Here is a 57671-nt window from a genome sequence, read left to right as displayed (position 1 = left end):
CCCGCGTCCTTGACCACGCCGGCCCGGGCGAGGTCGCCCGCCAGCTCCTCGCGGGCCAGCGCGAACGCGGGTTGCTGGCCCTTGGGCAGCGTGATCGTGACCGGGTCCGGGAACTCGCCGGTGAGCAGCGCCTGGTAGGCCGCGGTGGTCGCGGCGGTGGCACACGCACCCGTGGTCCAGCCGTAGCGCAGCTTCGCCGGAGATGTCACGGTCCTCAGCATGCCTGGTGACGCGCACCGCGGTCCGGTCGGGTCCACCACACATGATCAAATCAACGGCATGCGCGTGCTCATCCTCGGCGGCACCGCCGAGGCCCGGACGCTGGCCACCCTGCTGGCCGCGCGGCCCGGCCTGTCCGTGATCAGCTCGCTGGCCGGCCGCACCAGCGCACCGCTGCTGCCACCGGGCGAGGTGCGGATCGGCGGGTTCGGCGGCCCGGCCGGGCTGGCCGGGTGGCTGCGCGCGTCCCGGGTGGACGCGGTCGTCGACGCGACCCATCCGTTCGCGGCCGTGATGAGCGCGTCGGCGGCCCGGGCCTGCGACGACGTGGGCGTGCCGCTGCTGGTGCTGCGGCGGCCCGGCTGGACCGAGCGGGACGGTGACGACTGGCGGCGGGTCCCGTCGATCGCGGCGGCCGCGGCCGTGCTGCCCGGCACCGGGCGCCGGGCGCTGCTCACCACGGGCCGGCAGACGCTGGCCGCCTTCGCCGGCCTGGACGAGGTGTGGTTCCTGGTCCGGGCCGTCGAGCCACCGGAGCCACCGGTCCCGGCGCGGATGACGCTGCTGCTGGAGCGCGGCCCGTTCACGATCGAGGGCGAGGAGGCGCTGCTCCGCGCGCACCGGATCGACGTCGTCGTCACCAAGGACAGCGGAAGCCCCGCGGTCGCGGCCAAGCTGGACGCGGCCCGGCTCCGCCGCCTCCCGGTGGTGATGGTCGACCGGCCACCGGTGTCCCCGGGCGTGCCGTCGGTGGCCACCGCGCGGGACGCGGTGGCCTGGGTGACGGGCCTGCCCGGGGCCGGGGTCAGTCCGTCGGGTAGCGGCGGGGCGTGAAGACCGTCCCGTTCACGTACCGGGTCTGCGACGAGCCGATGATCAGCAGCGTGCGCATGTCGACCGCGTCCGGGTCCAGGTCGGCGAGGCGGACCACGCTGATCCGCTCCCCCGGGCCGCCCACGTCCCGGCCCAGCACCACCGGCGTGTCCGGCGACCGGTGCTCCAGCAGCAGATCCCGGGCCTTCTCCACCTGCCACGTGCGGGACTTCGACGCGGGGTTGTAGACGGCGATCACCAGGTCCGCCCGCGCCGCCGCGGACAGCCTTTCCTCGATCACGTCCCACGGCTTGAGGCGGTCGGACAGCGAGATGGTCGCGTAGTCGTGGCCGAGCGGCGCACCCACCCGGCTCGCCACCGCCTGCGCCGCGGTCAGGCCGGGCAGCACGGTGACCGGGACGGACGCGTACGGCTCGGTCGCGGCGACCTCGAGGACCGCGCTGGCCATCGCGAAGACGCCGGGGTCGCCGGACGACACCACGGCCACCCGCCGGCCCCGGGACGCGAGCGTCAGCGCGAACTCGGCGCGCTCCGACTCCACCCGGTTGTCGCTGGGGTGGCGGACCTGCCGCGGGTTGCCGGGAATCCGGTCCAGGTACGGTCCGTAGCCGACCAGATCGGTGGCGGCGCTCAACGCCTCCTGCGCCTGCGGCGTCAGCCACTCCCGGCCGGCCGGCCCGAGCCCGACCACGGTCACCCCGCCGGCGGCCGGTTCCTCCGCCGCCGCGGCCAGCGCCGCCGCGGTCGTCGCGTGCACGCGACTGGGCAGCAGCGCGACCGAGAAGTACGGCACCGTCGACGGGTCCACGGACGCGAGCGGCGCGATCCGCTGCTGCGGGGTGCTCGCGCGCTCGACGTACCAGGCGTCGTCGAGGCGGCCGGCGGTCTCCAGCGCCTCCCGGACCGCGCCGAACGTCCGGCCCAGCTTCATGATCGCAACGGAGTCGGCGGACGCGAGCCGGGCGGCCAGGTCCGCGGGCGGCAGCGTGCCGGGCAGCACGGTCAGCGTCTCCTCCGCCTCGACCAGCGGGCGGCCCAGCTCCGCGGCCGCGCCCGCGATGGAGGTGACGCCGGGGACGACCTCCGTGGCGTACCGGGTGGAGAGGCGTTTGTGCATGTGCATGTAGGAGCCGTAGAAGAACGGGTCGCCCTCGCAGAGCACCACCACGTCCCGCCCCGCGTCGAGGTGGGCCGCGAGCCGGGCGGCCGCGTCCGCGTAGAAGTCCTCCAGCGCGCCGCGGTAGCCGCCCGGATGGTTCGTCGTCTCGGTGGTCACCGGGTAGACCAGCGCCTCCTCGATCTGGCCGTCCCGCCGGTACGGTGCGGCGATCCCGCGCGCGATGCTGCGCCCGTGCCGGGCACTGTGGAAGGCGATCACGTCGGCCGCCCCGATCAGGCGCGCGGCCTTGACGGTCACCAACTCCGGATCGCCCGGTCCGAGCCCGACACCGTAGAGCCGGCCGCTCATTACTCCTCCTCGCTGGCGATGGCGTTGAGCGCCGCCGCGGTCATCGCGCTGCCGCCGCGGCGGCCGTGCACCACCAGAAACTCACAACCCGCCGGGTGTACGGCGAGCGCCTCCTTCGACTCGGCCGCGCCGATGAAGCCGACCGGGATGCCGATGATCGCGGCCGGCCGGGGCGCGCCCGCGTCCAGCATCTCCAACAGCCGGAACAGCGCGGTCGGCGCGTTGCCGATCGCGACCACGGCACCGTCGAGCCGGTCCCGCCACAGTTCCAGCGCGGCCGCGGACCGCGTGGTGTCCAGCTCCTTCGCCAGCGCCGGTACGCGCGGGTCGCGCAGCGTGCAGATCACCTCGTTGTCCGCGGGCAGCCGCGTCCGGGTGACGCCGGCCGCGACCATGTTCGCGTCGCAGAGGATCGGCGCGCCCGTGCGCAGCGCTCCGGCGGCCCGGACCACCACGTCCCGGGAGTACCCGATGTCGTCCACCAGGTCCGTCATCCCGCAGGAGTGGATCATCCGGACCGCGACGCGCGCGACGTCGGCCGGCAGCCCGTCCAGCCGCGCCTCGGCCCGGATCGTGGCGAACGAGCGGCGATAGATCTCCGCACCGTCCCGGACATAGTCATAATCGGTCACGCGCCGGTCTCCTGTGCGGTGTTCGTGCTGCTGGTACGGGCGGCCGCGACAGCCTCCGCGAGCCGGCCCGGATCGATGAGCGCCACCGCGGGCGGGCGGCCGGGCGCGTCGACGCGGTAGCCGCCCGGCTCCGCCAGGACCCGCACGTGCGGCGTGGCGGGATGCCCGCAACCGCGCTCACAGCCGACCCAGTGAACCGGCAGCGGCCGCGGCGCGGCGGGCAGCGCACCCGGCTCCACCGACGGCAGGTCCGATGTGGCCGGTGCACTGGGCGACAGATCCGCCGCGGACGCGGACACGCCCCCGGCGGCCCGCGGCCGATTCGGCGCGGCGGCAGGCGTCTCCGCGGCGACGCGCGGCAGGCTTGGCGTGCCCGCAGGCATGTCCGCGACGGCCCGCGGCGAGCTCGGCGTGGCCGCAGGCATCTCCGCGGCGTCGCGCAGCGGGTACGGCGTGGCCGCGGGCATGTCCGCGGCGGCCCGCGGCGAGTTCGGCGTGGCCGCAGGCGTCTCCGCGGTGGCTTGCGGCGGGTTCGGTGCTGCCGGGCGCGGGCTCAGCGTGACCGCGGTGGCGTCCGCGCGCACGTCGGCGCGGGACTTGGCGCAGCCGGGGCGGCCGGCGCAGGCGGTGATGCCGTACCAGGGCGACTGCCTGTCGACGCCGAGGCCGGCGGCGGCCAGGACGGCCAGGCCGGAGTCGTCCGGCAGGCCGGGGATGACGACGCCGCGCCACGGCGTGCAGCGCAGTTCGCCCGCGCCCCGGTCCGCGACGTCGGCGAGCAGGTCGAGCTGGGTGGCGGAGATCCGGCCGAGCGGGACGAGCACCGCCAGCGCGGTGGCGCCGCGTCGGGTGCGCACGCCGACGGGCGGGTCGGGTGGCGACCAGGCGGGGGTGACCGGCGCGGCGGTGGCGCCGAGGCGAGCGGCGACGCGGTCCGCTCCCTGATCAATCTCGGACATTCGCCAGCCCGCAGATCCCTGCGCCGCCCGCTCCGCGACGAACGCCTCCGCCGCCGCGACCATGACCCCGGCCGCCCGCACCGCAGCTTCCGGACCGATCCCGGCGGCCGCCGCGCCCCGCGCGGAGCCGGCCGTATCGCGGCCGGCGCCCGGCACGTCGTGCACGGAGGCCGCCGCGCCGTGCACGGGAGCCGCCGCGCCGTGCACGGGAGCCGCCGCGGCGTGCACGGGAGCCGCCGCGGCGTGCACGGGAGCCGCCGCGGCGTGCGCGGAGGCCGCTGCGCTACGCGTGGAACCCGCGGCAGCGTGCGCGGGAGCCGCGTGGGCAGCGGTCGGCGTGTCGGGGTGGTGGGTGGGGACGCGGATTCCGTAGTCGCGGCCGTCGAGGAGCAGCGCGAGATCGGTGGTGCCGGTGGCGGCGAGGCAGAGGTCGGCACCGAGGGCGGCGGTGTCGCCGCGGCCGTCGTCGAGGGCGAAGAGGAAGCGGCCGGAGAGCGTGGCCAGCGTGGGGGCGGCGAGGAGGGCGGCGTCGAGCGCGTCGATCAGCGGACGCACGTCGATCAGGGTGGCGTCGTCGAGGCCGCTGAGCGGCGAGGCGACGATGTTGCGGGCGCGCTCGTGGGTGGCGGAGGGCAGCAGGCCGGCGTCGGCCAGCCGGACGCCGAGCTCGGCCTCGGCGCCGGGCGGGAGCGCGCGGAGCTGGAGATTGCCGCGTGAGGTCTGGTCGAGGTGGCCGTCGCCGAGGTCGCGGGCGGCGCGCGCCAGCACCCGGGCCTGGTCCGCGGTGAGCACGCCGCCGGGGATCCGCACCCTGGCCAGGCCACCGTCCGCGGCCGCGTGGACCTGCAGCGCGGTCGGGCAGGCGTCCGGGCCGGTACGCACCACGCCGCCGGGCACCGCGGCCGGCGCCGCCGGTGGCACGGTCCGGTGATCGGAAGCGGGAAGCGGGGACATGCGGCGGATACTACGGGTTGTCGCGGAGGCCGTTTCACCTTCGGCCGCCACAGCCCGACGTGCGTCACAACCGCATACACCGCACGCCGCCGATCCACACCGCTGCCGTAGGCGCGCGAACCGGCGGGATACAGGCGGAAATGCCGGGCGCCGAGCGCCCACACTCGAATTCCGCACGCCGGACGGCGCGATCGGGCGTCTCACACCCGATATTTCGGTATCCGGCCGTCTCGGCTCCCGCGGCGGCACGCACCCTGATTCGCGGAAGGCCGACCGGAGGCAAGGGCAGCATCACCACGCGGCCCTGGCGGCCCTGGCGGCCCTGGCGGCCCTCGCGGCCCTCGCGGCCCTCGCGGCCCTGGCGGCCCTCGCGGCGGGCCGCGGTGTCGTCGCGCGACGCCGGGCAGGCGCCCGCCGGGTGAACGCCCCGCCCGGCGGATGTCGCCCCGTCCGCCTCGCGAGACCCTGACGTCGGGAGCTCGGTGACGCGACGCCTTCGGCGCGGAGTGCCCGATGGGGACGGGTGCGGCCACCGTCGCGCGGCTCCGCGGCCCGGTGCCGAGGGCGAGCAAGATCACTGAGGGTGGCTTGACGGGTGGGTGGCGGGGTCGGGAGAGTGGGAGGGCTGCACAAGCGCGCGGCGACGGTGGAGGAAGTCCGGTGTGAGTCCGGCGCGGTCCCGCCACTGTCACCGGGGAGCGGACCCCAGCGAGACCACTGCCGAACCGTTCGGCGGGAAGGTTGGGGCGAGCATCGATCCGGGAGCCAGGAGACTCCGGTCGCCGCGACAACCGTCACGATCTGGGGCGCGGACCCCAGGGAGGAGCCCGCGGTGGCCCGCGTCCTGTTGCTGTCGACGTCCGACACCGACCTGCTCAGTGCCCGTGCCAGTGGCGCGGACTTCCGGCTGGCGAACCCGGCCCGGACCGCCGTGGAAGATCTTGACGGTCTGCTCGACGGCACGGAGCTGGTGGTGGTCCGGATCCTGGGCGGCTACCGGGCGTGGGAGGACGGGCTGGACGCGCTGCGGGCGCAGGCCCGCCCGGTCGTGGTGCTGGGTGGCGAGCAGGCGCCGGACGCGGAGCTGATGCGGCGGTCGACGGTCCCGCCGAACCTGGCGGCCGAGGCGCACATGTACCTGGCGCACGGCGGCCCGGCGAACCTGGCGGAGCTGCACCACTTCCTCAGCGACACGATCCTGCTGACCGGGCACGGGTTCGCGGCGCCGCAGCCGGCCCCGGCCTGGGGGCGCCTGGAGCGCCCGGCGACGGCGAACGAGAACGCGCCGAAGATCGCGATCCTGTACTACCGGGCGCACCACATGGCCGGGAACACCGGGTTCGTGCACGCGCTGGCGGACGCGGTCGAGGAGGCCGGCGGCGAGGCCCTGCCGATCTTCTGCGCGTCGCTGCGCAACCCCGGCGACGACCTGCTGGAGGCGCTGGGCCGGGCGGACGCGCTGATCGTGACCGTGCTGGCCGCGGGTGGTGCCGGCGGCGTGGTGCCGGCGGCCGCGCAGGCCGGCGGCGAGGACGACGCCTGGGACGTGGGCGCGCTGGCCGCGCTGGACGTGCCGATCCTGCAGGGGCTGTGCCTGACCAGCGACCGGGCCACCTGGGACGGCAACGACGACGGGCTGTCGCCGCTGGACGCGGCCACCCAGGTCGCGGTGCCGGAGTTCGACGGGCGGATCATCACGGTGCCGTTCTCGTTCAAGGAGACCGACGCCGACGGGCTGACCGTCTACGTGGCGGATCCGGAGCGGGCGCGGCGGGTCGCGGGCATCGCGTTCGGGCACGCGCGGCTGCGGCACGTCCCGCCGGCCGAGCGGCGGATCGTGCTGATGCTGTCGGCGTACCCGACCAAGCACTCCCGGATCGGCAACGCGGTCGGCCTGGACACCCCCGCGTCCGCCGTGCGGCTGCTGCGGGCGATGACCGAGCGCGGGTACGACGTGGGCGACTTCCCCGGCGTCGCGGCACAGGACGGCGACGCGCTGATGCACGCGCTGATCGCGGCCGGCGGCCAGGACCCGAACTGGCTGACCGAGGAGCAGCTGGAGGGCAACCCGGTGCGGATCCCGGCCGCGGAGTACCGCGCCTGGTTCGCCACGCTGCCCGAGGAGCTGCGTCAGGTCACCGAGCAGCACTGGGGTCCGGCGCCGGGTGAGCTCTACGTCGACCGCTCGCAGGACCCGGACGGCGAGATCGTGCTGGCCGCGCTGCGCGGCACCAACGTCGTGGTGATGGTGCAGCCGCCGCGCGGGTTCGGCGAGAACCCGGTCGCCATCTACCACGACCCGGACCTGCCGGCGAGCCACCACTACCTGGCGGCCTACCGCTGGCTGGCGGCGAACTTCGGCGCGCACGCGGTCGTGCACATCGGCAAGCACGGCAACCTGGAGTGGCTGCCCGGCAAGACCGTCGGCCTGTCCGCCGCGTGCGGGCCGGACGCGGCGCTCGGCAACCTGCCGCTGATCTACCCGTTCCTGGTCAACGACCCCGGGGAGGGTACGCAGGCGAAGCGCCGTGCGCACGCCACGCTCGTCGACCACCTGGTGCCGCCGATGGCGCGCGCGGAGTCGTACGGTGACATGGCCCGGCTGGAGCAGCTGCTGGACGAGCACGCGAACATCGCGGCGCTGGACCCGGCGAAGCTGCCCGCGATCCGCGCGCAGATCTGGACGCTGCTGCAGGCCGCGAAGCTCGACCACGACCTGGGCATCACGGACCGGCCGCACGACGCGGAGTTCGACGACTTCCTGCTGCACGTGGACGGCTGGCTGTGCGAGGTCAAGGACGTGCAGATCCGTGACGGGCTGCACGTGCTCGGCGAGCCGCCGCGCGACGAGGCCCGGGTGAACCTGGTCCTGGCGATGCTGCGGGCCCGCCAGATGTGGGGCGGCCAGGTCGCGGCGCTGCCCGGGCTGCGCGAGGCGCTCGGCCTGGCCGAGGACGGGTCGGCGCCGAAGTCCGACGTGGACGCGGTCGAAGCGGTCGCGAAGCGCCTGGTCGAGGAGATGGAAGCCGCAGGGTGGGATCCCGCCGCCGCTCGGAGCGTGGTGTCGCGCGCGGCCGTGCGTACCCCCGAACTGGTTGAAAAGATCTTGACTTTCGCCGCGACGGAGATCGTGCCGCGGCTGGACCGCACCACGGACGAGATGGCGCACCTGCTGCACGCGCTGGACGGCGGCTACGTGCCGGCCGGGCCGAGCGGGTCGCCGCTGCGCGGCCTGATCAACGTGCTGCCGACCGGGCGGAACTTCTACTCGGTGGACCCGAAGGCGATCCCGAGCCGGCTGGCCTGGGAGACCGGGCAGGCGATGGCCGACTCGCTGGTCGACCGCTACCGCGCGGACACCGGCGAGTGGCCGCGGTCGGTGGGGCTGTCGGTGTGGGGCACGGCCGCGATGCGCACGGCCGGTGACGACGTGGCGGAGATCCTGGCGCTGCTCGGCGTGCGGCCGACCTGGGACGAGGCGTCGCGGCGGGTGAACGGGCTCGCGGTGATCCCACTGGCCGAGCTGGGCCGCCCCCGGGTGGACGTGACGATCCGGATCAGCGGGTTCTTCCGGGACGCGTTCCCGCACGTGGTGGCGTTGCTCGACGACGCGGTGCAGCTGGTGGCCGGCCTCGACGAGCCGCACGACCGCAACTTCGTCCGGGCGCACGTCGCCGCGGATCTCGAGGCGCACGGTGACGAGCGCCGGGCCACGCTGCGCGTGTTCGGGTCGAAGCCGGGAGCGTACGGTGCCGGCATCCTGCCGTTGATCGACAGCCGGAACTGGCGCGGCGACGCGGACCTGGCCGAGGTGTACGCGGTGTGGGGCGGCTACGCCTACGGCCGCGGGCTGGACGGGATGGCCGCGCGGGCCGACATGGAGACCGTCTACCGGCGCATGTCGATCGCGGCGAAGAACGTGGACACCCGCGAGCACGACATCGCGGACTCGGACGACTACTTCCAGTACCACGGCGGCATGATCGCCACGGTGCGCGCGCTGACCGGGACCGCGCCGCGCGCGTACATCGGGGACAGCACCCAGCCCTCGGCGGTACGCACGCGCGCGCTCTCCGAGGAGACCGCGCGCGTGTTCCGGGCCCGGGTGGTCAACCCGCGCTGGATCGCGGCGATGCGCCGGCACGGCTACAAGGGCGCGTTCGAGCTGGCCGCGACCGTGGACTACCTGTTCGGCTACGACGCGACCGCGGGCGTGGTCGCGGACTGGATGTACGACACGCTCGCCCAGACCTACGTGCTGGACGACGAGAACCGGAAGTTCTTCGAGCAGTCGAACCCGTGGGCGCTGCACGGCATCGCGGAACGGCTGCTGGAGGCCGCGGACCGGGGCATGTGGGAGCACCCGGACGCGGCCACGCTGGACGGGCTGCGCGAGGCGTACCTGCGCACGGAGGGCGACCTCGAGGACCGCTGAGCCCGCGCGCGGAACGTCAGTCCACCCGGGGCCGGGCGTTGCGCAGCCGGATGCCGCTGAAGCCGAGGGACGAGGTGACGACCGCGTCCCAGAACGGCCACAGCGCGGGCAGCACCCGCAGCTGGATGCCGGCCTCGTCGTGCAGCGCGAGCAGGTCGCCGACCGGCTCCGGCGGGCCGAGCGGCGTGACCGGCTCACGGGCGGCGTGCGCGTGCGGCTCGGGGTCACCGATCGGGGTGAACCGGTCCGCCGGGAGGCGGTACGCGTACAGCCGGACCGTGCGCATCGCCGCCAGCCAGCCGTACTCGATCGCGTGGACCCGGGTGCCGCCGCCCGGGCCGAGGATCCGGTCACGGTCACCGTCCGCGGTGCCGGGCGTCAGCCAGGCCATCGCGCGCGGACACTGGCGGGGGAACCAGTAGTCCGGCGCACGATCGTGGTCGACGGCCCAGACCAGCGGCTCGGCCCGGGTGCTGGTCGCGGCGACGTGCGGTACGAAACGGGTGATGCCCGGGTCCTCGGAGAAGTGCAGGACCTGGCCTGGTGCGGGACGCATCCCCCGATTCAATCGCGAGCGCTTTTCCGCCGGTCGCGGGGCCGTTGCCGGAGCGCGGGGTGTCGCGTTTGCTTCGTCGTCAGGCGTTCGGATCGTCAGGCGTTCGGACCGCCCGGCGTTCGGGAGCCGTTGCGGAAGGCGGAGCAGCACGTGGACGTGATGAGCGGTCCGGGGATCGACACCCCCGCCGGATACACCGGCACCCATCGGATCGGCTCCGGCGGCGGCGCCACCGTCTACCGGGCGTGGGACGAACGCGGTGCGCGCTGGGTCGCGCTGAAACTCTTCCACCGGTACGTGCGGAACCAAGCGGCCGTGCTCGCGTTCCAGGACGCGTGCGGCGCGATCGGGCGGCTCGGCGGGCATCCGGCGATCGCGGCCGTGCACGCGGTCGGCGTCACCCCCACCGGGCGCCCCTGGCAGGCGATGCGGCTCGCCGAGGGCGGCACGCTCGGCGAGGCGCTGCTGCGCACCGGCCCGGTCGACCAGGCGTGGGTGCTGGCCGCCGGGGTGCGGCTGGCGGACGCGCTCGCCTACGCCCACGCGCTCGGCGTGCCGCACGGCGCGGTACGGCTGTCCAACGTGCTCCTCGACCTCGACGGCAGCCCGATGCTCTCCGACTTCAGCGTCGGCGCCGCGCACGCGTCGCGCACCGAGGACGTCTCCGCGCTCGGCCAGGTGCTGTTCGCGCTGCTCACCGGCGGAGTGCCGCAGCCCGGTTTCGGGGTGCGGGCCGGGCTGTCGACCGCCGGCGTGCAGGCCGTACCCGGCCTGGCCGACGTGCTCGGCGCGGTGCTGGGCGTGCCGTCGGCGATCGAGGCCGGCTCGGCACGGGAGTTCAGCGCCCGGCTGCGCGAGGTGCAGGCCGCGGCCGGCTACCCGGTCTCCGCACCGGACCCCTGGCAGGACCCGCCGACGGTGGTCCCGGGGGCACGGCGCAACCCTCCGGAGACGTCCCCGTCCGCACCGCCGGGCACGCCGTCCGGCACGTCCGGGGGTTCGCCGGCGGGCGCGTCGCCCGGTTCACCGGCGGGCGCGGCGACCGGTATGTCGTCCGGTTCGCCGGGTGGCACGTCGTCCGGTTCGCCGGGCGGCACGTCGTCCGGTTCGCCGGGCGGCACGTCGTCCGGTTCGCCGGGCGGCACGTCGTCCGGTTCGCCGGGCGGCACGTCGGGAGACGTGTCGGCGGGTTCGCCGGTAGGCGGTGACGGTGGGGTGCGGTCGGCGGCGGTTTCGCCGGCCTCCAAGGCGGGACGTGGGTCGGCATTCGGCATCGGCCGGCAGCGTCGCCGGTGGGGTTCGGCCGCGATTCCCGATGCCGCTTCCGGCACCCCTGCGGATTCCGGCGACACGACCCCGGCACAGACCGACTCCGCCGGTACGGGCGGAGCACGCCCGGATCCGGATCGGCCCGAAGGCGAGGCGGTATCACCCGGCGCCTCGGGGACGAGGGCCGGTGCCGGTGCGCAGGACGCCACGTCGATGTCCGGTCCCGTGGCCGGCACGGCGTCGTCCACGGCGACCACCGGCGACGGTGCGACGGGCACGGCTGCGGGCGCGGGCAGCACGAACGGGAGCAGCACGAACGCGGCGGTCGCAGGCAGCGCGGCCGGCGGCGGCGCGGCCGGCGGCGGCGCGGCCGGCGGCAGCGCGGCCGGCGGCAGCGCGGCCGGCGGCAGCGCGGACATGGGCTACACGGTCGCAGGCAGCACGAACACGGCGGTCGCAGGCAGCGCGGCTGGCGACGGCAGCACGGCTGGCGGCACGGACATGAGCGGCACGGTCGCGGACAGCACAAACGTCGGTGGCGCGGACGTGGACAGCACAAACGTCGCGGGCTCGGGTGCGGACAGCACAAACGTCGCGGGCGCGGGCGCGGACAGCACAGACATCGGGGGCATGGGCGTCGGGGGCACGATCGCGGGTCGCGGCGGCGTCGCGGCGACCGCCGGCACCGGCACCGTCGGCTCCGTGAACGGCGGCGCCGCCGGTGGCGGCCGTGCTCGGGGCGGCGTGGACGCCACCCGCGCCGGTACGGCCGGCGTCGCGGCAGACCGCTACCCCAGGATCGACGCCACGCGCGCCGGCGATGCCGGCACCACGGTCGACGACGGCGTGGCCGGCGCGCGTGCGCAAGACTTCGGCACCGGCGACGCGGAGGCGACCAGACCGGATACCGGCTACACCGGCCTGAGCGGCACGGGCGAGAACCGCGCACGTGCGTCGCGCGCGGGCGGGGCGGACACCGGCAACGCACCCGCGAGCGGCGCACGCGGGACCGGCATGGGCGCGGCAAGCCCGAGCGGAGCACAGACGACCAGCGCGGGAAACGCAGGCACGAGTGACGCGGGCGCAGGCAGCGACGCGGGCGCAGGCAGCGACGCGGCCAACGCGGGTAGCACGGGCAAAGCGGGCAGCGTAGGCAAGGCGGACAGTTCGGGCGCTAGCGGCGCCCGCGCATCTAGCGCAGACAGTCCAGATGCGAGCGGCGCAGGCGCACGTGGTGGATACGCGACCGATTCGGGTGACACAGGCAGAAGCCGCACAGCGACAGCCGATGCGCTTGTGGACAACGCAAGCGACACCCGCACGAGCCGCGCAGACGCAAACAGCACGAGTGCGAGCGGCACGGGCGCGGGCAGCACGGGTGGCACGGCGGGCGAGGACCGCAGGGTGGGCGGTTCGTCTTCGGGGGGTGGCTCGTTCGAGGACGCGCCGGCATCCGGTGGGACGGGCGGAGGCCTTCTCTCGGCCGGCGACTCCGCTGGTCCCGGCGGGACACCGGCCGACGGCCCCGCGGACGCGCCGGCGGATCACGCGTCGACATTCTCGCCGACCGGCAAGGCCGCGCTGACCGACGAGGCTGCGCCGACTGACAAGAGTGCGTCGACCGACGAGGCTGCGCCGACCGGCAAGACCGCGTCGACCGACGAGGTTGCGCCGACCGGTAGGGCCGCCTCGGCCGGCAAGGTGGAGCCGAGCGGCAAGGTGGAGCCGACCGGGCTGGAGCTGATGCATCGCCGGAACGCGCGACGGCGGCGGATCACGGTCGCCGCGCTGGCCACCGGTGCGTTGATGATCGGGGTTGCCGCCGTGCCGGCCACCCGGTCGCTGCTCGCCGACAACCTGGAGCCGGCCGCACCGCCGACTCCGGCCGCGCCGGCGTCCGGGGCGTCCGGGGCCTCGGGGGCGGGTGGGCCGGTGGCCGCTCCGCCGCGCCCGGCCCGGATGACGCCGCCGGACGGTGTGACCGACGGTCTGGCGCTGTGGTGGCCGGCCGACGTCGGGGTCGGCCGTACGCTGGTGGACGGCTCCGGTGGCGGGAACGCGGCGCTGCTCTCGCCGATCACCGGATGGGCGCCGACCGGGCACGACGGGTCCGGGCACGCGATGCAGCTGTCCGCGTCCACGTCGGACAGTTATGCCGCCTCGGTCCGGCCGGCGGTCCGTACCGATCAGAGTTTCACGGTGATGGCCTGGGCGTTCATCAACGACCGTCGCGGCAATCGGGGCGTTCTGTCCCAGCCGGGGACCACGACCAGCGGGTTCGTCGTGCGGTACGACAGGGAGACGGACACCTGGCGCGCGCTGTTCCCGCGCACCGACTCGCGCGGGCCGGACGTCGACGTCGTCACGTCCACGTCCACGCCGCGGCTGCGCACGTGGACTCATCTGGCGGTGACGTACGACGCCGCGACCGGCCGGGTCACCCTCTACGTCGACGGCACGGCCGAGGACACGGTCAGCCGGCCGGTCCGGTGGAACGCGGCCGGCCCGCTGCTCGCCGGCCGCGCGCTGGTCGACGGCGCCTGGACCGACCGGTTCGGCGGCGCCATCGACGACATCCGCGCCTACGACCGGACGCTCACCCCGGCGGAGATCGCCACGATCGCACGCTGAACCGCCACCGGGGCCGTGACGACGCCGGTCACGACCGGGCCCGTACGTGCCGATATTTCCGGCATGAGGGCTTGATCGACCGTCAGCGGTCCATGGTGATCACGATCTTTCCGGTGGGGTGGCCCGCCGCCAGGTGGGCGATGGCGGCCACGGTGTCGGAGAGCGGGAACGTCCGGTCGATCACGGGCGTGAGGTGGCCCGCCTCGACCAGGCGGTTGATCTCCTCCAGGCCGGCCGCGCGTTCGTGGCCGGCGATCGGGCGCAGGCGCCGGCGGCTGAACAGGCCGGCCAGGGGCGCGCGCAGCTGGCGGGTGAAGCCGCCGAGGAAGCCGGGCGCGTCGTGGCCGCCGCCGGCCAGCAGCACCGTGCCGGCCGGCGTCAGCGCGCGGCGGAGCAGGGGGAACGGGCGGCAACCCGCGGTGTCCAGGATGACGTCGTGCACCGGGCCGTCGCGGTCGATCTCCGCCCGGGTGTAGTCGATGACGCGGTCCGCGCCGAGCGAGTCCATCAGCGGCGCCTTGCCGGGGCCGCAGACCGCGGTGACGTGCGCGCCGCCGGCGACCGCGAGCTGCACCGCGAACGCGCCGATGCCACCGCCCGCACCGATGATCATTATTCGGCGGCCGGTGAGCGGGCCGGCCGCGCGGATCGCGTCGAGCGCGGTCTGGCCGGAGACCGGGATCGCGGCGGCCTCGGTGAACGACAGCCGGGTGGGCTTGTGGGCGAGCCGGGTGACCGGCGCGACCGCGAACTCCGCGAACGAGCCGCGGTCGCTGGTGCCGTAGACCTCGTCGCCGGCCGTGAAGCCGGTGACGCCGGGGCCGGTCGCGACGACGACGCCGGCCAGGTCCCGGCCGCGGACCGGTTGCCGCGGGCGGCGCAGGCCGAAGGCGAGGCGGGCGGCGGGCGGCCGGCCGGTGATCAGGATCCACACGCCGGGGTCGACGGCGGCGGCGCGCACCTCGATCAGCACCTCGCCGCGGCCGGGCGAGGGACGGGGCAGGTCGGCGAGGTGCAGCACGGTGGACGGATCCCCGTACCGTCGATTGATCATGGCTTTCATGCGGGCTCTCCCGGTGACGAAGGGTATTGGAAGACGTCCTCGAGGGGCACGCCGAAGACGTGGGCGATCTGGAAGGCCATCTCCAGCGAGGGCGAGTAGCGGCCCTGCTCGATGGCGATGACGGTCTGGCGGGTGACGCCGATCCGGCGGGCCAGGTCGGCCTGGGTCATCTCGCCGGCGGCGAAGCGGAGCGCGCGGATGCTGTTCGTCACCCGGGTCGGCTTCACCACGGCATGCCCGTGCGGTAGAGGATCACCTTGGTGACGCCGCCGAGCACGGCGGAGAGCACGAAGCACAGGTAGATGACGTTGGCGATCCAGAAGTGGTCCCAGCCGGCGATCGCCATCAGCATGCCGGAGACCGCGCCGATGACCACGAACGACTGTGCGGTGTGGTCGGCGAACCGGCCGATCTCCCGGTCGCGCACGTCGATCTCGCGGGAGCGGCCGCCGGCGAACACCTCGGCGAGCACGCTCGCGGCGATCGCGCCGCCGACGGACACCAGCAGCACGCCACCGTACGGCACGGCGGTGAGCGGTCCGCCGGCCGCGCGCGTCGCGATGACCACGGCATATGCCGCGTAGGCGAGCACCGCGACGACGAGCCTGATCCAGGCCCGTCTTTCCTCCAACGTCATGCCGACCCCCAGTGATGTACAGAATCTTTGACATCACCAAGGTAAAGGAATCCAGACCCCGTGTCTAGAAAGTTTTACATCGGCAGCGCGGCCACGGTCTCCTGGAGGGCACGCAGCAGCGCCGCGGCCAGCGGACGGACCCGCCGGACCGGCGTCGAGACCCCCACGTACCGGACCGGGCCGGGCTGCCGCAGCGGGACCACCGCCAGCCCACCCCGGTCGCCGGCCAGCGCCACCTGCGGGACCAGGCTGACGCCGATGCCGGACCGGACCAGCGCCTGGGCGAAGACGTAGTCGGTGCCGCGACACGCGACGACCGGCGCGAACCCGGCCAGCGCCGCGTGGTGCCCGAGGATGTCCTCCAGCTCGACGCAGCCGAGGATCCACCGCTCGGCCGCCAGCTCGCCGAGCCCGATCTCGTCCCGGTCCGCGAGCGGGTGCCCGGCCGGCAGCACCGCCCACAGCGGGTCGTCCAGCAGCGGCGTCCACGCCAGACCCGGGCGGTCCGGCGGCGGGCCGTCCAGGTGGTACGCGATCGCCAGGTCCGCCACGCCCGCGCTGACCTGCGGCAGGCTCTCCTCGGTGTCGTTCTCCATCACGGTGAACAGCACGTCCGGATGGTCCTCGGAGAATCGGCGCAGCGCGGCGGGGAGCAGCCGCTGACCGCCGCTGGTGAACGTGGCGACCGCGAGGTGCCGGTCGGTGTCGCCGACGAGTTTCCGCACGTCGCGGGTGGCCCGGTCGAGCTCCGCGGTGACCGTGTCCGCGGTCTCGGCCAGGATCCGGCCGGCCTCGGTGAGCCGCACGCCGCGCGTGCTCCGCTCGACCACGGCGGCGCCGACCGCGCGTTCCAGCGCCGCGACGTGCTGGGACACGGCGGACGCGGTCATCCGCAGCGCGACCGCGGCCTGGTTGAAGCTGCCGTGCCGCGCGACCTCCCGCAGCACCCGCAGGCGGTTGATGTCGATCATAAGTATTCCTTAAAACGACCCCAGAAAATTGTTACTACAACTTACAACGGTACGGCGAAAGACTGCTCCCGTGAACAGACGAGCCTGGATTCTCTTCCTCACCGTGTCCCTGCTCTGGGGCATGCCGTACCTGCTGATCAAGGTCGCGATCGAGGACCTGTCGCCGCTGGCCGTGGTCTTCGGCCGGCTCGCCGTCGCGGCGCTGGTGCTGGTCCCACTGGCGGCCGCCCGCGGCACGCTCTCCGCGCTGCGCGGCCGGCTGCCGATCGTGGCCGTCATCGCGCTGGTGCACATCGTCGGGCCGTTCCTGCTCATCACGTACGGCGAGGTGCACATCAGCTCGTCGATGACCGGCCTGCTGATCGCGATCGAGCCGGCCGTGATCGCGCTGCTCATGCTGCGCAGCGAGCCACTGAGCCGGGCCCGGGTGGCCGGCCTCGGCCTGGGCTTCGCCGGCGTCGCGGTGCTGGTCGGCGCGGACCTGTCCGGTGACCGCCTGGGGCTGCTCGGCGCCGCCATGGTGCTGCTGGCCACGCTCGGATACGCGGTCGCCACCATGCTGGTGCAGCGGCGGGCCGCCGACGTGCCACCGGCCGCGCTGACCGCCGGCACCACCACGATCAGCACGCTGGTGCTGCTGCCGTTCGCCGTGTTCGCGCTGCCCACCGCCCCGGTCCGGCCGGTCTCCTGGGCCGCGCTGATCGCGCTCGGCGTGCTCTGCACCGCGATCGCGCTGCTGGCGTTCTACGGCCTGATCGCGGAGGTCGGCGCGGCCCGCGCGGGACTGGTCACCTACGTCAACCCGGTGGTCGCGGTGCTGCTCGGCGTGGCCCTGCTGGGCGAGCCGGTCGGCGCGGGCACGATCGCCGGGTTCGCCCTGATCGCCACCGGCTGCTGGCTCTCCACCCGCGCGCCCCGCCGCGGCGCGGCCCCGCGCCGCGACGAGACCACGGAGACCGTCGCGGCCGTCACGGCGGCCCACGGCGCCGCCTGACCCGGCCGTTCAGGCCCGGCGATCCGGGCGTCCCGCACGTCGAAATCTGACGCGCGACGTGCGGGACGCCCCGATCGCCGGGCCGGCGCGGCACACGGGCACACGGGCACACGGGCACACGGGCCGAGCGAAGCCGGCCGGCGGAGACGAGCGGAACCGGCCGGTCCGGCAGAAACGCCGACGGTCCGGCGGAACGAGCGGAACCGGCTCGCGGTCAGGGCCGGGGTGCGAGGTGGAGGGCGAGGGTGAAGACGCTGCCGGTGGGGTCGTTGTCGCGGTGGGCGACGGAGCCGCCGTTCGCCTCGGCCAGGCTGGCCACGATGTGCAGGCCGAGGCCGTGGCCGGTGGCGGTGACGCCGGCCGCGCGGGTGTAGCGCTCGAAGAGGTGCGCGCGGAGCGCCGCGGGCACCCCGGGCCCGGCGTCGTGCACGCCGATCTCCACCGTCTCGGCCCCCGCCGTAGCCGTGACCCGGGTCGCGCCGCGGCCGTACTTGACGGCGTTGGACAAGAAGTTGACCACGATCTGCTGCAGGTGGGCCGGGTTGGCCAGGACCACGATGCCGGGCGGGCACGAGATCGGCACCGTCAGGTCGGCCGCGCGGACCGCCTCGGCCAGCGCGGCGGCGAGCGGGACCGGCTCGCGGCGGGTCTGCAGGCGGTCGGCGTCGAGGGCGCACATGGCGAGCACGTTGTGGCGGAGTTCGTCGATCCGGCGGGCGCCGTTCAGGATCCGGTCCATCGCGGCCTGCTGCGGGGAGGCCAGCGGCGACTCGGTGAGCACCTCGCCGTACCCGATGATGGTGGCCAGTGGGGTGCCGATGTCGTGCGAGAGCATGCCCATCAGGTCGAGCTTGAGCAGGTTGGCCTGCTCCAGCTGGCGGTTGCGGTCGGTGAGCGCGGCCAGCGCGGCGTCGCGTTCGCGCTGGGCGTGCAGTTGCGCGGTGATGTCCTGGACGACGGCCTGCAGGTGCAGCGGGGTGCCGTCGTGGTCGCGGACCAGGCGCACGGCGGCGCGCACGTCGACCGGGTGGCCGTGCACGTCCAGCAGGCGTTTTACCCGCTCGTAGGAGCCGAGGTCGGCGCCGTTCAGGCCGGCCCGCTTACGGGCGTCCTCCGCGCGGTCCTCCGGGTGGGTGACGTCCGCGATGTGCCGGCCGACCACCTCCGGCGGCGTCAGCCCGAGCATCCCGGCGAACGCGCTGTTCGCGTGCATGATCGTGCCGGTGGGGTCCATGATCAGCTGACCGATCGTGGACTGGTGGAACTGCGTGCGGAACTGTCGCTCGGTGACCTGCAGCGCGCGCTCGGCGTGCCGGCGGTCCGTGATGTCCGCGTTCGTCTCGACGATCTCGGCGGCGCCGTCCGGGCCGGCGCGCATGGTCTGGCGGCTCAGCTCGACCAGCTCGGTGCCGTCCGCGCGCCGGTGGATCAGCTCGCCGTGCCACGCGCCGTGCTCGGTGAGCGCGCGCTCGACCGCGTCCCGCCCGGCCGGGAACTCGGTGGCCAGCAGCCGGTGGATGTTGTGGCCGAGCACCGCGGTCGCGGGCCAGCCGTACGTCTCCTCCGCGCCCCGGTTCCAGGAGCGGATCGTGCCGTCCCGGTCCCGGACGATGATCGCGGCGGGCGCGGCGTCGATCAGCTCGGCCTGCCGGCGCAGCAGGTCCTCGGCCGCCCGCCGTTCGCTGATGTCGCGCAGGAAGCCGTGGAACCGCCCGTCCGTGACCTGCAGCGTCAGCTCGATCGGGAAGCGCCGGCCGGAGCGGTGCAGCGCGGGCAGTTCGAGGCGCCGGCCGGCCAGCGCGGAGGCGCCGGTGGCACGGGCCCGGGCGAGGCCGCCGTCGTGCGCGGCACGGTGCTCCGGCGGGATGATCAGGCCGGTGAGCTCGTGGCCGAGCGCCTCCGCGCGGGTCCAGCCGAACATGTCCTCGGCCGCGTGGTTCCACTCGGCCACGACGCCGTCCGGGTCGATGCTGACGAACCCGTCGTGCGCCACGTCCAGCACGGCCTTGAACGCGGCGGCCGAGCGCGCCGCCTCGCCGGCGGCCCGGTCCAGCGCGATCTCCGACTCGACCGCGGCGGTCAGGTCCTCCAGCACGGCCAGTTCGGTGTCCGTCCAGGCGCGCGGCACCGAGTCGATCGCGCAGAACGCGCCCAGCGTCTCGCCCGCGACCCGGATCGGCATGCCGGCGTACGCGATCACGCCCAGGTCCGGGATGGCCGGGTTGTCGCTGACCCGCGGGTCGGCGCGGGCGTCCGTGACGACCAGCGGCTCGTCGTCCGCGACCACGTGCCGGCAGAACGAGTGGGACAGCGGCGTCTCACCCACGTCCATCCCGGTCCGGCCGGGGAACACCTGGCGGTCCGCGGTGACCAGCGAGACCAGGGTGGTGGGCGCGCCGAGCAGCCGGGACGCGAGCCGGGCCAGGCGGTCCAGGCCGGCCACGTCGCGCCGGTCGGTCAGCCCGGTCGCGGCGACCGCGGCCAGCCGCTCGGGACGGTCGACCCGGTCGGTCACCCGCACGGCAGCCCCCGGGGCAGCGTCACCCGCACGGTGGTTCCCTCGTCCGGCTCGCTCTCGATCGTGATCGTGCCGCGGTGCGCGTCGATGATCGCCTTGACGATGGTCAGGCCGACGCCGGACCCCTGGGCGGCCAGCAGGTCCGAGGTGCGGCTGCGGTGGAACCGGTCGAACAGGTACGGCAGGTCGGCCTGCGGGATGCCGACGCCGGTGTCCATCACGGTCAGCGTCGGCTCGTCGTCGCCGCTGGCCGCGACCGCGATCCGGCCGCCCTCCGGGGTGAACTTGATCGCGTTGAACATCAGGTGGCTGAACGCCTGGGTCAGCCGCTGCGGGTCGCCGGAGATCGGGATCGGTGTGCCGGTGTGCTCGACCACGGTGATGCCCTTGTGGTCGGCCAGCGGCCGGGACGCGGCCACCACCTGGAACGCCAGCTCGGACAGGTCCGCCGAGGTGCTCTCCAGCTTCAGCCCGTCCTCGTGCAGCCGGGCCACCAGCAGCAGGTCGTCGATGAGCCGCAGCAGCCGGTCCGCGTTGCGCTGCATGACCGCGTGGAAGCGCCGGGCCGTGTCCGGGTCCGCGTCGTCGTCCAGCAGCACCTCCAGGTAACCGCGGATCAACGACAGCGGGGTCCGCAGCTCGTGGCTCACGCTGGCCAGGAACGAGTCCTTGAGCCGGTCCAGCTCGCGGAGGCGGTCGGCGGCGTCCAGCACGCGGGCCGCGTACCGGCGCAGCTCCAGGTGGGCGGCGGCGTGCCGGGCCAGCGAGCGCAGCGCGCGGCGCTGGTCGGCGGTCAGCTCGCGCGGCTCGTGGTCCATCACGCACACCGTGCCGATCGCGTGCCCGTCCTGCATCATCAGCGGCGCGCCCGCGTAGAACCGGACGCCCAGCTCGGTGACGAACGGACTGTCCGCGAAGCGTGCGTCGCCCACGGCGTCGCCGACCTCGATCATGGCGCGGCCGGCCACGGCGTAGGAGCACATGGACACGTCGCGGCCGGTCTCCGGCAGGTCCGTGCCGATCCTGGCCTTGAACCACTGCCGGTCCGAGTCGACCAGGCTGACCAGCGCGATCGGCGTGCCGCAGATCTCGGAGGCGAGCACGGCGATGTCGTCGAACTCGGCCTCCGGCGGCGTGTCGAGGATCGCCGTCTCGCGCAGGGCCGCCACCCGCTGCGGTTCGTCGACGGGCACCGGAGCCTTCACAATGACCATGATCCCAGCCGGTACGGCCCGGGACCGGCGTTTCGTGAAAGGCTCGGCGCCATGCACGCGCACTGTTCCTTCTGCGGCGCCGCGTTCGCGCCGGACGCGCCGTGGCCGCGGCGCTGTACCGCCTGCGGCAAGGTCAGCTACCGCAACCCGGCCCCGGTCGCGGTCGCGCTGCAACCGGTCGGGGACGGGCTGCTGGTGGTGCGCCGCGGCATCCCGCCCGCGTACGGCCGGCCGGCGCTGCCCGGCGGCTACATCGACGTGGACGAGAGCTGGCAGGCCGCGGTGGTCCGGGAGTTGCGCGAGGAGACCGGCGTGGTCGCGGACGCGGCCACGGTCACGCTGTTCGACGTGCACAGCGCACCGGACGGCACCGTGCTCATCTTCGGGCTGCTGCCGCCGATCGCCACGCCGCCGCCGGAGTTCGCCAACGACGAGTCGCTCGGCCACCACGTGCTGGACGGCCCGGCCGAGCTCGGCTTCCCGCTGCACACGCGCGTGGCGGACCGGTTCTTCGCGGATACGCGTCCCGCCGGTTAGCCGTCCCCGGCCGGGCCGGTGCGGCCCGGGCGGCGACGCCACGCGGCACGGTCCGGGGGCGCCGGGCCGAGGAAAGCTCATTCGATAGGCTGCGCACCGATGCGGACGAAGCAACGCTTGACCGAGGACATTCACCGGGACCGGCGAGCGGTGCTCGTCGTCAACACGCACTCCCGGCGCGGCCGGCTGCTCTACGAGGGTGCCCGCACCCGGCTGCTCGCGGCCGGGTTCGACCTGATCGCGTCGTACCCGGTGGACAAGCCGAAGCACCTCGAGCGGACGCTGATCACCGCGCGGGAGTCCGGCGCGGACCTGGTGGTGGCCGGCGGCGGGGACGGCACGATCAGCACGGCCGCGCGGATGATGGCGCACCGGGAGAACGCGCTCGGCCTGCTGCCGCTCGGGACCACGAACAACTTCGCCCGCACGGTACGGGTGCCGATCGACCTGGACGAGGCGATCCGCACGCTGGCCGAGGGCAAGGTGGTCGACGTCGACCTGGGCCTGGCCGGGGACATGCCGTTCACCAACCACGTCGGCGTCGGGCTGTCCGCGGCCGTGATGCACGCGGCACCCCCGCCCCTGAAGCGGCTCGCCGGGCGCTGGGCGTACCCGCTGACCGGTGCGCTGCTCCTGATGCGGCACCGGCCGATGCGCGTGATCGTGCGCGCGGACGGCGAGGAGCACGAGTTCCGCACGCACCAGCTCTACGTGGCGAACGGCGGCTTCCACGCCGGACGGCCGATCACCAAGGACACGGACGCGGACGACCGGCTGCTGGTGGCGTACCCGGTCGGTGGCCGGGGACGGTTCGGGCTGGTGCGGGAGACGCTGCGGAACGCCTCGATCGGGCACCGGCGCACGCTCGACGACGACGTGTTCCTGCCGGTCGGCGAGCTGTGGCTGGAGACGGACCGGCCCGCGCCGGTCGAGGTGGACGGCGAGCCGCGCGGCCGGACGCCGATGCGGATCGGCCTGGACGCGAACGCGCTGCGCGTGATGGCTCCGGCCGACACCGTCGACCGCTGAGCCCGGCTCACGGCCGCAGGATCAACTTCCCCGCGGTGGTCCGGGCGAGGAGCGCACGGTGCGCGTCGGCCGCGTGCTCCAACGGGTACTCGCCGCCGCTCAGCGCGCGGAGCGAGCCGTCCGCGAGCGCGCCGAGCAGCTCGCCGATCGCCTTCGCGTAGAGGTCCGGGCGGCGGCGGACCACGTGGATCAGCCAGAAGCCGGTCACGCTGCGGCCCGCACGCATCAGCGCGGCCGGGACAACCGGCGTCGGCGGGGTCCGGCCGGCCATGCCGAAGTGCACCAGCCGGCCGAGCGGGGCCAGTGCGCGCAGGCTCTCGTCGAAGACCGTGCCGCCGGTCATCTCCAGCACCACGTCGACCTTCCGGCCGCCGTTCGCCTCGATCAGCACGTCCCGCAGCCCGTCCGCCGCGGAGTCGACGGCCACGTCCGCACCCAGGTCGCGGGTGATCGCGCGCTTCTCGGCCGTGGACGCGGTCGCGATGATCCGGCCGGCACCGGCGCGCCGGGCCAGCTGGATCGCCTGCGAGCCGGTGCCGCCCGCGCCCGCGTGCACCACCACGGACTCGCCCGGCTCCAGGCGCGCGGCCTGGTGCAGCAGCAGGTAGGCGGTGGAGCCCTGGACCAGCGTGCCGAGCGCGGCCGCGTCGTCGACCGCGTCCGGGACCGCGATCAGCCGGTCCGGGCGGACGACGACCTTCTCCGCGTACGCGCCGGAGCCGACCATCGTGGCGTAGCGGCGGCCGTCCGGGCCGCGCACGATCGCCTCCCCGCCCGGGATCAGCGGCAGCTCCTGTTTCGCCAGGTAGGAGTCCTCGGTCTGGTGGGTGTCGGCGTAGTTGACGCCCGCCGCGAGCACGTCCAGCACGACCTCGCCGTCGCCCGGCACCGGGTCCGGCACCTCGGAGACGGTCAGCAGCTCCGGGCCGCCGAACTCGGTGATCTGGATCGCGCGCACGGGCGTACCCCCTGATTTCTGTCCTCCGCCGGATTATCCGCTATCACACGGACGGTAGGCCGAAACCGATATATCCACAATCATCTGTGCGCTGGATAGCGTCGGGGGACCGTTCGCCACTCGATTGCGAGGTTCCGTGATGGTCCTACGAAGACTGTCCGCACTGGTCGCCGCGTTCACCCTGCTGCTCGGCGGCATGCTGGTCGCGGCGCAGCCGGCCCAGGCCGCCGTGCGCATCCTCTACTACGACGCCAGCACCGCGCAGGAGTTCGTGTCCGTCGTGCACCAGGGCGCGCAGATCTGGAACGCGCGCGTCACCAACGTGCAGCTGCAGCCGGTCACCGCCGGGCGCACGCCGAACATCCGGGTGTACGCGGACAACGGCTGGCCCCGCGCGTACGTCAACTCGCTCGGCAACGGCCGCTGGTACATGGGTCGCGAGGCGACCAGCCAGGGCTACTACCAGCCGCGGATCGCCGCGCACGAGTTCGGCCACCTGCTCGGCCTGCCGGACCGGCGCACCGGGCTGTGCACCGACCTGATGTCCGGCTCCAGCGCGCCGGTCTCCTGCCGCAACCCGAACCCGAACAGCACGGAGATCTCGCAGGTCAACGCCGCGTTCGCGGGCTCGCTGGTCACGGCCGGCACGTACGTCTGGAAGTGACGTCGTGGCACCGGCACCCACCGGGCTGGCGTGCCGGTGCCACGCTGCGTTCCATGGGGGTCGATCTCTTCGCGCGGTGCCGCGACTACGACGTGGCCCGGTCCGCCCGGGCAGCCGGGGTGTACCCGTACTACCCGGTGTTCGCCGGGCCGGGCGCGCCGGTCACCGAGCTGGACGGGCGGTCCGTGATCATGTGCGGGTCCAGCGACTACCTGGGGCTGGCCGCGGACCCGCGGGTGATCCGCGCGGCGCGGGACGCGGCCGACCGCTACGGCACGTCCCGGTCCGGGTCGCGCATGCTGAACGGCGGCACCCCGCTGCACGCGGAGCTGGAACGGGAACTGGCCGCGGCCGCCGGGCTGCCGGAGGCGCTGCTGTTCCCGACCGGATACCAGGCGAACGTGGGCGCGATCGCGGGCCTGACCGGGCGGCGGGACGTGGTGCTGGTGGACGCGGAGGCGCACGCGTCCGCGTACGACGGCGCCGGGCTCGGGCCGGGCCGGGCGGTCCGGTTCCGGCACAACTCCGCGGCCGACCTGGGCCGGCGGCTGGCCGCGAGCCCCGGCGACGCGGCGCGGCTGGTGGTGGTGGACGGGCTGTACTCGATGAGCGGCGACGCCTGCCCGCTGCCCACGATCGTCGAGACCTGCCGCCGGTACGGTGCCCGCCTGCTCGTCGACGACGCGCACGGCTTCGGCGTCCGGCCGCTGGACGTGGGCGGTGTGGACCTGCTGACGGTGACGTTCAGCAAGGCGCTGGCGTCGGTCGGCGGCGCCGTGCTCGGGCCGCCGGAGGTGCTGGACTACCTGCGGCACCACGCGCGGCCGGAGATCTTCAGCGCGGTCGCGCCGCCGTCCTCGGTCGCGGCCGCGCTCGCCGCGCTGCGGATCGGGGCGGCCGAGCCGTGGCGCGGCGAACGGGCGATCGCGGGCGCGGCCGGGCTGCGGGCCGCGCTCGGCGCCCAGGGACACACGGTGCCGGCCGGGCCGGGGCCGATCGTCGCGCTGCCGATGCCGGACCTGGCCTCGACGCTGGCGGCGTGGCGAGGACTGCTGGGTGCGGGCGTCTACGTCAACCCGGTGGTGCCACCGGCGGCCCGCTGCGGCCTCCGCGTCACGATCACGGCCGCCCACACGGACGCGCACCTCGACACGGTGGCCACCGCCTTCGCCGACCGGGTCACCCCCGACCCGCGCTGACCCACCCGCCCACCGCCACGCGGGCAATCCGGTCTCGGGTCCGTCTGGCGGCCGATGTGGTCAGTCGGACGACGAGGAGGAGGACGACGAGCCGGAGGACGAGTCCGGCGACGACGACGGTGAGGAGTCCGAGGACGGGCCGGACGACGACGAGCCGTGCGACGGATAGGACGGCGGGTCGTAGGACTGCGGACCCGAATACTGTCCGGGGTGCGACGGCGGCGGGTCGTAGGGCGCCTGGCCGGGATAGGGCGGCGGCTGCTGGCCGTACGGCGGCTGCCCCGGATACGGCGACTGCGGATCGCCGGCGGACGGCGGCGGATAGCCAGGCTGGCCCGGATAACCTGGTTGACCCGGGTAACCCTGCTGGCCTGGGTAACCCTGCTGGCCTGGGTAACCCTGCTGGCCTGGGTAACCCTGCTGTTCCGGATAGGGCGGCTGACCCGGCTGGCCCGGCTGATCCGGATAGGGCGGCTGGCCCGGGTGAGGCGACTGGGGGTCGCCGGAGGACGGCGGCGGGTAGCCCGGCTGGACCGGCGGCGGGTAACCCGGATAGCCGGCCTGGCCCGGCTGCCCCGGATGACCCGGTTGGCCCCCGTAACCCGCCTGGCCCGGATGACCCGGCTGGCCCCCGTGCCCCGGGTGGCCGGGCTGGCCCGGGTAGGGCGGCTGTCCACCGTACCCCTGCGGGGTCGTCCGGTTCCTGGTGGTCAGCTTGTAGATGCCGAAGGCGATCGCCGCGATCAGGCCGAGGCAGAGGAGCAGGCAGAGCCCTCGGCCGACGACCATGCCGAGCGTCCTGGCCGGATCGTTGTCCATGGCGCCTCCCTACCCGTGACTCGCCGCCCAGTACACACGCCTTCGCCGCCCGCCGCCACCCCGTTCGGTGGAACCGCGGGCTTGACCTTGTCACTGTGACAAGGTCTTCACTGGTGGGTGGAGGTGGTCATCATGGACACGCAACGACTGCGTGCCGCGCTCGACGCCGGCGATCCGGCGATCCGGCTGCGGGCGGCGCTGGCGATCGGGACGCGACCGGACGCGTGTCTCGTCGACGCGCTCGTGACGCGCTGCGGCGTGGAACCGGACTTCTTCGTCCGCGACATGCTCACCTGGGCGCTGACCCGGTTCCCGCCGGACGTCACGGTGCCGCGGCTGCGCGCGGAGCTGGGCGCCGCGCACGCCCCGGCCCGCGGTCAGGCGCTGCACACGCTGTCCAAGATCGGGGATCGGAGCGCCTGGCCGGCGATCACCCGGTCGCTGCTGCACGACCCGGACGACGAGGTGGCGCGCACCGCCTGGCGTACCGCGGTGGTGCTGGTGCCGGACGGGGAGCGGGCCGCGCTCGCCGCGGAGCTGGCCGCCGAGTTCGGCCGCGGCGACCGGGACGTGCGGCTGAGCCTGAGCCGCGCGATCGTGGCGCTGGACGACGTGGCCGAGCCGGTCCTCGCGGCCGCGATGGCACACCCCGACCCGGCGGTACGCGCGCACGCGCGCGCCACGGAACGGCTGCTGCAGGACCCGGACGCCGGTTTCGACCTGTCCGTGCACGAGGCGACCCGGGCCGTCGCGCTCGACCACACGAGGCGGGAGGCCGCGGGTGCTGATCGGTGAGGTGGCGCGCCGCTCGGGGGTGAGTGCCCGGATGCTCCGGCACTACGACACCCTCGGGCTGGTGCGGCCGACCGGCCGGACCGTGGGCAACTACCGGGAGTACACGCCGGCGGACGTCCGCCGGATCTTCCACGTGGAGGGGCTGCGGTCGCTGGGGCTGTCGCTGCGGCAGATCGCCCGCACGCTGGACGATCCCGGTTTCACGCCGTCCGCGCTGGTCGGCGACCTCATCCTGCAGACCGAGGAGCGGCTGCGCCGGGACCGCGAGCTGCTCGACCGGCTCCGGACCGTCGGCGCGGCCGAACCGGCCGGCTGGGAGGACGTGGCGCGCGTGGTCGAGCTGCTGCACGGCCTGCGGTCACGGAACGCGGAGCGGCGGCAGCAGACGGTGCTGGCCACGCCGCTGCCGGCCGAGTTGCTGGCCGGCGCGGTGCTCACCGAGGCCGATCCGTACGTCGCCGGCGCGCTGCGCTGGGCGCTGGCCCGCAGCGGCGGCGACGGTGCCGCGAGCCTGGCGTCCGGGCTGGCCGCCGGCGACGCCGAGGTGCGGCGCCGGGCCGTGCTGGCGCTCGCGGAGCTGCCCGGCGACGAGGCGACCGCGATGCTGACCGGCGCGCTGGACGATCCGGACCCGGCGATCCGGCGGTGCGCCGCGCTCGCGCTGGGCCCGCGCGGGGTGACCGCGGCCGTACCGACGCTGGTCCGGATGGTGGTGGACGGGCCGAACGACGTGGAGGCGGGTGAGCACCTCGGTGCGCTGGCGCGGGATCCGGCCCGGGCCGAGACGATCATGAGTGCGCTGACCGGTGAGCTCGCCGCGCACGCCACGGACCCGGCGGTACGGATCCGCCTGGTGCAGGCGCTGGCCGAGATGCCGGGCACGGTCGCGCTGGACGTGCTGCGCGCACTGTCGCTGGATGCCGACCGCCCGGTCGCGATGATCGCCGCGACGCTGGTGTCGGCGCTCACCCGCGGCGCGGAGCCGTCCGTGGCCGGGGGCGGGCCCCCGGCCACGGACGCGTCGTCGCGCTGACCGTCGCGCTATACGCGGGCCCGGTCGGGCTCCGGCTCGGTCCCGGCGGCGACCGCGGCGGCCTCGTCCCGGCGGTTGGCCGCCAGCGACGTGAGCGTGACCGTGACCAGCGTCAGGATGATGAACGCGAGGGAGAGCGGGGTCGGCACGTCCGGCACCCAGGACCAGACCGTGTGCGCCCAGTGCAGCACCAGCTTGAAGCCGATGAACGCCAGGATGATCGCCAGGCCGTGGTTGAGGTGCCGGAGCTTGCTCAGCGCGTTCTGCAGCACGAAGTACAGCGCGCGCAGGCCGAGCAGCGCGAATGCGTTCGTGGCGAACACGATGTACGGGTCCTCGGTCACGCCGTAGACGGCCGGCACCGAGTCGACCGCGAACACGATGTCGGTCATGAACACCGCGACCACGACCAGCGCCATCGGCGTGAGCGTGCGCTTGCCGTGCTCGATGATCGACAGCTTGGAGCCGTGGTAGCGGGTGGTCACCGGCATCAGGCGGCGCAGGATCTTGACGCTGCGCATGCCGTCGATGTCGACCTCGTGGTCCGTGCCCTTGATCGCGTCGCGCATCACCTTGACGGCGGTGACCAGCAGGATGCCACCGAACAGCAGGAACGCCCAGGTGCCGGTGCTGAGCACGGCCGCGCCCATGGCGATGAAGACCGCCCGGAGGACTAGCGCGCCGACGATACCGTAGAGCAGGACACGCTGGGCCAGCTCCTTCGGCACGGCGAAGGCGGCGAGGAGCAGCATGAAGACGAAGAGGTTGTCGACGGAGAGGGACTTCTCGACGACATATCCGGTGAAGAACTCGATCGACGGGGTGGCGCCGTAGAGCGGCCAGATGATCAGGCCGAACGCGACCGGCAGGGCCAGGTAGAAGATCGTCCAGCCGACGGCTTCCTTCATGTGCACGTCGTGCGGTCGCCGGGTGATCGCGAAGTCCACGGCCAGCAGGCCGAGCAGGATGGCGAGCGTGATGCCCCACAGGGTGGGGGATCCGATCGTCTGGAGCGGAGCGGACAGGACATCCACGGGTGTGCCTCCTCAGGCGCACGCGAAATCGCCTGAGGTCTCCCCCACCGTGCGCGAACGCGGGCACGGCGACCGTCCGGGGGTCACATGGGTGCACCCGTACTGACCGGAACGATCTTTGTGGGGTACTCCCCTCGACGGGCAACCATATGGGCTCTCCCTGGATGATTCCTGAGAATCACCAGTTCAGGAGGGTGTTGTGACTAATTGCAACCGGCCAGCGTGCGCAGGATCTCACCGGCGGGCCCGGGGCGTGCGTCCGCATGCGCCGTGCCGGCCCACAGGTTGATCGACTCGGCGTCGCCCCGGGCCGCCGCGGCCGCCCGGATCGGCGCGGTCAGGTGGTGGACCGCCGGGTAGGCGAGCGGCGCGTACGGGCCGTACGCGTCGGTGAACCGGTTGCGGAGCGCCCGGGCGGGCCGGCCGGTGAACGCGCGGGTGACCACGGTCTCCCGCCCCTCGGTCAGCGCGGCGCGGTGGGCCGCACGCGTGCCGGCCTCGTCCGCGAGCAGGAACGCGGTGCCGGCCTGGACCGCGGTCGCGCCCGCGTCCAGCAGCGCCCGCACGTCGGCCGCGGTGCCGGTGCCGCCGGCCGCGACCACCGGTACCGTCCTCGGCACGTCGCGGAGCAACTCGATCGCGGTGCCGGAGCCGTCGTGGCCGGCCGGGTCGTACGTGCCGGAGTGGCCGCCCGCGGTGCCGGCCTGCGCGACCAGCGCGTCCGGGCCGAAGGCGAGCGCGCGCCGGGCCTCCCCCGGCGTGGTCACGGTGATCAGCACGGTGCTGCCGGCCGCGCGCAGCCCCGCGACCGCGTCCGCCGGCGGCAGGCCGAACGTGAAGCTGACGTAGGGCACGCCCGCGGCGATCCGCAGCTTCTCGGCGAAGTGGTCGTCGTCGGCGAGCGGCGGTTCCGGCAGCGGGCCGTGGTCCCGCTCCAGCCTGGTCCGGTATTTCGCGACGTCGTCCGCGTCGGCGGGGGTGGTGTCCGGCACGAAGATGTTGAGCCCGAAGGGCACGCCGGCCGCGCGGGCCGCCGCCACCTCACGCGCGGTCGCGTCGGGGGTCTTGTAGCCGGCCGCCAGGAATCCGAGGCCGCCGGCACGCGCGGCCTCGACCACCAGCGCGACCGTGGACGGACCCCCGGCCATCGGCGCGACGACCACCGGGCGGGACAACTCGATCACGGTACGGAATCTACCCTGCATTCATGATCACGCATTCCCCGCTCGCCCGCGCCTGCGCCGCGATCCGCGACCACCGCGCCTTCGAGATCGTGATCGTGGTGGTGATCGGCGCGAACGCCGTGGTGCTCGGCATCGAGACGTACCCGCACCTCGGCGGGTGGGAACCGATCCTGCACGGTCTGGAGCTGAGCTTCCGGGCCGTGTTCGTGCTCGAGATAGCGATCCGGATCCTGGCGCACGGCCGGCGCCCGCAGGACTTCTTCCGCAACGGCTGGAACGTCTTCGACTTCGTCGTGATCGCCGCGGTGTTCATCCCCGGCCTGCACGGCGACTCCGCGCTGCTGCGCATCCTGCGGATCGCCCGGGTGCTGCGCCTGGTCCGGTTCTCCCCCGGTCTGCGCACGATCGTCACCGCGCTGCTGCGCAGCCTCCCCGGCATCGGCGGCTTCCTGGCGCTCGCGCTGGTCACCGTCTACCTCTACGGCATGGCCGGCTGGCTGATCTTCGCCGACGCGTTCCCCGAGCAGTACGGCACGGTCGGCCGCGCCGCGATCACGCTCTTCGTGCTGCTCTCCCAGGAGAACCTCCCCGACCTGATCGCGCAGGGCATGGCCTACTCCCCCTGGACCCTGCTCTACTACGTCAGCTACGTCCTGATCACCGCGAACCTGCTGGTGAACATCCTGATCGCGGTCATCGTCAACTCCATGGAGGAGGCCCGCCGCCTGGAGATCACCGAGGGCCTCTCACACGGGTACGACGCGGACGGCGACGGCGTCCCCGACGAGATCGACCGGATCGCCATCAGCCAGCGCATCGACGACCTGCACGCGCTCCTCGCCGAACTGGAACGCGACCTCCGCATCGACCGTGACCGCGAACGTGACCGTTGACGCCGCGCCGGGTGGGTCGTCCCGGCCACGGCGGGACCGGCAGGGAGGAGCCCTGGCGACGACCGGTGCCCGCGGGAGCATGCGGGCCGCGGCACGCCGGAAGCGGGAAAACCGCTCCTCAGTTCGTGATCTCGCCGCTCGTCCGGGCGCGCCAGGTGGCGGCGTCGAGGCGGTAGAGGACGCACGGCTGGAGGGGGTCGTCCGGGGACATGTTGGGGTGGTGGAAGTCCTCGGCCGGGTCGTGGCGGAAGCCGAGGCGCCGCATGACGGCGCGGGAGCGCGTGTTGGTGTGGGCGGTGAAGGAGACCAGGCCGGGCAGCGCGAGCGTGGTGAACGCGTGGGCGAGGACGGTGCGGGCGGCCTCGGTGGCGTAGCCGTGGCCCCAGGCGTGGCGGGACAGGCGCCAGCCGATCTCGATCGCGGGCGTGAAGTGGGCCTCGAACCGGGGGCGGGCCAGGCCGACGAAGCCGATGAAGCCGCCGGGGGCGTCGACGGCCCAGAGTCCGTAGCCCTGGCGGGCCAGGTCGCCGTCGACGCGGTCGATCATCGCGTCGGACTGCGCGCGGGTCAGCGTCGCGGGGAAGTGCCGCATCACCTCGGGATCCGCGTTCAGCGCGGCGAACGGCTCCCGGTCCGTGTCGCGCCAGCGCCGCAGGGTCAACCGCTCGGTACGCAGCTCGGTCACCCCGGGATCCTACGGCCGGTGAGCACCGCGGGTCCGCCGCGGGCGCCCCGGCGCACGCGAACCCGCCGGACGCGGGAGGATCGACGGCGTGGACGAGGAGATTCTGCTGCCGCGCGGGAACGTGAGCGGCGACATCGTGCGCGTCGGCGACACGGTCCGGCGGCCGGCCGGGCCGTGGACGCCGTCGGTGCACGCGTTCCTGGAGCACCTGCACGCCGCCGGCTTCGCGCACGCGCCGCGGCCGCTCGGGTTCGACGAGCGCGGGCGGGAGGTGCTGACGTTCGCGGCCGGGACGGTCCCGTGGGGGGACGAGCTGCGGTTGCTGGCGGCGGACGACGCGGTCCGGGCGGTGGCCCGGGTGATCCGCGAGCTGCACGACGCGGCCGCGGGTTTCGTGCCGCCGCCGGACGCGGTGTGGAACACGCTGATCGCGCCGGACCGGGCGGAGCTGATCACGCACAACGACCTCGCGCCGTGGAACCTGGTGATCGGCGACCGGCTGACGTTCATCGACTGGGACGGGACCGCGCCCGGCTCACGGCTGTGGGACCTGGCCTACGCGGCGCACGGCTTCCTGCCGCTGGCCCGCTGGTCGGACTGGGACCACGGGCGGCGGCTCGGCGTGTTCGCGGACGCCTACGGCGCGGACGAGGCGATGCGCGAGGCGCTGGTGCCGTTGCTGGCGCGGCGGACCGCGGCGATGCACGACTTCCTCCGGGAGCAGGCGGCGCTGGGCGTGGAGCCGTGGCTGACGCACTGGCGGACCGGGCACGGGGACGCGTGGCGGGACGACACGGCCTACATCGAGGAGCACGGAACCGTGTGGCGGCGGGCGCTCGGCCTGTCGTAGTAGGTAGGGGTCGTAGGTAGGGCAAGCCCTACCCCACACGTAGGGGCTCGCCGGATGGGCCGGCGCGACCGCGATCGATAGCGTCGACGGCATGACGACCGTGACCGTCACCGCCGGGCCGGACCTTTCACCGCGACAGCTCTGGGTGGACACCCGCTACGTGCTGACCGGCTTCCCGATCGGCGTGCTCACCTCCGCCGGCCTGGTCGCCGCGGTCGTGCTCGGCCTGGGCACGGCGATGATGGTGGTCGGCGTGCCGATCCTGGCCGCGGTGCCGGCCGTCGCCGGGCGGGTCGCCGAGGCGGAGCGGCGGCGCGCGGCGCGGGTGCTCGGCCGGGCGGTCCCGGCCCCGCAGCGCCGGCGGTGGTGGCCGGCCCTGGCACACGGCGTGCTCCGGGTCGTGCCGAGCGCGCTGGCGTTCACGCTGGTCGTGACGTGGTGGGCGGCGGCGGTCACCGGGTTGAGCGCGTCGCTGTGGGACTGGGCGGTCCCGTACGGGCCGCGGGCCGAGGGCCTGCCGGAGCTGGTCGGGCTGGGCTCGGCGACGGAGACCCGGATCTGGCTCTACATGGCCACCGGGTTGCTCTTCGCCCTGACGCTGGCGCCGCTGGTCCGGACCGTGGCGCGGATGGAGGCCCGGTTCGCCGAGCGCATGCTGGGCGGCGCCTGATTCGTCCTTTTGCCCGGCCTTTGTGCGTGCCGGTTCGCGCGGCCGGGAGAGGGCTAGGGTGCGGGACATGACGACCGTGACGCTGCGCCCGATGCACGCCGGTGAGTTCGGCGCCTTCCGGGCATCCGTGCTGGATCTGACGGTGGACTCGCTGATCACGGCCGTGGGGATCGCGGCCGAGGTCGCGCGGGCGACCGCGTTCGACGGCGTCTGCGCGTTGCTGCCGCTCGGCTTCGACACGCCGGGCCACGTGCTGCTGATCGGCGAGTCGGACCGCGGGCGGATCGGCGCGGCCTGGTTCGGGCTGCGGCACCCGCACGGCATCGCGGGCTGCGGCTACCTGCACATGCTCACGGTGGACGCCGGCCATCGCGGTCACGGTCTCGGCCGGGCGCTGCTGTCCGCGGTGGAGGCGGAGGCCCGGTCCCGCGGCTGCGCGGCGCTGGAGCTGAACGTGTTCGGCACCAACAAGGCCGCGGTCGCGCTGTACGACTCGGCCGGCTACGACGTGATCACACAGCAGCTGCGGAAGTCGCTCTGAGCCAGCGCAGCGTCCCACCGGCGGCGAGCACCCAGCCGCACAGCAACAGCGCGAAGAGCGCGAGGGCCAGCCCGGCCAGCGGTGCCGAACCGGTCCGCGCGGACAGGCCGGCCACGCCGGTCACCAGCGTGCCGACCGGGAACGTGAACGCCCACCAGCCCGGCGTGAACGGCAGCCCGTCCCGCGCGGCCCGCAGCGTCAACGCGGCCGCGAGCGACAACCAGAGCAGCGCACACCCCAGCACCGGTACGGCATAGAGCACCGCGGCCGCGTTCGCCGCCCCGGCCAGGTGCGGCGGGGCCGCGGCGGCCAGCAGGTGCGCCGCCGTCATCGACTGCCCGAGCGGGCCGAGCACGATCCACAGCGTGGGTACGCCGGCGGCCGCGCCCGGCCCGTGCGCGGCCAGCCTCGACCACACCTGACCGATCACCACGGCCGCGGCGGCCAGGCTCGCGCCGAACATGGCCGCGCACGCGATCAGCAGCTGGGTGCGCGGCTCGCCGTCCGGCAGGTGCGCCGCGAGCAGCGCGCCCTGCGCGGCCGCGACCATCGGCGGCACCACCGGCATCAGCCGCCCGCCGGGTGCCTCGCCGGGCCCGCCCCAGCCCCGGGTCATCGTCCGGTACGGGATCAGCACGGCCGTGACCAGCCCACCGGCGGCGCCGACCAGCCAGCACGCGGTGGCGACCGGGACCGCGCCGGGGACCTCGACCATGAGCGCACCTGCGCCGATCGTCATCACGGCCATCGGCGGCGCGCCCCAGAAGTGCGCCGCGGCCGGATCGTCGAGGTAGGTGCGCCGGTTCCGGCGCAGGTGCCGGGCGAAGCCCACGGTCAGCGCGGCCAGCAGCACGACCGCGGCCGCCCAGACCACGGTGGCGGCCCGGTGCACGCCGGGGAGGTGCTGTGGCAGCGACAGCGCCGCGGTGGCGAGCACGCCGGTGCCCATCACGGTCGCGAACCAGTTCGGCCCGAAGTTCATGGTCTCCAGGCTGGCCGGGTGCACGGCGGTCCGGTAGGCGGCGTTTCCGTCTGAGGTCATAGCCTGCGCCTATGCCTCTGCCGCCGCCGGTGTCCGACCTGACCGGCTTCGACCTGCTGCTCTCCGTCGCCCGGCTGGGCAGCGTCGGCCGCGCCGCCCGGGAACACCGCGTCTCCCAGCCCGCGGCCAGCGCCCGCCTCCGCCGGCTGGAACGCACGCTCGGCCTGACGCTGCTCGACCGCGGCCCGCGCGGCTCCACGCTCACCGCGCACGGCGCGCTCGTCGCCGACTGGGCCCGGACCGCGCTCGACGCCGCCACCGCGCTGGCCGAGGGCGTGGCCACGCTCCGCGAGACCGCGGGCGGCCGGCTGCTGATCGCGGCCAGCCAGACCGTGGCCGAGTACCTGCTGCCCGGCTGGCTGGTCGCGGTGCGCGCCGGCCATCCCGGGCTCGCGGTCGCGCTGCAGGCGGCGAACTCCGCGTCCGTGGCGTCGCTGGTCCTGGACGGCGGCGCGGACCTGGGTTTCGTCGAGGGCCCGGACCTGCCGGCCGGCCTGCACGCGGAGACCGTCGCGGCGGACCGGCTGGTCGCGGTGGTCGGGGCGGGTCATCCGTGGGCACGGCGCCGGCGCGGCGTCACCGCGGCCGAGCTGGCGGCCACGCCGCTGGTCGCCCGCGAGGCGCTGTCCGGCACCCGGCGCGCGCTGGAGGCCGCGCTGCGCGCCCACGGCGTGACGTCGGTGGCACCGCCGCTGCTGGAGCTGTCGTCGACCACCGCGATCAAGCATGCGGTCCTGGCCGGCAGCGGCGCGGCCGTGCTCAGCTCGCTGGCGGTCTCGTCCGAGCTGACCGCCGGCACGCTCGTCGAGGTCCCGGTGCCGGACGTCCGCCTGGACCGCTCCCTGCGCGTCGTCTGGCCCGCCGGACGCCAGCTCACCGGCGCACCGCGCGACCTGTACCTGATCGCGCGCCGAGCCGGGTGAACCCCCGCCCGCTCGCCCGCGAGGCCGGGTGAGCGGCGGGTCCGCGGCCACCCGCGGGGGGCGGAGGTGGAGGCGGCGTCGCGGTTGCCGAGGTGGTCTAGGGTGGGCGATATGCCGCAAAACGGACGCCGCCAAGGGCGGCGCAGTCAGCGCACCACCGCCTTCCGGGTGGCCCGCGCGGCCTTCACCTTCGTCGTGGGCGTCGCGGGACCGATCGGCCTCGCCATCACCGTGCACCAGGTCTACCTGTCGAAGCCGGTGACGACCGCGCCGCAGGGCCGGGACGCGGAGCTCGGTGCCGGGCCCGCACCGGCCGCGGACGGCACGGCGGGCCCCACCGGCGCGGCGGAGACGCCGGCCGGCCGATCCGCGGCCGGGCCGCCGGCGGGACCGGTCACCGCGCCAGCCGGGAGCGGGCCGGTCGCCGGCGGACCGGACGCCGGTGGACCGGACGCCGGTGGACCGGACGCCGGTGGACCGGACGCCGGTGGATGGGACACCGCTCGACCGGACGCCGGTGGGCGGGACGCCGGTGTGCCGGACGCCGCCGGGCCCGGTGACCTGCCGCCGGCCGCCGGACGGTCCGGGAGCGGCGGGACGCGCACCGACCGGGTGGCGAGCGGCGACAGCGGGCACCGGGAACCGGCCGCGCCCTCGCCGGCCCCACCCGCCGCGCCCACCACCGCGACGACGCCGGCCACGGACGCCGGGGCCGAGCCCTGCCGGTGGAAGGTCCGCTGGCGGTCGGTGGGGATCTACCGGTCCCCGGTCGATCCGGAGCCGGTCACGTACGCGACGCGGAACCAGGTCCTGACCGGCGACTGCCGGACGGTCACCGGCTCGTCGCGCCGGCCCGGCCGGGCGAGCGAGGTGTACTACCGGGTCGACGCGGGCCGCGACCCCGACGGCACACCGCTGCCCGCCGGGTACGTGCTCGCCGAGTCCCTGGTCACCGCGCTCCCCTAGGCGCTGCACCGACGTGGACGGCCGGGGGTTCGTGGTGACCGGCGGCGGGACGTGCAGGGAGGAGCCCTGGCGACGACCGGTGCCCGCGGGAGCGAACGGACGGTGACCACGCCGGAAGCGGGAAAAGCAGCCCTTGATCCGGTTCAGTCCGACGCGGTGACGCGGTCGCGGCCGGCGCGTTTGGCGGCGTAGAGGCGGGCGTCCGCGCGCGGCAGGAGCAACGCGGGATCACCGTGGTCGTGCTCGGCGACGCCGATGCTGACCGTGACCGCGAGACCCGGCTGGAGCGCCGACCAGTCGTGGCCGGCCACCACCAGCCGCAGCTTCTCGGCCAGGTGGGCGGCCTCGGGCAGGTCGACGCCCTCGAACGCGATCAGGAACTCCTCGCCGCCGAGGCGGGCGACCAGGTCGATGCCGCGCACGTGCTCGCGGAGCAGCGCGCCGATCCGGCGCAGCACGTCGTCGCCGGCGGCGTGCCCGTACCGGTCGTTGACCAGCTTGAAGTGGTCGACGTCCGCGATCGCGAGACAGAACGGGCGGCCGGTGGCGTCCGCGAGCGCGGCCATCTCCGGCAGGCGCTGGTCGGCGGCGCGGCGGTTCGCGAGACCGGTGAGCGCGTCGGTGAGCGCCTGCTGCTCCAGCTCGGCGCTGCGCATGCGGTGCAGCTCCGACTCCAGGCGTGCGTTGTCGGCCTCGAGACGCGCGTTGTCCAGCTCGAACAGGTGCACCATCATCCGGGCGCGGACCGCGGCGACGTCGTTGTGCGCCTCACGCTCCAGCGCGTGGTACGACCGGTAGTGCGTCAGCGCGGCCTTGAAGTCGCCGATCCGCTCGTACGCCTGGGACAGCTGGAGGTGGATGGCCATGGTCATCGGCTTCTCCTTGGCCTCCGTGACGCGCTCCAGCGCCTCCAGCAGGCCGAGCACCGCGATCGCACAGTCGCCGCGGAGCAGCCGGATCTGCGCCTGATGCTGCAGCGCGGCCGACTCCAGCGAGCGGTAGCCGTGCGCGAGCGCGATCATGCGCGAGTTCTCCACCAGCGTGAACGCCTCGCCGTAGTCCCCCCGATGCGCCATCAGCATGCCGAAGTTGTCCAGCACGATCGACTGCCGGTACGGGTGGTTCGCGGCCTGCGCCAGCTCCAGCGCGGTCCGCACGTGGCCGAGCGCGGTCTCCAGCAGCTCCTCCGCCTCGTCCGCCCGGCCCAGCTCGCGCAGCTGCGGGATGCGGAACACCGCGTTGTCGCCCAGGTTGTTCAGCACGCAGAAGCGGGCCTCGTCGTCACCCGGGTCGACCATCGCCAGCGCGTGCCGCAGACACTCGTTGCTGGCCGCGAGGTCACCCATGGCCGCGTGCACCACGCCGGTGCGGTTGTGCACCCAGTAGAGCAGTGCGCGGTCGTCCAGCCGCTGGGCGATCCGCCGGGCCCGGTCCAGCGCGTCCAGCGCCTCCTCGTGCAGGCCGAGATCGTTGAACGGGATCGCCTGGACGGTCAGCGTCTCGCAGATGCCCCGCTCGTCGCCGATCGACTCGAACAGCCCGGCCGCCTGCGTGCACGCGGTGATCGCGGCCTCCTGCTCGCCGACGCGGAGCAGCTGGTTCGCGGCCAGGCGCAGCGCGGACGCCTGCCCGGCCACGTCACCGCGCTCGGCGCTGAACTCCGCGGCACGCCGGGCGAGCTCCACCCCGGCCCGGTAGTCACCACGCCCTCGCGCGGCCTCCGCCTCCTCGTACAGCGAGGCGGGCCGTCTGTCCGCTTCCGTGACGCCGCTGGTCGACAAGCCGCGCCTCCTTCACGCCCGCCCGGTCGGCCTGTCCGGCCGATCCGTGCGGCCTTTCGGCCCAACCTATGGCATCCGGAGGAATTACCACCAACTGAGACCCCCGTCACACGAACGGTGATTGAGGTTGCCCGAGGTCAATGCCCATGTCATCGATTTCGGTCGGATCCGCTACCGTGCGGTATTGCACGTGATCTCCGGGGGGACTTGGAACGGCCCCGACCACACGAGACCCGAAGGGAAGCCGACCTTGACGCCCACCTCCGTCCGCAGCGGTGCCTCCACCGCTCAACCGACCGATCCGCGGTGCCTGCACTGCAAGGAACCCTTGGTTCAGGACGACATCTGGGGCTGGATGCACGAGGGCCAGCGCTACCTGTGCCGCGACCCGCGCACCGGTGAGCTGCTGACCCAGGCGGCCACGCTCATCTGAGGACCCCGGGTGGCCCCGACCGGGCCGCCCGGACCCGCCGGCCGCGCCGGAAGCCGATCGAGCCGCTTCCGGCGTGGTCACGTCCGGCGTGGGCGCGTCCGGCGTGGGCGCGTCCGGCGTGGGCGCGTCCGGCGCTCCCCGCGGGCACCGGGTCCGGCGGCCGGATCAGCAACCCGCCGGCGGAATACGCGCGCCCTGCCCGGTGAGGTAGCCGATGATGGTCTCCGTGCTCACCGTCCTGGTCGACGACCTGCGCTCGTTCACCGACGGCCGGGCCGCGCTCGTCGCCCGTACCAGCGCGGACGCGGTCACACTGCTCGGCCGGCACCGCCACGACCACATCGACGAACTGTGGCTCGACCACGACCTCGGCGGCACGGACACGATCTGGCCCGTGGTCACACTGCTCGAACAGGCCGCCTTCGACGGCACGCCCTTCGACATCGGCGCCGTCCTCATCCACTCCGCCAACCCACCCGGCGCGATCCGGCTGAACCAGACACTGCGGCGCTGGGGGTACCGGGTTCGAGCGGTGCCGGGGAGCCCGGCGGTGGGGTATCGCTGAGCGGGGCTTGTCGCCGGATGCCCAACCTTCCGCGCCCAGCCGGCGGGCCATACCTACCTCGGCTCAGGAGCCCAGCCTTCCGCGCCCAGCCGGCGGGCCACCCGCGCCCGCACAGGAAGGCTGATCATCGCGCCCGGTCGGTGAGCGATGCCTATGCCCGCTCAGGTCGCCAGCTTCCGCGGCCAGCCGCGAGCCGTGCATATGTGTGCCCAGGTAGCCTGCTTCCCGCGCCCAGCTGGCGCCGCACGCATGTCGGCCCCGGGAGGCCGGTTCCCGCGCGCGACCGGCGAGCCGCACCCCCGCGACTGCCCGGATGGCTTGAACCTCATGTCTTCCCCGCGGAGCATTCCAGTGCGTCACAGCGGCCCGCTCGCCCGCCCCGGGACAGGCGGGCGCGCCTCTCGTCGAGTCCGAGCGGATCTGGCCTCGGTGCCTGATCCGGCGACCTCAGCTGGCGACCGCGGCTGGCGACCGCGGCTGACGACCTCGGCTGACGACCTCGGCTGACGACCTCGGCTGACGACCTCGGCTGACGACTGCGGCTGGCGGCTCGAGTCTGCGGCCGCTCCTGCCGTTCTCGGTGCGTCACCTGTCTGACCGGGGGTGTGATCGCGCACCGAGTGACCGGGATTTCGGCTTATCGGTGTCTGGTGGGTTGGTGGTGGCGTTTGGGGATGCCTCCGGCGGATCTCGGGCGCCGGTGCATGGCGGGGCTTGCTGGGTGTCGGGGGTCCGTGGGGGCCGGCTGTTTTTTCGTGGCGGGTGTGGGTTGCGTCTGTGGGCCGGGATGCTCCGTCTGCCGTCGACCAGGCGAAGCCGAGCAGATCTTCGGCAGGGCCGCCAGCCTGGCCGGTGGCCGGCAGGGGCGGCGCTGGCGCGCCGACCCTGCCTTGGCTGCGGACTCGCCGGGTGTGGCGGCCCTGCCGAAGATCTGCACCCCAAGGGTGGTCGACGGCAGACGGTGCATCCCGGCGGTGCCGGTTCTGTGCTGGCGCACGTCCGCGAGGACCACCACGGTTGTCGTCGTGAATCACTTCTGCGATGTTGGGTTTCTTGGCAACTATTGCCGTTTGCACTTCGGCGCGGTTCTCGTGTGCCCATGTGACTGCCATTGAGGTGATCTCAGTGAGTTTCGGGCAGGATTCGGTATTCGAAGTGGGTGAGGTGAAGTGCGGCGGCGACGATGTCACCGATTCGTCGTGGGCTGGCGGTGGTATGGCGTAGCGTTTTCCAGCGGCCGACGAGGATGGCGAAGCCGCGTTCGCCTTGCCAGCGCAGGCCGCGTAGCAGCCGGTTCACCGTCCGGTTCGCCACCGCGAGTTGCCGGCCGCCGGCCGGTTGTTTGGTGGGGGTTTTGATGCCGTGACCTGCTCCTTCGTAGCCGGCGTCGGCGAGGGCCGGCAGCTGCAGTTCGGCGGCGGCCCAGTTCAACGCGGCGGTGACGCCCAGCTGCTGAGCGCAGCTGAGATCATGCATATGCCCGGGCAGTGACGGTGAGGTCCAGATGATCAGCCCGTCAGGGCGCATGACGGCCTGGACGTTCGCGCCGAAGTCCCGGTGCTTTCCCGAGTACCAGGCGTCGATCGTCTCGCCCTTCACGCTGGTGGCGGTCTCCGCGAGGCGGTCACAGTCGAACAGCTTGCCGTCCAGAATGACGAACGCCCAGCCCTCGTCGGCGGCCCGTTGTAACGCCTCATGCAGATCAGGTGCCTGGGCGGACAGCACGGTGATGCCTTCGGCGAGATACCGGTAAACGGTGGCCCGGGAGATCCCGAACCCGGCGCCCAGCACCGTGGCGTCTTCGGCTTTGCGGAACCACACTATGACCAGCAGCGCCTGGTAGAAGCAGGTCAACGACCGTGTCCCGCGACGGGTGCCCCTCGCCCGCCGTTCGGCGGACAGCAGCTGGGCAAGGTAGCGCACCAGTTCCCTGGGCACGTCGAGCATGGCAGGATAAGCGATCACGTGGAGCCCTCTCGTAGACCTGTTCCGTCGCAAGAACCTGTCTATCGATGGCTCCACGCCCATATCCAGCACCATCCGCTTCGACCCGATATGCCCGTGTCTACAGCAGAACCGCGCCGCAAGTCCTCGTTGAGATCACCTCACTGAAGCTTATCCGATCCACGGGGCGCCGGCGGTGGAATGTGCGGCGGGGCGGGAAGGTCTCGTATCGCGAATGGCGAACGATCGCGTGTGGGCCGGCGGCAGTGATGGGGGCGGTGGTGATCGCTGTTTTGTGCGAGGATTTCTTTATGCGGCAGCTGCAGTTGTTCACGTCGAGTGAATTGGCCACGATGCGGGATCGGACTGCGTCGCGGAACTGTTCTGCCGTGCGCGACGAGTTTCGTAAGGTACAGCAGGAGCGGCGTTACTGGGGGAAGCGGCGTGGTCATATAGAGCGTCTGCGCCGGGAGTGTGGTTACTCCCATGTCGAGGCGGTCGAAGCGGTTGACGGCGTGCGTCGACGGCCGGCTCCCGCACGTGGGCACGCGCCTACGGGGCCGCGGATGCCCTCGCCTGACCGCACGCTCAGCGCGTCGCGGGCGCCCGCACGCGAACGCGAACCCCGAACGCCGCAGACACTTTCGCCTGACCACGGACCCAGCGCGCCGCAGACACCCTCGCCCGGCCACGCACCCAGCGCACCGCAGACACCCCCGCCCGGCCACGCACCCAGCGCACCGCAGACACCCCCGCCCGGCCACGCACCCAGCGCACCGCAGACACCCCCGCCCGGCCACGCACCCAGCGCGCCACGGACGCCCTTGCCTGACCATGCGCAGCGCGCAGCAGGCACCCGCACGCCGGCCATGCCGCAGACGCCCTGCTTGACCGCACGCTCAGCGCGCCGCAGGCGTCCTTACGCGACAGTGGGCCAAGCAAGCGGCAGAATTCCCCGGGCAGCATCGCCTGCGTCGCACTGCGTCGTGGTCGTGGTCGGACGCGCGCGACGGGGACAGGCGCCGTGCAGCCCGGTCGCCGGGCGCGTGCCGCCGCCGGTGAGGGTGATTCGGCGGTTATTGCCCCGACCGATTCGAAGTCGGCCCGATTTATGCTTCCGCGTGGCCCCGACCAGCTCGACCGATCGCCGATGATCGCGACCTGCAGGCAAATTTATTCGGCAACGACGATGACCCGGGAGCGACATCCGGCCCACAGTGGCGAATATCGCTTACGCATCAGAAGAAATGGCCGGAATACCGAACACGGAAAGTTGGCGCTCACGGTGGTGCGACTTTCTTGGGGTTCCGTTTTCGGTGCGACTGTTCCGCGGATGGGAGTTGGTTCCGGAATGGCGGCGCGGCCGCCCTGAATGAGGCGCATCGAAAGTCATGTTGAGCGACGGTCAGCAAGTGCCGCCGCAATTCACCGATGTGCGCGGGATACCAGCGGCACCGACGACCGCATGGGCGCCCAAAAGCCTTCTCGGCACGCCGGGGAGGCGCCCTGGCGTGCCGAGGCGGCGGGAGTGTGCGGGTGGGGCTCGGGAGGAAGGGGCGGGAGGGTCAGTGGTGGTGGGGGGTGCGTCTGGTGGCGCGGCCGCCGTGGAGGAAGAGGGCGTGGCCGTGGCCGTCGTCGCCGATGAAGGCGTAGACGGGGTGGGCGGTGGCGGGGTGGGTGCGGACGATCATGGTGTCGCCGGTGAGGCGGACGAGTTCCTGGGGTGGGGCGGGTGGGCCGAGTTCGGTGAAGATGCCCTTGGGGGCGTCGTGGAGCCAGAGGCGGCCGGCCGGGTCCTGGGTGACCGTGAGGTCGGCGACGCGGGAGGAGTAGGTGCCGAGGTAGCGGGTGGCGTCGGACGGGGCGGTGGGGGCGGGGGTGGGGGTGGGGACCTGGGCGGGTGGGGGGAGGGTGATGCCGGTCAGTTCCTCGATCAGTGGGGGGACCACGGCGTGGTAGAGCGAGGCGGCGTCGCCGCCGTTGGTGAGGAGGGCGACGGCGACGTCGCGGTCGGGGATGACGCGGAGGAACGCGGCCTGGCCTATGGTGCCGCCGTCGTGGCCGATGACCGTGCCGGTGTCGTTCATGATTTCCCAGCCGAGGCCCCAGCCGCTGCCGGGCAGGCCGGGGGCGGGGCGGTCGGCGGCGCGCTGCTGCATGGCCTTGACGCCGTCCGGGGAGAGCAGGCCGTCGCCGCCGGACATGTGCATGCGGGCGAAGGTGAGCAGGTCGCCGGCGCTCATCGCGAGCATGCTGCCGGCCGGTGCGTTGGAGCGCGGCAGCGACCAGACGGTGGCGGGGGCGAGCGGGGCGCCGCGGGACGGGGCGATGTGGCCGACGGCGGTGCGGTGCAGGATCGCCTCGTACGGGTCGGTGGCGAGTTCGGTGATGCCGAGCGGGGTGGCGATCGACTCGCGCAGGCAGACGTCGAACGGGCGGCCGCGCAGCACCTCGACGATCCGGCCGAGCACGGCGAAACCGGCGTTGTTGTAGGACAGCATGGTGCCGGGCGGGAAGAGCTGCGGGGTGTCGCCGAGCGTGTCGACGAACCGGGCCACGCAGTCGTCGCCGCGGCCGGTGTCGGTGAACAGGTCGCCCTCGAAACCGCCGGTGTGGCAGAGCAGGTGGCGGATCGTCACGGTCGCGGCGGCCTCGTCGGAGCCGAGCCGGAACGACGGCAGGTAGGTGCGGACCGGGGCGTCCAGTTCGAGCAGGCCCTCGCCGGCCAGCTGCATGACGAGCGTGGTGGTCCACACCTTGGTGATCGAACCGACCTGGAAGAGCGAGTCGGTGGTGGCCTCGACGCCGGTCCGCGTGTTGAGCACGCCGTGCGCGAGCGCGAACCGTTCACCGCCCGTGGACACCGCCAGCACCGCGCCGGGCACGGTGAACCGGGCGAGCAACGCGGGCAGTGATGATCTGATCACATCGAGAGACATGAACACCACCCTAAAACCGTTGCCGCGGTACGGAATCCGGCGCGCGAGATTCGTACCGGTGCATGCGTTTGATCTGGATTTGCAGGTGCCGGGAATCGAACGGTTGACTGGGCCGCGTGAACGAGGAGCAGAGCGTGGAATTCGGGCTGGACACCTTCGGCGACGTGACGGCCGGCCCGGACGGGAAGCGGTTGCCGTACGCGCAGGTCATCCGGGACGTGGTGGAGCAGGCCGTGCTGGCCGAGCGGGTGGGGGTGGACGCGTTCGGCGTCGGTGAGCACCACCGGGACGACTTCGCGGTGTCCGCGCCGGAGATCGTGCTGGCCGCGATCGCCGCGCGCACCTCGACGATCAAGCTGGGTACGGCCGTGACCGTGCTCAGCTCCGACGACCCGGTGCGCGTGTTCGAGCGGTTCGCCACGCTGGACGCGGTGTCGAACGGGCGCGCGGAGATCACCCTGGGGCGCGGCTCGTTCACCGAGTCGTTCCCGCTGTTCGGGTTCGAGCTGCGCGACTACGAGAAGCTGTTCTCGGAAAAGCTGGACCTGATGGCCCACCTGCTCGACGAGGGCCCGGTGACCTGGTCCGGGACGGTCCGGGCCGCGCTGGACAAGCAGGAGGTCTACCCGAAGACGGAGTCCGGGCGGATCAGCACGTGGATCGGTGTCGGCGGCAGCCCGGAGTCGGTGGTGCGCGCCGCGTCGTACAAACTGCCGCTGGTGCTGGCGATCATCGGCGGTGAGCCGGCCCGGTTCGCGCCGTACGTCGAGCTGTACCACCGGGCACTGAGCGAGCTGGGCGCGCCGACGCTGCCGGTCGCGGTGCACGCGCCCGGGTTCGTCGCGGAGACCGACCAGGAGGCCGCGGACACGCTCTGGCCGCACCTGCGCGTGATCATGGACCGGATCGGCCGGGAGCGCGGCTGGCCGCCGATGACCCGCCGGCGCTTCGACTCGGACATCGCCGAGGGCGCGCTGCACGTCGGCTCGCCGGAGACGGTCGCCCAGAAGATCGCCCGGACCGTCACGGCGCTCGGCATCCAGCGGTTCGACCTGAAGTACTCCAACGGCACGCTGCCGCACGACGTGATGTGCCGCTCGATCGAGCTGTACGGCACGCGGGTCATCCCGCGGGTACGCGAACTGCTGGCGGATTGACGCACGCGGCTACCGTGATCCGCGTGCTGCACTGGACCCGGATCGCCTACGGCGCCGCCCTGGCCGTCGGAGCCGTCGTGCTGGTCACCGCCTACACGGCGGCGAACGTCCCACGGTGGCTCGCCTTCCTGGTCACGGCCGCCTACGTCGCACTGGTGGGCCTGGTGATCCAGCGGTTCCGGGACCGGGACGTCCGCACGGCGATGGCCGAGCCGGTCGACAGCCGGCAGCGCGCCCTGGCACCGTCGGCGCGGTTCGTCGTCGTGCTCCGCGGCTACGACCCGGGTCACGTGCACGCGCTGGTGGAACGGGTCGACCAGGCGCGCGGCTCGGACAGCCCGGTGTTCCGGGCGGCCGTGGCCGCGGAGGCGCGCGCCGCGGCGCTGCCGGTCGTGGCGCGCGGCTACGACCGGGGCGCGGTCGACGCCTGGCTGGCCGCGGCGGTGGCCGAGCTGGCACCGTGACCGTGGCCCGGCGCGTCCTCGCCGCGCTGCTCAGCCTGCTGGCGCTGGGCAGCGCGGTGCGGTTGGTCAGCCCGTCCGTTCCGGACCTTCCGGGGGTACGCCGCCAGCTCGCGTTCATCCGGGACGCGCTGGACGACGGCGCGGCCACGGACGCGCAGGCACTGTTCCCGGAGGGCTTCTACTTCCTCCACGTCCTCTACGGACTGACCTGGGTGTCGCTGGGGCAGCGCGGTATCGCCGTCCCGGAGGCGGTCGCGGAGGCGAGCTGGGCGCTGGAGCGGGTGGAGTCGCCGGCCGGGCGGGCGCCGTTCGACCCGGGACTGACGCCCGCGTACGGCGTGTTCTACGCCGGCTGGACGAACTGGTTGCGCGGCGGCCTGCTGACGGTGCGCGACGATCCGGGGCAGCGGGCCCGGTTCCTGGCCGACTCGGCCGCGCTCGCGGACGCGTTCGCCGCGTCCCCGTTCCTGGCGGCCTACCCGGGTCAGGCCTGGCCGTGCGACTCCACGGTGGCGATCGCGTCGCTCCGGCTGGCCGCCCGGTACGACCCGGCCCGGTTCGCGCCGGTCGTCGCCCGGTGGGTCGGGCAGGTCCGTGACCGGCTGGACCCGGCCACCGGCCTGCTGCCGCACACCGTCACCCCGGTCGTCACCGGTGCGCGCGGCACCTCGCAGGCGATCATCCAGCGGTTCCTGGTCGACGTGGACCCGGTGTTCGCGCGGGAGCAGTACGCACTGTTCCGCGCGCGGTTCCTGGACCGGCCGCTCGGGCTCGGCCCGGCCGTACGCGAGTATCCGCACGGCACGGACGGCCCCGCCGACGTCGACTCCGGGCCGCTGCCGCTCGGCATCAGCCTGTCCACCACCGTGGTCGCGCTCGGCGCGGCCCGGGTGCACGGCGACACGTCGCTGGCCGCCGGTTACGCGTCGTTCGGCGAGTTCGCCGGCCTGCCGGTCGACACCACCGGCACCAAGCGGTACGCATTCGGCCTGATGCCGATCGGCGACGCGTTCCTGGCCTGGTCGAAAACCGCGCGGCCGTGGACGGTGCCGGTCCCCGACCCGCCTCCGCCGGTGCTCTCCCCGTGGTGGCGGGTGCCGCTGCTGGCGATCCTGCTGGTGGTGGGGCTGGGGCCGTGGCTGCCCGGCATCGTGCGGCGGGTACGGGCCCGGCGGGCTCTCGCACCGGGCCGAGACGCGGGCGACACCACAACCGTCACACCGGCCACGGAGACTGCGCGGACACGCCCTCCGCCGTAGAGTGAATCTCTGGTTCCGACCGATCGGGAGACCTCTCACGTGAGCACCACCGACGAGTTCCACTACCCCGTCTCCGGCGTGCCCGCCGTCGAGACGGACCATCCCGGGCGCACGATCGCGCCGGACAACGTCACCGTGGTCTTCGACGACGGTGAGTTCCGGCAGCTGTCGATCAGCGGCCAGTGCGTCGAGGCACCGCGGGTCCGGGTGACCCGCCGCTACAGGAAGGCCAAGCGCGTCCCCGAGTGGGCCCAGCAGTACCTGTCGCCGGACGCCGCGTGAACCTGGTTGCCTCCTTCCCCGACTGAACCGGGAAAGGAGGCAACAATGCACGATGAACTGCTGGTCGTCCGCGCCCAGCTCGGCGAGCGCGACGCGTTCGCCGACCTGGTCCGGGCCTGGCACGATCCGGTCCACACGTTCGCCCGCCGCATGATCGGGCCCCGGGACGCGGACGACGTGGCCCAGGAGGTGTGGCTCGCCGTCGTTCGCGGCCTGCCCCGGCTCCGCGAACCCGCCCGCTTCGCCCCGTGGCTGTTCCGCATCGCCCGCCGCTCCGTCACCGACCGCCTGCGCGCGGAGTACGCACAGCCGGTCGCGGAGGCGGCCGCCGCCGAGCCCGACGTCGGCGACCTGGTCGCCGACCGCGCCACGATCGCCGCCGGGCTGGCCGGCGTCCCGGTCCGCGAACGCGAGCTGCTGATCCTCTTCTACCTCCAGGACCTCTCCCTGGAGACCTGCGCCGAGATCTGCGACATCCCGGTCGGCACGGTCAAGTCACGCCTCTCCCGCGGCCGCCGCCTGCTCCGCGACGCGCTCACCCCGAAGGGACCCCAGCGATGAACGCCGACGACCTGATCCGCACGCTGACCCCGCGGCTGTCGCCGGTCCGCCGAATCGCCGCGGTCCTGGCCGGCCTCGGCGGCCTCACCGTCGCGACCGTGGTCGCGTCCCTGTGGCTCACCGAGCCCGCGCTCCCCGCCGACACCCGGGCCGCCTTCGCCGGCATCGTCGTGATCGGCCTGGCCTGGGCGGGTTACGCCGTCTGGCTGCTCACCCGCCGGCACCCGCTGTTCGCCCGCGACCGGGTGATCGCCGCCTGGCTCTCCCTGACCGCGTGCACGATCCTGGCCGTCTTCGTCGTCGCGGTCTCCGTCGCGCGGGATCAGGCCCGGCCCGCGGCGCTGGTGCTGTCGGTCACGCTGCTGGCCGTCGCCGCGGTCAACCTGGTCCGCGCGCGTGGACAGCGCGCAGCACTGCTTCGCCGGAAGCGGGAACTGGGCGGCTGATCGCCGCACGCCGTCGGTCGGGCCGGCCTCGGACCGGAAGAAGAAGATCGTCTCGTCGTGTGTGTCGAGCGCCACGTGCGGGCGGCGTCCGCGGGCGAGACGCCGACCGCGATCACGGCGTGCGAGTCGTCCGCGGCGAGCCGGTGCGGCAGGCCCTGCCGGAACGAGCCGCTGTCGACCGGCCCGTCGTAGGAGACGGCGTACCGCGCGGCCGGGTCCCGCCCGGTGTCACCGATCCGGGTGACCGGCGGCCCGGCGGCCGCCGAGACCGGCGCCTGCGACAGCGGGAGCAACACCGCCGAAAGCGGAACCGACCTGCGCATACCCCATCAACATCAATCGGCATCCATGGATATCGCAGGAGTCGTCCGTCACGCAATGTGGGACCCGTGCCGCCGGTCACGGTAACCCGCATGCGGACCTCGCTAAGGTGGGAGCGACCGCACCAAGCAGCAGGGAAATTGAGGAATCAACCCGCATGATCGACGACGGTAAGGCGCGAGTCCTTCTCCTGGAGAACATCCACCCCGACGCGGTGGCCCGGTTCGAGTCCGAGGGCTATGTCGTCGAGTCTGTCTCCTCCGCGCTCGACGAGGATGAGCTGATCTCGCGGATCGAGGGCGTCTCGCTGCTCGGCATCCGGTCCAAGACCAAGGTGACCGCGCGGGTCATCGAGGCGGCGAAGGACCTGGCCGCGATCGGCGCGTTCTGCATCGGCACGGACCAGATCGACCAGGTCGCGGCGTCCGAGGCCGGCGTCGCGGTGTTCAACGCGCCGTTCTCCAACACCCGCAGCGTGGTCGAGCTGGCGCTCGCCGAGATCATCGCGCTGACCCGCCGGCTGACCGAGAAGAACAACGGCATGCACGCCGGCGTCTGGGACAAGGCGGCCGACGGCAGCCACGAGGTGCGCGGCCGGCGGCTGGGCATCGTCGGGTACGGCAACATCGGCACCCAGCTGTCCGTGCTGGCCGAGGCGCTGGGCATGCGGGTCTACTTCTACGACAGCGCGGACAAGCTGTCGCTGGGCAACGCGCGCCGGTGCAGCACGCTCAACGAGCTGCTGGACGTGGCGGACATCGTCACCATCCACGTGGACGGCCGGCCGGGCAACAGCGGCTTCTTCGGCGACGAGCAGTTCGCCCGGATGAAGCCGGGCAGCATCTTCCTGAACCTGTCCCGCGGCCTGGTCATCGACCACGACGCGCTGCGCCGGCACCTGGAGAGCGGCCACATCGCGGGCGCGGCCGTGGACGTGTTCCCGGTCGAGCCGAAGGGCCGGGGCGACGAGTTCCAGTCCGGGCTGCGCGGCCTGCCGAACGTGATCCTGACCCCGCACATCGGCGGCTCGACCGAGGAGGCGCAGGCCGACATCGGCGCGTTCGTCTCCAACAAGCTGGCCACGTTCCTGACCGAGGGCAACACCACGCTCAGCGTGAACCTGCCGTCCGTCGCGCTGCCGCCGCACGGCGAGGGTCACCGCCTGGTCTACCTGCACCGGAACACGCCGGGCGTGCTCGCGCAGGTCAACAGCGTGCTCGCGGAGCACTCGGTGAACGTCGAGGGTCAGCTGCTGGCCACCAAGGGCGAGTACGGCTACCTGCTCACCGACATCGGCATCGACTTCACGCCGGAGCTGATCAACCAGCTCGCCGCGCTGCCGCAGACCGTCCGGCTGCGCGTCATCGCCTGACCGCCACGATCCACCGGGGACCGAGGCGCCGCCCGGCGACGCCTCGGTCCCCCACCGCACACGCCGGGCGCATGACGAGAGCCGTGCTGCCCGGTCAGTAGTCGGCGAGGGTGTGCCAGAACGTGGTCTCGAACTCGTGCAGCAGCCGCCCGTACCGGCGGGCGGTGGTGAGCGGCCGGCCGGTGACGGCGCGCAGTGCCTGTGCCTCCAGCTCCGGGGCGGGTGTCGCGAAGAAGTCCAGGAACGCGCACGCCTCGTCGGCGAAGCCGTAGTTCGCGCGCAGGCCGGCGGCGAGTGCCCGGCAGTACTCGCCCCAGGCCGCGAAGTTCGCCACCAGCGCGAGCCCGGCCTCGGCCGGGTCCGCGTTCAGCGCCAGCCAGGCGACGTAGGCGGCGTAGCCCTGGCAGCCGGCCTGCGGCCGGTAACCGCGCAGGTCCACGCCGGTCGCGGCGGCGAGCCGCCCGGCCAGCGGTAGCACCAGGTCCTCGCCCCGGGCCAGGCTGACGAAGAACTCCGGGTCGTCCGCGCGGCTGGCCAGGATCAGGAAGCTGCGCCGGTCGCTGGGGATGATGAGCTGTTCCTCGGCGGCGAGCGCGGCCACGGCCGTCAGCGGCGCGCGGCCCGCCGCGACCGCGTCGACCAGCGGGTTCGGCCCGGGCGCGGCGGCGGCCCGGATCTCGGCGAGCAGATGTTCCGCATCCATGCCCGGCATGCTGACATCCCGTGGGCCGCCGCACCGTCCCGGACGACAAGAGCCGTCCGGCGGCCGCTCGGAGCCGCCGCCCGTGGACGTGCGGCGGCTTCGCCGGCCCTGCCACGTCACGCGCCGCGCAGAGCGCGTCCGCCTCGCCCTGCCGAGATCCCATCGTCCGATGGTGACCCGGGCCGCCGGCAACTCCGGCACCGGTCCGGCGCGGTCATGAGCCGCGCCGCCGGCGGTAGGCCTCTATCTGTCCGTGCAGGTCGTTGATCCGGGCGCTGAGGCGCTCGATCTCGCCCGCGCGCTCCGCGACCCGGCGCCGCAGGGCGGCGAGGTCGTCGTCATCCGCGGGCGGTTCGGCACCGGTCGGCTGGATGGCTCCCCGTCTCGGTCCGTGACCATGGTCGCCACCTCGATGGTCGCACGTGTGAGGGTGAACACCCGGTTACCCAACGGCACCACCTTTCACTCGCCGGTCAGCCGCCGGGCACGTTCCCGCAGGTAGTCGCGTTCCGGCAGGCTGGCGGTGCGGGTCGCGGCCTCGAGGTACGCGTCCCGGGCGCCGCGCACGTCACCGGCCTTCTCCAGCAGGTGCGCGCGGGCCGCGTACCAGCGGTGGGACGCGGGCGGCACGTCGTCGAGCAGCGCGAGCCCGGCGGCCGGCCCCCGGGCCATCGCGGCCGCGACCGCGTGGTTGAGCCGGACGACCGGGGACGCGTCGACGCGCAGCAGCAGACCGTAGAGCGCCTCGATCTGCGGCCAGTCCGTGTCCGCCGCGGTCGGCGCCTCGTCGTGCACCGCCGCGATCGCGGCCTGCAGCTGGTACGGGCCGGTCGGCCCGGCGGGCAGCGCGGCCGTGATCAGCGCGATGCCCTCCTCGATCGCGGCCGCGTCCCAGAGCGTGCGGTCCTGCGCGTCCATCGGGATCAGCGCGCCGTCCGGTGCGGTCCGGGCCGCGCGCCGGGCGTGGGTGAGCAGCATCAGCGCGAGCAGCCCGGTCACCTCGCTGTCCGCGGGCAGCAGGCGGTGCACGAGCCGGGTGAGCCGGATCGCCTCGGCGGCCAGCTCGACGCGTTGCAGCGCCGGGCCGGCCGTGCTCGCGTACCCCTCGTTGAAGATCAGGTACAGCACCCGGAGGACGACCGCGAGCCGGCCGTCCCAGTCGGCGCGCGACGGCAGCCGGAACGCGGCGCCGCTGTCCCGGATCGCGGTCTTCGCGCGCGTGATCCGGCGGCCGATCGTGGCCTCCGGCACCAGCAGCGCGCGGGCCACCTCGGCCGTGCTCAGCCCGCCGACCGCCTTCAGCGTCAGGGACAGCTGCGCCGGTACGGACAGCGCCGGGTGACAGCAGAGGAACAGCAGCACCAGCGAGTCGTCCGAGTCCGGGACCTGCGGTGCCTCCCGGCGCAGTGCCACGGTCCACTCGCGACGGTGCCGCGCCGAGTCCGCCCGCAGCAGGTCGGTCAGCCGCCGCGCCGCCACCGTGATCAGCCAGGCGCGGGGGTCGTCCGGCCGGCCCCGGCGCGGCCAGTCCGCGACCGCCGCGAGCAGCGCCTCCTGCACAGCGTCCTCGGCGGTGTCGAAGTGGCCGTACCGGCGGACCACCGCGCCGAGGACCTGCGGCGCCAGTTCACGCAGCAGGTCCCCGAGCGGGACGGTCACGGCTCGAGCAGCTCGGCGCGCTCGTCCATCAGCGGGCGGACGTCCGCGTACGCCCCGGCCCGGATGTGCGCCGGCGCCGGCGTGTCGTTGAGCATGGCGGCGATCTCGGTGGCCCGGTCGATGCCGTCCACGTCGACGATCCAGTAGCCGGCGAGGACCTCCTGGGTCTCCGCGTACGGCCCGTCCGTGACGACCGGCAGCCCGGTCGCCAGGTTCGGCGCGACCCGGCGGGTGAGCACCGGCGCGGCGAGCGCGCGCGTCTCGACCAGCTCGCCGGACTCGGCCAGCCGCTGGTTGAACGCGGTCATGAACTCGCCCATCGCGGCCATCTCCTCCGGTGTCCAGGCGGGCCGCCCGGTGTCCCGGCCACCCATCTCGTCGTAGTCGAGCTGCGCGGCGTAGCTGAGGATCATGTACTTCATCGCGGATCTCCTCCGGTGCGTCGGTGTGCCGGTTGCAGCGGAGACGTCGGAGCCACCCGCCGGAACCGGACACCACCCGGAGGAGAATTATCGCCGCCGGCCCGGCGAAGAGCGGCGGCACCCGGCCCGCCGATCCTGACCGATCGACGATGCCGGGTGCCGCCATCAACCCCGCCCCACCCGCTCCCGCCACCCCGGAGGGATCGGCCACTGCCCACAGTTGTGGCATGGGGACCGGCCGCCGCCCACTGCGGCCGGGTCCCGGCGGATGCGGGTGATCAGCGGGCGAACTGAAGCCAGTCGACGTTCACGAAGTCGGCCGGCTGGCCGCTGGCGAACGTCAGGAAGACCGTGTGGGTGCCGGTGACGCCGGCGCCGCCGAGCGCGCCGGCGATCGAGCGCCAGGACTGCCAGCCGCCGGTGCCGCCGACCGCGATCGTGCCCACCGGCGCGGCGGAGCGCGCGTCGAGGCGCACCTCGATCAGGCCGGAGACGCCGGCCGGCGCGCCGGACGCGGCCCGGACCGTGAACTGCCGGACCGGGTCGTTGCCGAACGCCACGTTGTCGAAGCGCAGCCAGTCGCCGTTCGCGACGTACGCCACGGAGCTGCCCTCGACCTGCGTGCCGGCCTGCGCGTCCGCGGTCTCGGCCTGCAGCGCGGAGAACGCGCTCCGGGTGCCGGCCGCCGGGACGGACGCGGTCGCGGTGGCCGTGGCGGTGGCGACCGCGGAGGCGGCGGCGGACGGCCCGGGGTTCGGGTTCGAGGTCCCGAACGGCTCGATCGTCACCTCCCACGCCCGCGGCGCGGTGTCCTGGATGTAGGACGCGAAGTCCACCACGTCGTCGAACGCGAACCCGTACGCCTTACCGTCCACCGTCTGCTCGTGGATGATCCGCGAGTAGTGGTTGCTGATCGGGGCGCGGTAGAACGTGGACGGGTCGGTGCTCGGCTGGTTCGGCTGGCTGATCAGCGTGGACCGGTTGAAGCCGGCGCCGAGGATGGCCGCGACCGGGCCGGTGATGCCGTCGTTCGGGGCGGCCAGCGCACCGTCGCAGAAGAGCACGTCCTTCGTGGTCGGCTTTGCGAACGCCTTGACGCCCTTGTCGAACGTGAACAGCCCGCCGGTGACGCGGCCGGTGAACGTACCCGCGTTGGTGGTGGCTCTGAGGTCCGTGGTGGCGTACTTGGCCCACACCTCGTCGATCGCGGAGTCGAAGTACGACGCGGAGAACAGGCCGGCGCCGATGCCGTGACCGGGCGCGATCACCCGCAGGTTGTCGCCGACGACCAGGCGCCGGAAGTCCGGCAGCGCCCGTGCCGCCGCGAAGATCGCGTCCCGCCCGCCCGGCTTGAGCACGCCGGTGACCTGCTCCTTCGACCCGGTCAGCTTGATCCCGAGCGGGATGCTGAACATGTCGACCATGGTCGAGTTGCAGAACATGCCGGCGTCGCTGTGGGTGAACTCGACGCAGTCGTGCAGCACCTGGTAGCTGGGGTCGTTGGCCACCCAGCCGGCCGGGTACTGCAGCGCGGAGTTGCCGGCGCCGTCCGTGACGACCTTGAACTTCAGTTTGTCCTTGATCGCGAAGTAGACGCGGCCGGACATCTTCGGCAGGTTGATCGTGGTGGTGCCGGTCGCGTTCAGGCGCACGGCCAGGTCGGCGAATCCGTCCGCACCGTTGTCCGACGGCGAGCAGGGCGTGAAGACGCCGCTCTGCTTGACGTAGCCCTGGCGGCCGGTGGCCAGCTCGGTGCCCACGATGTAGACGAAGATCTCGCCGTTGCCGAACGTCCCGGACGAGTTGACGATCGTCATCGGCAGACCGTCGGCGGCGAACGCCCGCGAGTTGATGGCCGTGGCCACGAGCGGGGCGCCGACCGCCACCGCGCCGATCGCCGCGAGGCCGAGGAACTTTCTCCGGGACGCCATGTGCAAACCGCCTCTTACCACACAAGTCGCCAATTTTCCGGCGACTCAGCTGAATTGGACGTAAGCGAGTCTGTCCAACCGCACAATGGCAGGTCAACGGGTCTGCGCCCTAAGTAACCCTAAATCTGAGAGCGTTCTCTCGGACCGTGATCAAGAGACTGCCGAGCGCTCCCGGCTGCCCCACGTGTCGGCGAACGCGCGCGCGTCCACCGCCCTCCCCCACAGCCAGCCCTGGCAGAGCCGCACGCCGAGCCGGCCGAGCACGTCGCGCTGCGCCGTGGTCTCCACGCCCTCGGCCACCACGGCCAGCCCGAGCGCGGTGCTCATCGCGACCACCGCGCGGACGATCTCCTCGTCCGAGTTGCTGGCGCCGAGCCCGGAGACGAACGAACGGTCGATCTTCACGCTGGTCACCGGGTGGCGCCGCAGGTAGCCGAGCGACGAGAAGCCGGTGCCGAAGTCGTCCACCGAGATGGAGACGCCGAGCGCGCGCAGGTCACGCAGCGCGCCCTCGCTGATGTCGCCGCCCTCCACCATCACCGACTCGGTGATCTCCAGGGCCACGCACCGCGCCGGTACGCCGTGGGTGTGTAACGCCTCCGCCACCATCCCGGTGAAGCCCGGCTCGGTGAGCTGGCGCGGCGACACGTTGATCGACATCCAGAAGTCGTCGCCGACCACGCCCGCGGCCCGCCACGCGGCCAGCTGCCGCACGGCGTCGCGCAGCACGAACGCGCCGATGCCGGTGATCAGCCGGGACTCCTCCGCGACCGGGATGAACACGTTCGGCCCGATCGGGCCCTTCTCCGGGTGCTCCCACCGGACCAGCGCCTCCGCGCCGCGCGGCCGCCCGGTCTCCAGGTCGACGATCGGCTGGTAGAACACCTGCAGCTCGTCGCCGGCCAGCGCGGCGCGCAGCGCGCTCTCGATCTCCAGCCGCTCCTGCACGGCCTCGCGCATGGACGCGTCGAACACGGTCCACTTCCCGCGGCCGGCCGCCTTGGTCCGGTACATCGCGGTGTCCGCGTCCCGCATCAGCGAGTCCGCGGTGTCGTCCGGCCGGGTCGCGGCCACGATCCCCATCGAGGCGGTGATCACCACCTCGGCCGGCCCGACCCGGGTCGGTGGCTCCACGCATTCCACGATCTGTTGCGCCTGCTCCAGCGCCTCCGCCTCGGTGCCGCGCCGGACCACCACGAACTCGTCCCCGCCGATCCGCGCGATCGAGGCCTCCGGCGGCAGCGTGTCCCGCAGCCGCTGGCCGATCGACCGGATCAGCCGGTCACCGGCCGGGTGACCCCACGAGTCGTTGACGAACTTGAAGCCGTCCAGGTCGAGGAAGAACACCCAGACCGCGCCGCGCCCGGCCGGGTCCGCGAGCAGCTCCTCCAGGATCTGGGTGAGCCGCCGCCGGTTCGGCAGCCCGGTCAGCTCGTCGTGCGTGGCCTGGTACTCGAACCGGGCCTGCGCCACCGCGTTCGCCTGCACCGCGCTGATCGCCCGCAGGATCAGCAGCAGCACGATCACCGCGCCGCCCACGCCGACGATCCAGCGCTCCACGGCGGTGCCCGGCGCGCCCGCGACGGTCAGCACGAACGGCGCCGCCACCGCCGGGATGATCACCGCGAGCCGGGCGAGCGACCACGGCTGCACCGGCAGCGGCACGGTCCGGACCAGCTCACGCGCGGTCGGGTGCAGCGCGGACGCGCCGCCCAGCGTGAACGCCAGCAGGAACGGCACGTCCAGCACCGGCGACGTGTAGAACTCGCCCTGGTTGCCGATGATCGCGTAGGCCAGGTCCCCGATGAAGATCAGCACCATCATGCCGAGCAGCAGCCGGAACGAGGCCTGCCGCGCGGCCGTGCTGAACGCCAGCATCACCACCAGCAGCACCAGGATCGCGTCGAACGTCGGGTAGAGCCCGGCCAGCGCGGAGATCACCACCGGCCGGCCCGGGATGGACATCGCCGGAATCGCGAAGAGCAGCGTGAACACGGTGGTCGCGCCGACGCAGACGATCAGGCCGTCGATCACCGAGTGCCGGTCGATCGCCCGCCGCCCGTACGCGAAGTCGGCCAGCGCCGCGATCATCAGCACGTATCCCGGCACGGTGAACGCCTCCGCCGACAGCGCCGCACCGTACGGCACCACGATCGGCCGCAGGATCGCCCCGGTCAGCATGAACGCGCCGGCGACGCCGAGCGTGTGCCAGGCGCGAGCCGGCCGGATGTCGTGCATGGACGGGCTGGCGAAGCA

Annotated in this window: 49 protein-coding genes and 1 riboswitch (2 of these 50 running past the window's edge); of the genes, 24 read left to right on the top strand and 25 right to left on the bottom strand. The window is 73.8% G+C overall.

The window, feature by feature from the left end; all coding sequences use genetic code 11:
• Window positions 1-209, bottom strand: partial view of a cobalt-precorrin-5B (C(1))-methyltransferase gene (locus J2S44_RS32400; RefSeq protein ID WP_310421591.1) — the 5' end (the start) only. Its footprint begins 931 nt before the window's first position; the window shows 209 of its 1140 coding nt (coding positions 1-209); the start codon lies at window positions 207-209; its stop codon lies beyond the left edge, outside the window.
• A 70-nt stretch (window positions 210-279) separates the two neighbouring features.
• On the opposite strand from J2S44_RS32400, the gene J2S44_RS32395 reads away from it, so the two are divergent.
• A complete protein-coding gene (locus tag J2S44_RS32395) occupies window positions 280-1053 on the top strand; it encodes a cobalt-precorrin-6A reductase (protein WP_310421588.1) in 774 nt (257 codons plus the stop codon).
• Here the strand turns inward: J2S44_RS32395 and J2S44_RS32390 are convergent.
• Genes J2S44_RS32390 through J2S44_RS32380 form a run of 3 tightly spaced genes read right to left on the bottom strand, consistent with a single transcriptional unit; the run spans window position 1025 to window position 5066 of the window.
• Window positions 1025-2521: a precorrin-2 C(20)-methyltransferase gene (locus tag J2S44_RS32390; RefSeq protein WP_310421585.1), complete on the bottom strand. Its 1497-nt coding sequence runs from the start codon at window positions 2519-2521 to the stop codon at window positions 1025-1027. The genes J2S44_RS32395 and J2S44_RS32390 overlap by 29 nt on opposite strands.
• Window positions 2521-3153, bottom strand: coding sequence for a precorrin-8X methylmutase (locus tag J2S44_RS32385; RefSeq protein WP_310421582.1), 633 nt, complete (start codon window positions 3151-3153; stop codon window positions 2521-2523). The genes J2S44_RS32390 and J2S44_RS32385 overlap by 1 nt, the downstream gene beginning before the upstream one ends.
• Window positions 3150-5066, bottom strand: coding sequence for a ferredoxin-like domain-containing protein (locus J2S44_RS32380; RefSeq protein WP_310421580.1), 1917 nt, complete (start codon window positions 5064-5066; stop codon window positions 3150-3152). Before J2S44_RS32380 ends, J2S44_RS32385 begins: the two co-directional genes overlap by 4 nt.
• A gap of 649 nt (window positions 5067-5715) precedes the next feature.
• Window positions 5716-5842: riboswitch (cobalamin riboswitch) on the top strand.
• A 56-nt stretch (window positions 5843-5898) separates the two neighbouring features.
• Here J2S44_RS32380 and cobN point away from each other — a divergent pair.
• Entirely contained in the window at window positions 5899-9501 is a 3603-nt protein-coding gene (gene cobN, locus J2S44_RS32375) for a cobaltochelatase subunit CobN (protein WP_310421577.1), read from the top strand.
• 16 nt (window positions 9502-9517) lie between these two features.
• Here the strand turns inward: cobN and J2S44_RS32370 are convergent, their stop codons facing one another.
• Window positions 9518-10057 (bottom strand): DUF6886 family protein, encoded by a 540-nt coding sequence (locus tag J2S44_RS32370; protein WP_310421575.1) that lies wholly within the window; start codon window positions 10055-10057, stop codon window positions 9518-9520.
• Between the two features lie 159 nt (window positions 10058-10216).
• On the opposite strand from J2S44_RS32370, the gene J2S44_RS32365 reads away from it, so the two are divergent.
• Window positions 10217-13957: a LamG-like jellyroll fold domain-containing protein gene (locus J2S44_RS32365; RefSeq protein ID WP_310430035.1), complete on the top strand. Its 3741-nt coding sequence runs from the start codon at window positions 10217-10219 to the stop codon at window positions 13955-13957.
• Window positions 13958-14039: 82 nt separating this feature from the next.
• Here J2S44_RS32365 and J2S44_RS32360 read toward each other — a convergent pair whose 3' ends face one another.
• From J2S44_RS32360 to J2S44_RS32345, 4 genes are all read right to left on the bottom strand, one after another.
• Complete coding sequence (locus J2S44_RS32360) at window positions 14040-15011, bottom strand: NAD(P)-dependent alcohol dehydrogenase (protein ID WP_310421573.1); 972 nt, start codon at window positions 15009-15011, stop codon at window positions 14040-14042.
• A 5-nt stretch (window positions 15012-15016) separates the two neighbouring features.
• Window positions 15017-15250 carry a helix-turn-helix transcriptional regulator gene (locus tag J2S44_RS32355; RefSeq protein WP_374727926.1) on the bottom strand — a complete coding sequence of 78 codons (234 nt, stop codon included), beginning with the start codon at window positions 15248-15250 and terminating at the stop codon, window positions 15017-15019.
• Entirely contained in the window at window positions 15244-15657 is a 414-nt protein-coding gene (locus J2S44_RS32350) for a hypothetical protein (protein ID WP_310421572.1), read from the bottom strand. Before J2S44_RS32350 ends, J2S44_RS32355 begins: the two co-directional genes overlap by 7 nt.
• Window positions 15658-15731: 74 nt before the next feature.
• Window positions 15732-16628, bottom strand: coding sequence for a LysR family transcriptional regulator (locus J2S44_RS32345; RefSeq protein ID WP_310421570.1), 897 nt, complete (start codon window positions 16626-16628; stop codon window positions 15732-15734).
• Between the two features lie 70 nt (window positions 16629-16698).
• Between J2S44_RS32345 and J2S44_RS32340 the strand changes: the two genes are divergently transcribed.
• Window positions 16699-17622, top strand: a complete 924-nt coding sequence (locus tag J2S44_RS32340) for a DMT family transporter (protein WP_310421568.1) — start codon at window positions 16699-16701, stop codon at window positions 17620-17622.
• Between the two features lie 214 nt (window positions 17623-17836).
• On the opposite strand, the gene J2S44_RS32335 is transcribed toward J2S44_RS32340, so the two are convergent.
• Window positions 17837-20137, bottom strand: a complete 2301-nt coding sequence (locus tag J2S44_RS32335; protein WP_310421566.1) for a PAS domain S-box protein — start codon at window positions 20135-20137, stop codon at window positions 17837-17839.
• Window positions 20134-21333, bottom strand: a complete 1200-nt coding sequence (locus J2S44_RS32330; protein WP_310421564.1) for a GAF domain-containing sensor histidine kinase — start codon at window positions 21331-21333, stop codon at window positions 20134-20136. The genes J2S44_RS32335 and J2S44_RS32330 overlap by 4 nt, the downstream gene beginning before the upstream one ends.
• Before the next feature lie 72 nt (window positions 21334-21405).
• On the opposite strand from J2S44_RS32330, the gene J2S44_RS32325 reads away from it, so the two are divergent.
• Together J2S44_RS32325 and J2S44_RS32320 are read left to right on the top strand one after the other, a co-directional pair.
• Window positions 21406-21891 carry an NUDIX domain-containing protein gene (locus J2S44_RS32325; RefSeq protein WP_310421562.1) on the top strand — a complete coding sequence of 162 codons (486 nt, stop codon included), beginning with the start codon at window positions 21406-21408 and terminating at the stop codon, window positions 21889-21891.
• Between the two features lie 117 nt (window positions 21892-22008).
• A complete protein-coding gene (locus J2S44_RS32320) occupies window positions 22009-22920 on the top strand; it encodes a diacylglycerol/lipid kinase family protein (protein ID WP_310421560.1) in 912 nt (303 codons plus the stop codon).
• A gap of 7 nt (window positions 22921-22927) precedes the next feature.
• Here J2S44_RS32320 and J2S44_RS32315 read toward each other — a convergent pair whose 3' ends face one another.
• Window positions 22928-23878: an NADPH:quinone oxidoreductase family protein gene (locus J2S44_RS32315; protein ID WP_310421558.1), complete on the bottom strand. Its 951-nt coding sequence runs from the start codon at window positions 23876-23878 to the stop codon at window positions 22928-22930.
• A 139-nt stretch (window positions 23879-24017) separates the two neighbouring features.
• Here J2S44_RS32315 and J2S44_RS32310 point away from each other — a divergent pair, with 139 nt between their 5' ends.
• Window positions 24018-24542, top strand: coding sequence for a snapalysin family zinc-dependent metalloprotease (locus tag J2S44_RS32310; RefSeq protein ID WP_310421556.1), 525 nt, complete (start codon window positions 24018-24020; stop codon window positions 24540-24542).
• 53 nt (window positions 24543-24595) lie between these two features.
• Window positions 24596-25741 (top strand): aminotransferase class I/II-fold pyridoxal phosphate-dependent enzyme, encoded by a 1146-nt coding sequence (locus tag J2S44_RS32305; protein ID WP_310421554.1) that lies wholly within the window; start codon window positions 24596-24598, stop codon window positions 25739-25741.
• Window positions 25742-25801: 60 nt separating this feature from the next.
• Here J2S44_RS32305 and J2S44_RS32300 read toward each other — a convergent pair whose 3' ends face one another.
• Window positions 25802-26560 carry a hypothetical protein gene (locus J2S44_RS32300; RefSeq protein WP_310421552.1) on the bottom strand — a complete coding sequence of 253 codons (759 nt, stop codon included), beginning with the start codon at window positions 26558-26560 and terminating at the stop codon, window positions 25802-25804.
• A 132-nt stretch (window positions 26561-26692) separates the two neighbouring features.
• Between J2S44_RS32300 and J2S44_RS32295 the strand changes: the two genes are divergently transcribed.
• Both J2S44_RS32295 and J2S44_RS32290 read left to right on the top strand, forming a co-directional pair.
• Window positions 26693-27355 carry a HEAT repeat domain-containing protein gene (locus tag J2S44_RS32295; RefSeq protein ID WP_310421550.1) on the top strand — a complete coding sequence of 221 codons (663 nt, stop codon included), beginning with the start codon at window positions 26693-26695 and terminating at the stop codon, window positions 27353-27355.
• Window positions 27342-28388 (top strand): HEAT repeat domain-containing protein, encoded by a 1047-nt coding sequence (locus J2S44_RS32290; protein ID WP_310421548.1) that lies wholly within the window; start codon window positions 27342-27344, stop codon window positions 28386-28388. The genes J2S44_RS32295 and J2S44_RS32290 overlap by 14 nt, the downstream gene beginning before the upstream one ends.
• Window positions 28389-28396: 8 nt before the next feature.
• Here J2S44_RS32290 and J2S44_RS32285 read toward each other — a convergent pair whose 3' ends face one another.
• Together J2S44_RS32285 and J2S44_RS32280 are read right to left on the bottom strand one after the other, a co-directional pair.
• Window positions 28397-29422, bottom strand: coding sequence for a TerC/Alx family metal homeostasis membrane protein (locus J2S44_RS32285; RefSeq protein ID WP_310421546.1), 1026 nt, complete (start codon window positions 29420-29422; stop codon window positions 28397-28399).
• Window positions 29423-29625: 203 nt separating this feature from the next.
• On the bottom strand, window positions 29626-30606 hold the full coding sequence (locus tag J2S44_RS32280) for a nitronate monooxygenase (protein ID WP_310421544.1): 981 nt from the start codon (window positions 30604-30606) through the stop codon (window positions 29626-29628).
• 23 nt (window positions 30607-30629) lie between these two features.
• Here J2S44_RS32280 and J2S44_RS32275 point away from each other — a divergent pair, with 23 nt between their 5' ends.
• Entirely contained in the window at window positions 30630-31499 is an 870-nt protein-coding gene (locus tag J2S44_RS32275) for an ion transporter (RefSeq protein WP_310421542.1), read from the top strand.
• A gap of 118 nt (window positions 31500-31617) precedes the next feature.
• On the opposite strand, the gene J2S44_RS32270 is transcribed toward J2S44_RS32275, so the two are convergent.
• Window positions 31618-32184 (bottom strand): GNAT family N-acetyltransferase, encoded by a 567-nt coding sequence (locus J2S44_RS32270; protein WP_310421540.1) that lies wholly within the window; start codon window positions 32182-32184, stop codon window positions 31618-31620.
• 88 nt (window positions 32185-32272) lie between these two features.
• On the opposite strand from J2S44_RS32270, the gene J2S44_RS32265 reads away from it, so the two are divergent.
• The 3 genes from J2S44_RS32265 to J2S44_RS32255 all read left to right on the top strand — a co-directional run bounded on the left by J2S44_RS32265 (window position 32273) and on the right by J2S44_RS32255 (window position 34245).
• Entirely contained in the window at window positions 32273-33034 is a 762-nt protein-coding gene (locus tag J2S44_RS32265; RefSeq protein WP_310421538.1) for a phosphotransferase, read from the top strand.
• Between the two features lie 91 nt (window positions 33035-33125).
• A complete protein-coding gene (locus J2S44_RS32260) occupies window positions 33126-33704 on the top strand; it encodes a sensor domain-containing protein (RefSeq protein WP_310421536.1) in 579 nt (192 codons plus the stop codon).
• A gap of 67 nt (window positions 33705-33771) precedes the next feature.
• The gene (locus J2S44_RS32255; protein WP_310421534.1) at window positions 33772-34245 is read left to right on the top strand and encodes a GNAT family N-acetyltransferase; all 474 of its coding nucleotides are present in this window, start codon (window positions 33772-33774) and stop codon (window positions 34243-34245) included.
• Here J2S44_RS32255 and J2S44_RS32250 read toward each other — a convergent pair.
• Window positions 34217-35287 carry an SLAC1 family transporter gene (locus tag J2S44_RS32250; RefSeq protein WP_310421532.1) on the bottom strand — a complete coding sequence of 357 codons (1071 nt, stop codon included), beginning with the start codon at window positions 35285-35287 and terminating at the stop codon, window positions 34217-34219. The two genes, J2S44_RS32255 and J2S44_RS32250, sit on opposite strands and share 29 nt — an antisense overlap.
• Before the next feature lie 11 nt (window positions 35288-35298).
• Between J2S44_RS32250 and J2S44_RS32245 the strand changes: the two genes are divergently transcribed.
• On the top strand, window positions 35299-36210 hold the full coding sequence (locus J2S44_RS32245; protein ID WP_310421530.1) for a LysR family transcriptional regulator: 912 nt from the start codon (window positions 35299-35301) through the stop codon (window positions 36208-36210).
• Between the two features lie 111 nt (window positions 36211-36321).
• Window positions 36322-37176, top strand: coding sequence for a hypothetical protein (locus J2S44_RS32240; RefSeq protein WP_310421528.1), 855 nt, complete (start codon window positions 36322-36324; stop codon window positions 37174-37176).
• A 143-nt stretch (window positions 37177-37319) separates the two neighbouring features.
• Here J2S44_RS32240 and J2S44_RS32235 read toward each other — a convergent pair whose 3' ends face one another.
• Window positions 37320-38957 carry a tetratricopeptide repeat-containing diguanylate cyclase gene (locus J2S44_RS32235; RefSeq protein ID WP_310421526.1) on the bottom strand — a complete coding sequence of 546 codons (1638 nt, stop codon included), beginning with the start codon at window positions 38955-38957 and terminating at the stop codon, window positions 37320-37322.
• Between the two features lie 647 nt (window positions 38958-39604).
• Between J2S44_RS32235 and J2S44_RS32230 the strand changes: the two genes are divergently transcribed.
• Entirely contained in the window at window positions 39605-39955 is a 351-nt protein-coding gene (locus J2S44_RS32230; protein ID WP_374727925.1) for a cyclic-phosphate processing receiver domain-containing protein, read from the top strand.
• Window positions 39956-41077: 1122 nt separating this feature from the next.
• Here J2S44_RS32230 and J2S44_RS32225 read toward each other — a convergent pair.
• Entirely contained in the window at window positions 41078-41902 is an 825-nt protein-coding gene (locus J2S44_RS32225; RefSeq protein ID WP_310409445.1) for a transposase family protein, read from the bottom strand.
• 1562 nt (window positions 41903-43464) lie between these two features.
• Window positions 43465-44838: a serine hydrolase domain-containing protein gene (locus tag J2S44_RS32220; RefSeq protein ID WP_310421524.1), complete on the bottom strand. Its 1374-nt coding sequence runs from the start codon at window positions 44836-44838 to the stop codon at window positions 43465-43467.
• A gap of 116 nt (window positions 44839-44954) precedes the next feature.
• Here J2S44_RS32220 and J2S44_RS32215 point away from each other — a divergent pair, with 116 nt between their 5' ends.
• The 7 genes from J2S44_RS32215 to serA all read left to right on the top strand — a co-directional run bounded on the left by J2S44_RS32215 (window position 44955) and on the right by serA (window position 50700).
• Entirely contained in the window at window positions 44955-45995 is a 1041-nt protein-coding gene (locus J2S44_RS32215) for an LLM class flavin-dependent oxidoreductase (protein ID WP_310421522.1), read from the top strand.
• A gap of 23 nt (window positions 45996-46018) precedes the next feature.
• Window positions 46019-46459, top strand: a complete 441-nt coding sequence (locus J2S44_RS32210; RefSeq protein ID WP_310421520.1) for a hypothetical protein — start codon at window positions 46019-46021, stop codon at window positions 46457-46459.
• Window positions 46456-47718, top strand: a complete 1263-nt coding sequence (locus J2S44_RS32205; RefSeq protein ID WP_310421519.1) for a hypothetical protein — start codon at window positions 46456-46458, stop codon at window positions 47716-47718. The genes J2S44_RS32210 and J2S44_RS32205 overlap by 4 nt, the downstream gene beginning before the upstream one ends.
• Window positions 47719-47757: 39 nt before the next feature.
• Window positions 47758-48000, top strand: coding sequence for a hypothetical protein (locus tag J2S44_RS32200; protein ID WP_310421517.1), 243 nt, complete (start codon window positions 47758-47760; stop codon window positions 47998-48000).
• Between the two features lie 45 nt (window positions 48001-48045).
• Window positions 48046-48561 carry an RNA polymerase sigma factor gene (locus J2S44_RS32195; RefSeq protein ID WP_310421516.1) on the top strand — a complete coding sequence of 172 codons (516 nt, stop codon included), beginning with the start codon at window positions 48046-48048 and terminating at the stop codon, window positions 48559-48561.
• Window positions 48558-49007, top strand: a complete 450-nt coding sequence (locus J2S44_RS32190; RefSeq protein ID WP_310421514.1) for a hypothetical protein — start codon at window positions 48558-48560, stop codon at window positions 49005-49007. Before J2S44_RS32195 ends, J2S44_RS32190 begins: the two co-directional genes overlap by 4 nt.
• Window positions 49008-49485: 478 nt before the next feature.
• Window positions 49486-50700: a phosphoglycerate dehydrogenase gene (serA, locus tag J2S44_RS32185; protein WP_310421512.1), complete on the top strand. Its 1215-nt coding sequence runs from the start codon at window positions 49486-49488 to the stop codon at window positions 50698-50700.
• A gap of 94 nt (window positions 50701-50794) precedes the next feature.
• On the opposite strand, the gene J2S44_RS32180 is transcribed toward serA, so the two are convergent.
• The 5 genes from J2S44_RS32180 to J2S44_RS32160 all read right to left on the bottom strand — a co-directional run.
• On the bottom strand, window positions 50795-51403 hold the full coding sequence (locus J2S44_RS32180) for a heme oxygenase-like domain-containing protein (RefSeq protein ID WP_310421510.1): 609 nt from the start codon (window positions 51401-51403) through the stop codon (window positions 50795-50797).
• A gap of 462 nt (window positions 51404-51865) precedes the next feature.
• On the bottom strand, window positions 51866-53062 hold the full coding sequence (locus J2S44_RS32175; RefSeq protein ID WP_310421508.1) for an RNA polymerase sigma factor: 1197 nt from the start codon (window positions 53060-53062) through the stop codon (window positions 51866-51868).
• Window positions 53059-53484, bottom strand: a complete 426-nt coding sequence (locus J2S44_RS32170; protein ID WP_310421506.1) for a YciI family protein — start codon at window positions 53482-53484, stop codon at window positions 53059-53061. Before J2S44_RS32170 ends, J2S44_RS32175 begins: the two co-directional genes overlap by 4 nt.
• A 278-nt stretch (window positions 53485-53762) precedes the next feature.
• Window positions 53763-55415, bottom strand: coding sequence for a beta-1,3-glucanase family protein (locus J2S44_RS32165; RefSeq protein WP_310421504.1), 1653 nt, complete (start codon window positions 55413-55415; stop codon window positions 53763-53765).
• A gap of 150 nt (window positions 55416-55565) precedes the next feature.
• On the bottom strand, window positions 55566-57671 hold the 3' portion of the coding sequence (locus tag J2S44_RS32160; protein WP_310421502.1) for a putative bifunctional diguanylate cyclase/phosphodiesterase. 99 nt of this gene lie beyond the right edge of the window; 2106 of the gene's 2205 nt are visible here — the last part of the coding sequence; its start codon lies off the right edge, out of view; its stop codon occupies window positions 55566-55568.

The sequence above is a fragment of the Catenuloplanes niger genome (assembly GCF_031458255.1).
Classification (GTDB): Bacteria; Actinomycetota; Actinomycetes; order Mycobacteriales; family Micromonosporaceae; genus Catenuloplanes; species Catenuloplanes niger.
The sequence above is the reverse complement of the archived record's forward strand: the minus strand, read 5'-3'. Positions and strand labels throughout refer to the sequence as shown.

Coding starts and splice junctions, on each gene's coding strand:
- serA (WP_310421512.1), top strand. CDS start 49,486: ATGATCGACGACGGTAAGGCGCGAGTCCTTCTCCTGGAGAACATCCAC.
- J2S44_RS32295 (WP_310421550.1), top strand. CDS start 26,693: ATGGACACGCAACGACTGCGTGCCGCGCTCGACGCCGGCGATCCGGCG.
- J2S44_RS32305 (WP_310421554.1), top strand. CDS start 24,596: ATGGGGGTCGATCTCTTCGCGCGGTGCCGCGACTACGACGTGGCCCGG.
- J2S44_RS32325 (WP_310421562.1), top strand. CDS start 21,406: ATGCACGCGCACTGTTCCTTCTGCGGCGCCGCGTTCGCGCCGGACGCG.
- J2S44_RS32360 (WP_310421573.1), bottom strand. CDS start 15,011: ATGATCAATCGACGGTACGGGGATCCGTCCACCGTGCTGCACCTCGCC.
- J2S44_RS32300 (WP_310421552.1), bottom strand. CDS start 26,560: ATGGACAACGATCCGGCCAGGACGCTCGGCATGGTCGTCGGCCGAGGG.
- J2S44_RS32165 (WP_310421504.1), bottom strand. CDS start 55,415: ATGGCGTCCCGGAGAAAGTTCCTCGGCCTCGCGGCGATCGGCGCGGTG.
- J2S44_RS32245 (WP_310421530.1), top strand. CDS start 35,299: ATGCCTCTGCCGCCGCCGGTGTCCGACCTGACCGGCTTCGACCTGCTG.
- J2S44_RS32365 (WP_310430035.1), top strand. CDS start 10,217: ATGAGCGGTCCGGGGATCGACACCCCCGCCGGATACACCGGCACCCAT.
- J2S44_RS32275 (WP_310421542.1), top strand. CDS start 30,630: ATGATCACGCATTCCCCGCTCGCCCGCGCCTGCGCCGCGATCCGCGAC.
- J2S44_RS32170 (WP_310421506.1), bottom strand. CDS start 53,484: ATGAAGTACATGATCCTCAGCTACGCCGCGCAGCTCGACTACGACGAG.
- J2S44_RS32230 (WP_374727925.1), top strand. CDS start 39,605: ATGATGGTCTCCGTGCTCACCGTCCTGGTCGACGACCTGCGCTCGTTC.
- J2S44_RS32350 (WP_310421572.1), bottom strand. CDS start 15,657: ATGACGTTGGAGGAAAGACGGGCCTGGATCAGGCTCGTCGTCGCGGTG.
- J2S44_RS32180 (WP_310421510.1), bottom strand. CDS start 51,403: ATGGATGCGGAACATCTGCTCGCCGAGATCCGGGCCGCCGCCGCGCCC.
- J2S44_RS32370 (WP_310421575.1), bottom strand. CDS start 10,057: ATGCGTCCCGCACCAGGCCAGGTCCTGCACTTCTCCGAGGACCCGGGC.
- J2S44_RS32390 (WP_310421585.1), bottom strand. CDS start 2,521: ATGAGCGGCCGGCTCTACGGTGTCGGGCTCGGACCGGGCGATCCGGAG.
- J2S44_RS32225 (WP_310409445.1), bottom strand. CDS start 41,902: ATGCTCGACGTGCCCAGGGAACTGGTGCGCTACCTTGCCCAGCTGCTG.
- J2S44_RS32220 (WP_310421524.1), bottom strand. CDS start 44,838: ATGTCTCTCGATGTGATCAGATCATCACTGCCCGCGTTGCTCGCCCGG.
- J2S44_RS32250 (WP_310421532.1), bottom strand. CDS start 35,287: ATGACCTCAGACGGAAACGCCGCCTACCGGACCGCCGTGCACCCGGCC.
- J2S44_RS32380 (WP_310421580.1), bottom strand. CDS start 5,066: ATGTCCCCGCTTCCCGCTTCCGATCACCGGACCGTGCCACCGGCGGCG.
- J2S44_RS32240 (WP_310421528.1), top strand. CDS start 36,322: ATGCCGCAAAACGGACGCCGCCAAGGGCGGCGCAGTCAGCGCACCACC.
- J2S44_RS32310 (WP_310421556.1), top strand. CDS start 24,018: ATGGTCCTACGAAGACTGTCCGCACTGGTCGCCGCGTTCACCCTGCTG.
- J2S44_RS32190 (WP_310421514.1), top strand. CDS start 48,558: ATGAACGCCGACGACCTGATCCGCACGCTGACCCCGCGGCTGTCGCCG.
- J2S44_RS32255 (WP_310421534.1), top strand. CDS start 33,772: ATGACGACCGTGACGCTGCGCCCGATGCACGCCGGTGAGTTCGGCGCC.
- J2S44_RS32195 (WP_310421516.1), top strand. CDS start 48,046: ATGCACGATGAACTGCTGGTCGTCCGCGCCCAGCTCGGCGAGCGCGAC.
- J2S44_RS32395 (WP_310421588.1), top strand. CDS start 280: ATGCGCGTGCTCATCCTCGGCGGCACCGCCGAGGCCCGGACGCTGGCC.
- J2S44_RS32345 (WP_310421570.1), bottom strand. CDS start 16,628: ATGATCGACATCAACCGCCTGCGGGTGCTGCGGGAGGTCGCGCGGCAC.
- J2S44_RS32260 (WP_310421536.1), top strand. CDS start 33,126: ATGACGACCGTGACCGTCACCGCCGGGCCGGACCTTTCACCGCGACAG.